Here is a 57,671-nt window from a genome sequence, read left to right on the forward strand (position 1 = left end):
ATATGGGCGGCAATGTATAAGGGGAATGTTGGGTTAACGTTATCCATTATTTTAATTGATACATTGCTTTCGCCATTGATTGTGCCAGCCAGTTTGTCACTTTTAGCCGGTGCACAGGTTCATATGGACATGGTCGCGATCATGAAAGGGCTGTTTGGGATGGTGGTGCTTCCATCTATTTTAGGGATGCTCGTTCGTCACTATGCAAAGCCTGCTGTGACAAAAATGATCAGTCAGACACTGTCACCTTTTTCAAAAATAGGCTTGTTTGTAGTGGTGTCGATTAACAGTTCTGTTGTTGCGCCATACTTGCGTGAACTGGATGCCGCATTTTTTAGCAAGGCAGCGACTGTGTTTCTCATTGCGATGAGTGGATATGCGTTTGCATGGTTGATTGGAAAGACAATGAAATGTACCCAAGGAGAGATTGTGGCCATCGTGTATACGGGCGGAATGAGAAACATTAGTGCGGGGGCTGTGCTTGCCATTAGCTTTTTCCCGCCTGCTGTCGCTGTTCCTGTGGTGATTGGCATGCTGTTTCAGCAAGTGCTTGCTGCCTTGTTTGGCTTCTTGCTCAATCGTTTTGAGCTGAAAGCACCTGCTGTGACCAAATCTTTCTCATGAAAAAAACCTCCATCCTTTGATAGATGGAGGTTTTTTCTATGATTTAATAGATGAGATATTTTTTTCGCTTCTTTTCGAATGTTTTAAGGTCGTGATGATAGCGTTTCATAATGTGTTTGACGGAAGTTCCTTTATTGATTTCTTCTTTCATCCAGCCATTCCCGATGAGTTTGTCAAAGCTGCCTGTTTGAAGAAACTGAAAGTCATTAGGGTATAAATCATGTATTGCTTTGATAATGGATAACCCCGTTTTCACTGCTTCGAAGGATGAGCGGTCTGTGACGTATAACTGCACACCGTGAGATAGTGTACCGGCATGTTTAGAAAATGTGGGGGTGAATGACACAGGTCTAAATTGAACGCCTTTTAGTTTTAGCTGATTTAAATGATCTGCCAGCTCGCTGCTATTGATATATGGTGCACCAATGAGCTCGAATGGTTTTGTCGTTCCTCTGCCTTCAGAGACATTTGTGCCTTCAATTAATCCTGTGGCAGGATATACAAAGGTACTATCCACTGTTGGCATGTTAGGAGAAGGAAGGACGAACGGCAGCTTTGTATCATCGAATGTCATGGACCGCTTCCAATTTTTCATTTTGATGACTGTTACATCAGCATTGATATGAAACTCTTTGTTAAACAGGTTTGCAAGCTCACCAGTGGTCATTCCATGTCTTAATGGGATTGGATAGAGCCCTACAAATGAGGCGTGTTCAGGCTCTAAAACAGGTCCTTCTACTTTTAGTCCGCCAATGGGATTTGGGCGGTCTAGGACAACAAAGGGAATGTTGTTTTCTTTAGCGGCTTCCATCGCATAGGCCATTGTGTAAATATAGGTGTAATAACGAGCACCAACGTCTTGAATATCAAACAGCAGGACATCTACATTTTTCAGCATTTCAGGAGTTGGTTTTCTTGTTTTTCCATAAAGAGAGTAAACAGGAAGACCTGTTTTTTCATCGGTATAGGATTCGACGCCTTCTCCTGCTTGTGCATCGCCGCGTACGCCGTGTTCAGGTCCATATAAAGCAGTGAGCTTGATATTTGGATGTTCAAATAGGAGATCGACACTGCTTTTCATATTTGCATCAATGCCAGTCGGATTGGTAATGAGACCAACTCTTTTCCCTTTTAGCCATGAAAGGTTGCTTGAGAGAAGTGTTTCAATCCCTGTTTTGACTGCTGCTTTTTTTCCTTTTGTATCTGTTCGTTCTTCTGCGGGAGAGGCGGCGGTCAATGTGCTCATCATGAGAAAGCTTGCGAGTATGAAACTGACTGTTTTCTTCAAGAGAATCCCTCCTATTTGATCTGTTTCCCTTTCAAGTTGAGGCCATAGCCGAATGGGTAAAGGGTTTGATTTGGATGAGTGACAGATGGGATATCAACTGGCAGTTTCCCTTTAGGTGATGCAGCTCCAAATATCACTTCTAGTCCAGCAGGAATATTTGGCTGATTGAATTGTCCGTTTGAGTAGCCTTTAAAACCGTACACAGCTAGTAAGGCATCGGCTTCTTCAAAATTTGCCGCATCATAAGGATTTCTAAGACTCATGATGACCATTTTTTTGTTTTGTGCTGCTGCTTCTTTCATGACAGCACGAGGGAAGGCAGTAGCCCATTTTTTCGGATCCTGGACATTGTCATCAATTACGCCATCATTCACAGCTGGATCATTTTGGACAACGTAAGAGCCAGTGATGACATAGTCAGCTTCTTGAATCAGTTTGGCTGTATCTTTGGTGAACGTTTTATCCGCAAAAGCATATGACTGGATGCGTACAGGCTTGATCTTTTTTTGTTTCATGAGAGATTCGAGTGTGACAGACATTGCTTTTGTCTGATCTTCATAAGGTGCCATGACCACGATTTTGTCATTCTTTTTAGGCTTGAAAGGTAAGGTCTTTTTGTTGTTTTTAAGCAGGGTGATTCCTTCACGTGCCATTTTTTGTTCTGCTTTAAGGTGCGACTTTTTCCCGACGACTTGAGTGGCTTTTTTGATTTTTTTCTCAAGACTGATTGGTTTTTTGGAGGAAATAATGCCGCGTTTGATTTTCAATTGAAGAATTTTTTCGACAGATTCGTTAATCTGAGATATCGGAATCTCTTTCTTTAAAATCGCTTGTTTGACAGCATTGAATACATTCTCTAGGTTTTTCTCTGTTTTTAATGAGGTGACTGGTGCTGGCATGAGAGCGATGTCGACACCTGCTTTAATGGCCATCACTACGGCTTCTTCCTGTCCGAAATTATCTGCAATCGCTTTCATATTTAGAGCGTCTGTCACAACAACACCGTGAAAGCCCATCTCTTCTTTTAATAAGTTTGTGATGACTTTTTTTGATAAGGTTGCTGGAACCATGATGTCCTCGCCATCTTTTTTGCTTCGATACGTTGTGTCATCAATGGCAGGAAATTGCACATGAGCGGTCATGACCATATCTGCACCAGCATTGATCGCTTGTTGGAACGGATATAGCTCAACCTTTTTTAAACGATCTAGGTCATGCTCTACGAGCGGCAAGCCGTAGTGACTATCGACGGCTGTATCACCATGTCCCGGGAAATGTTTTAGTGTAGAAATGGTCTTTTCCTTTTGAAGTCCTTTCATGGTTTGAAGGCCAAGTCTAGAGACAAGAGCAGGATCAGAGCTAAAGGAACGGACACCAATGACGGGGTTGTTTGGGTTATTATTCACATCAAGCACAGGAGAGAAGTTTGTATTGATGCCTAAGGCGTTTAATTCTTTTCCGATGATTTTTCCTGTGTCATATGCATTTTTTTTGCTTCTAGAGGCACCAATCGACATATTTCCTGGGAAATGTGTTCCCTTTTGTAACCTTGTGACGATTCCGCCTTCTTGATCAATGGAAATGAGTAAAGGAATGTTTGGTGATGCTTTTTGAAATTCATGGGTGAGTTTCACGGTTTGTTCCGTATCAACGACATTTTCGGCAAACAAGATGACACCGCCTAGATGATATTTTTCTACAAGATGAGATACTTCGTTATTCATCTTTGTGAAGCCTGTAGGTGCGGATTCATCTTTTGTTTGCCAATTGCGAAAGTCCGGCATGAGCATTTGACCTATCTTTTCATCCAGTGACATGTCTTGAACCATTTGTTTAGCGGTTGGCAGAGAGGCAGAGCTAACCTTTTCCGTTGGAATGGAAGAGGTTAGCAGGGCTAAAACCAGTGCAGCGGGGAAGAGAGCTTTCAACATCGAATTCCTCCTTTTACTGAAAAGATTCGTAGATTGCGGTCATGATGCTTCCATAAGTACCAGTTGGGAACAGGTCGCCTTCAAATTGATTAGGATTTGTTTCTGGTGAAACAACGGGTGAATGTTTCTTATTCGTCAGCAACACGACACCTAAATTGTGTTTAGGATCAATCAACGTCATTGTGCCGGTCCAGCCAGTATGCCCATAGGCTTCGTTACTTGCATATTTTCCAAACATCCATTCCATGTCAGTATGACCGTTTTTTCGCCAGCCTAGCCCGTAAGTTGGGTTCGTATCAGATGAGGCTGTAAAGAGATCGATAGAAGCCTGATCAAAAATGGTTGTTTTTCCATAGCCTCCTTTATTAAGCATCAGCTGAAGCAGCACGGCCATATCTGAGGTGTTCGAGAAAAGTCCAGCGTGGCCGGAGATACCTGCCATTGAGTAATATGCTTTCTCGTCGTGTACTTCACCTAGCAGGGTGTACCGTCGGATGTTTTCAAAATCGATGACACCGTCTCGTGCATTGCCTAAACGTTCCGTTGCTGCAAAATGCTTCGGCTTGAACCCTTTTTGCAGCGGATTGAACATTGTATGTTTGAGACCTAGCGGCCGATAAATTGTTGACTCGACATATTGATCAAGAGGCATGCCTGTTTTCTTTTCGATGATCATGCCTAGCAGCATGTAATCAATGTCACTGTAAATGTGCTGGGTACCTGGCTTGTATTGCAGCGGTACCTTTGGCAGCCATTTCATCGTTGTTTTTCTGTCTTGAGAATAAAAAGTGCCAGCTGATTCTTTGCTATAAAATAAGACACTGGAAGGGAGACCCGCAGAATGGGTGAGAAGATCTTTTACCCGAAGCTGGTCTTTACCGGTTACCTTTGCATCAGGTTCATCCTGAAAATCTGGAAGGATGGTCTGTATTTTTTCGTTGACATCAAGTTTTTTCTCGTAGACAAGCTTTTGCAGGGCATAATTGGTCGCATACATTTTTGTATTGGATGCCAAATCGAATAGTGTATCTTTTTTCATTTTTTTATACGATTTGAGTTCTGTTGTGCCATCGTATTTTTGCCGGTAGCCATAGGCTTTTTGATGGACCATCTTTCCGTCCTTGATAATGATGAGAGCGGCTCCTGGAAATCCTGCTTTGATGTCATTTTGAATCATTTGATCAACCTTCCTCAGCTGCCTGGAAGAAACACCTGCTTGTTCCGGTCGTTTTGCTTTTTTTAAAACGGGATATTCTTCAGGAGCTGTTTTAGACAAAGACGATACAGGATGGGAGCTAGTTGCAAATGTTTGTACTGGTAACCCAAGGAGCATGAACAGACATGTGATCAAAAGAAAACATTTCTTCAAGGTCTAGTCCTCCTTATTGATTGTGATCCTCGAATTCAACAGCCATATCATCATGAAATCCAAATAAGTATGTGAAGAAAAAACCAGCAACATATGCGATAAATAATCCAATTAAGTAAAGAAGCATTTGATGTGTGTGAACAATAAAGGTTAATGGAAGACCGGATACCCCGATGGCTTTCGTCGCAATTTGGAAGTAGGCTTGAAATGCGCCGCCGATTCCTGCACCAAGACAAGCGGTGAGAAATGGTCGTCCCAGCGGGAGTGTGACACCAAAAATGAGTGGTTCGCCAATGCCCAGCATCCCTGAAGGAAGTCCGCCAGCAATGGCTCTTTTGAGTTTTTTCTTTTTTGTTTTCATATAAATGGCGAATGCAGCGCCGACCTGTCCTGCACCGCCCATAGCGAGAATTGGCAGAAGCGGGTCATCTCCAATTGAATTGATGAGTTCCATATGAATCGGTGTCAGCCCTTGGTGAAGTCCTGTTACAACAAGTGGGAGGAAGGTAGCACCAAGAACAAATCCTGCGAAAATTCCGCCCATATTCAATAGATAAGTCAGTCCTGAGGTGATGGCATCAGATATAAATCCGCCGACTGGCATGAAGACAACGTACGTGAAAATGCCTGTAATGAGCAGTGTGATGGTTGGTGTGACGATGATATCAAGTGATTGCGGGACGAAGCGTCTAATTCGGGTTTCCACAAGTGCCATAAAGATGGCGGCTAGAAGAACACCGATGAGTCCGCCTCTGCCTGGTAGAATATTTGTGCCAAATAACATAATGTCTGCGGAGGCTGGGTTAATAATAAGGATACCAGCTAATGCGCCTAATGCAGGAGAGCCTCCAAATTCCTTTGCGGCATTTGTTCCGACTAATATCCCGAGATAAGCGAAAAGGCCAGACCCTATAACCGTTAAAATAATCGCAGCTTGAGATTTTTCGTCAAGCCAGCCTGCTTGCACGATTGCTTTTGTTATCCCGGTAATCAGACCTGAGGCAACTAGTGCCGGAATAATTGGAATGAAAATGCTGGCAATCCGCCGTAAGAACAGCTTGAACGGTGTACGGTTCTTTTGTGAAATGGCTTGCTTGTTTTTTTGTGCTTCGTTGTTTAAATCATAAGAGCCAGAGGCATTTAGCAGCTCTTCAAACGCACTGGATACTTGGTTGACAACGCCAGTGCCTAAAATGATTTGAAGCGTTTCTGCTTCGACGACGCCAATGACGCCATCGAGTTCTTTGATTGCTGTGACGTGAACTTTTTCATTGTCCATCGGTGTAATTCGGAGCCTTGTCATACAATGTGTATGGGAAGAGATATTTTCAGAACCACCACAGAGTGAAAGAATGTCTTTCGCCAACTGCTGATATTTCTTTTGATGACTCATGTTGAATCCCCCTTTGATTTTCGTTTCATGGAGCGGATGGCTTGCCTTGTTTTGTCAATATATTGGGCTGTCTCTTCATATTGACGAGAAGCTAAACTGAGGAACAAGACATCAATTAAGTAGAGCTGTGCCATTCTAGAGGAAGTGGCAGCACTGCGAAAAGGTGCTTCATTGGAACCGGACGTCGATAGGTGAACATCACATAAAGCAGAAACGCTTGTATGACCTGGATGTGTTAAAGCAATGGTTTTCACTTGATTGTCTTTTGCGAGCTGAAGGGCTTGAATGATGTCTAACGTTTCTCCTGAAAAGGAGATCCCAAACACAATGTCATTCTCACCCGCATTTGCAATGACCGTAGATGCAATGTGCATGTCAGTGAAGGCTGTTGCTGCATAGTTAATTCTGAGAAATTTCTGCTGGGCATCAGCTGCGACGATGCCAGATGCACCAACACCGATAAAATGAATTTGGTTTGCATGCAGCAGTAATTGAACAGCCTTTTCTAAAGCATCTGCATTTAAAATAGAAGCGGTGTCCTTAATCGATTGAATCGAGTTTCCTGCTGTTTTTTGAATAATGGATTGAAGCGGTTCATCTTGTTCGATATCTCTGTAGCCTTGTTTATCGTCATGTATCAAGTCTCCAGCGATCCGCATTTTTAAATCTTGATAGCCATCCAGCCCGAGAGATTTACAAAGGCGGATGACTGCAGAGCTGCTTGCGCCGGCTGCCTGACTAATTTCATGTACTGTGCTTTTAATGACTTTGTCAGGATGGGCAAGGATATAGTCTGCAATGATTTTTTCAGATTGGGGAAGCTTTGATTTGATTGTGTGTAGTAGGGTAAGTCCACCTGCTGACATGAGCTCTGCCTCCTTTAGGACTGATAACGTGAGATCGCTTTGTCAATATGGCCATTCGTTTTGTTAAGTAAATCTTTGGCTGTTTTCTTGTCTGTGTTTGTTTGGAGCATGACGATGGCCGTTTTGACTTCTAAGTCTGCTGCTTCAAGAGTCTTTACGGCTTGTTCGTAGGAAGCATTTGTCACATGTTGAATGATGGTGATGGCGCGTTCTTTTAATTTATGATTGCTGACTTTTACATCAACCATCAAGTTTTCATATACTTTGCCTTGTCTGATCATGACTGAGGTGGAAAGCATATTTAAAATCATTTTATGAGCGGATGCTGCTTTCATTCTTGTTGACCCAGTGATGGCTTCTGGTCCTACAATAACCTCAATGGCGCAATCTGCAAGCTCGCTAATTTCTGCTTGTTCATTGCAGCTGAGGGCTACTGTTTTCGCTCCAATTGACTTTGCGTAGTTTAAAGCGCCGATGATATAAGGTGTTCTGCCGCTTGCGGCAATACCGACGACTGTATCTTTTGATGTCAGGTGGATGTGTACTAAATCCTGTTTGCCGGCTTCTTCACTGTCTTCCACATCTTCGGCAGCTTGAGAAAAAGCTGAGTCTCCGCCTGCCATGATGCCTACAATGACATCAGGTGAGACGCTATAGGTTGGGGGACATTCGACAGCATCCATTACGCCGATTCTGCCGCTTGTTCCGGCGCCTAAATAAACGAGTCTGCCTCCATTTGAGATGGATTCATAAGCAAAGTCACTTGCTGTTTTGACATGTGGAAGTACAAGGTTGACTGCTTGAGCGACCTTCATATCTTCTTCATTGATCATCTGGAGTATTTCAAGCGGATCCGCTTGGGAAATTCCCATTGTGTTGGGGTTTCTTGATTCTGTTGTCAAAGAACGCAGTTGAGATGGCTGCATGTGACATACCTCCTTATTTCTTCATTTTCAGTATATTGAGTATGATATGAAATTTCAATATTATATTTGAATATTGAAATTATATTTCAGTCGAAATGTTGAACGAATAGGGAGTAAATAGTTAGAAAATAAAAAAAATAAAAATCCCCTTTACAAAAGGGGGACAACCTGTATATAATAACTTTTGTCAGCTTCACGGAAACAACAAACTTGACAAACTGGCCCGTTGGTCAAGCGGTTAAGACACCGCCCTTTCACGGCGGTAACACGGGTTCGAATCCCGTACGGGTCACCATGATGTGGAGGATTAGCTCAGCTGGGAGAGCATCTGCCTTACAAGCAGAGGGTCGGCGGTTCGAGCCCGTCATCCTCCACCATATGCCGGTGTAGCTCAACTGGTAGAGCAACTGACTTGTAATCAGTAGGTTGGGGGTTCAAGTCCTCTTGCCGGCACTGTTTTTTCTTTATCAATTCCATATGTGGAGGGGTAGCGAAGTGGCTAAACGCGGCGGACTGTAAATCCGCTCCCTCCGGGTTCGGCGGTTCGAATCCGTCCCCCTCCACCATTTTTGGGCTATAGCCAAGCGGTAAGGCAACGGACTTTGACTCCGTCATGCGTTGGTTCGAATCCAGCTAGCCCAGTTAAGACACCTTTTTGAAAAAGGTGTCTTTTTTTATGTTGGCAGAGGGACTGTATAACTATTCAAAATGTTGTCGAGTTGAGTCAGAAGGCATCAAGAAAGTAAAATATAAGCATGAACGGAAAGGGGATGTACATATGGGAGAGCAAAAGCAGGTCACGATTATTGGAGTTCCAATGGATTTGGGTCAAATGAGAAGGGGCGTCGATATGGGGCCGAGTGCGATTCGTTGTGCAGGCGTAAAAGAAAAATTGGAAACGCTCTCATTTGATGTAGAGGATCTTGGAGATATTCCGGTTGAACAAAGAGATGATGAGAAAGGTTTATATACAAGTGAAAAGCTGAAAAATTTGACTGAGAATGCTGGTGCGAATCATCTGCTTGCTGAGAAGGTTGACAGTATTGTGCAATCTGGTTCGTTTCCGCTCATTTTAGGCGGTGATCACAGCATTGCGATTGGCACACTTGCTGGAGTAGCCAAGCATTATGACAACTTAGGTGTCATTTGGTATGATGCACACGGGGATTTGAATACGGAGGAAACCTCTCCTTCTGGAAATATTCATGGCATGCCGCTTGCTGTCAGTCTCGGTTTTGGGCATGAAGATTTAACGAACATTGGCGGTTATTCGCCTAAATTGAAGCCTGAAAATGTCGTTATAATTGGTGCTCGATCTTTAGATGAAGGAGAGCGGGCATTGATTCGAGAGAAAGGCATTAAAGTGTATACGATGCATGAAATTGATCGTTTAGGGATGACAAGGGTGATGGAGGAAGCCATTGCGTATCTAAAGGAAAGAACAGATGGTGTCCATCTGTCGCTTGATTTAGACGGACTAGACCCAGCGGAATGCCCTGGTGTAGGTACTCCGGTAGCAGGCGGCATTAGTTACCGGGAGAGTCATCTCGCAATGGAGCTTTTAGAGGAGGCGGGTATTTTAACGTCTGCTGAATTTGTTGAAGTAAATCCGGTATTAGATGAGAAAAACAAAACCGCAGAAGCGGCAGTTGCATTAATTGGTTCATTAATGGGTGAAAAGCTATTGTAGAGCGGGACTTGTGCCCGTTCTTTTTTTGTTTTGGAAAAATTTAAGGATATGTTAAGGTTTTTACCGGTTGATAAGCGTAACACACTGTCAAAAATTTGTTACACTATTTTTTAGAGGAGAATGAAACCTTTTGGAAAGAGGTTCGTATACATAAAGACCGGTGAAGGCAGAGGTTGAATATACTATGGACACAATGATTAAAAAGAGAATTAAGCAAGTGAAAAAAGGCGACCAGAACGCATTTGCAGACATCGTAGACCTGTATAAAGACAAAATTTATCAGCTGTGCTACCGTATGCTTGGGAATGCACACGAAGCGGAAGATATTGCGCAGGAGGCGTTTATTCGTGCTTATGTGAATATCGAAAGCTTTGATGTGAATCGTAAGTTTTCCACGTGGCTGTACCGCATTGCAACCAACCTGACCATCGACCGTATTCGCAAAAAAAAGCCGGATTATTATTTAGATGCAGAGGTGGCAGGAACAGAAGGATTAAATATGTATTCTCAAATTGCTGCTGATGGCATTTTGCCAGAGGATGAGGTGGTGTCTCTTGAATTATCGAGTACCATTCAGCAAAAAATTTTAAGATTACCCGACAAATATCGTTCGGTCATCGTATTAAAGTATATTGATGAACTCTCGTTAAAAGAAATTAGTGAGATTCTGAATATACCAGTTGGTACGGTGAAAACGAGAATACACAGGGGTAGAGAGGCTCTCCGGAAACAGTTGAGAGACCTTTGAGTGAGGTGATTTTGATGAGCTGTCAGGATAGAATCGTCCAGCTTATGCATCAGTATTTAGACGGGGACATTGAGCCCCAAGACGAAAAAGAATTAAAAAGCCATCTGCAATCGTGTGAGGAGTGCCGTACTCATTTTCAACAAATTGAGAAATCCATCGCGCTAGTGCAGAGTACATCTCATATAGAAGCACCATCTGATTTCACTGCAAAGGTGATGGCAGGTCTTCCAAAGGAGAAAAAGCGTGTGTCGGTTCAAAGATGGATCAAAGCTCACCCGCTGATGGTAGCCGCTGCCCTCTTTCTCATTTTAATGGGAGGCAGTCTGTTTACGAGCTGGAATACCGATCATAATTTCAGTGTGTCAAAGCAGCCGAATCTCGTCGTTGAAAATGATACAGTGACCGTACCTAAAGGGGAAACCGTAAAGGGAGATGTCACTGTCAAAAATGGCAAGCTGATTGTAGAAGGCAAGGTTGATGGAAATGTCACCGTCGTCAATGGGGAACAGTTGACTGCTTCTGCCGGACAAGTCACTGGTCAAATTAATGAAATAAATGAAGTGTTTGATTGGATTTGGTACAAAATGAAATCAACAGCACAAAACGCAATGCGGGTCATTGGGCCAGAGGAGCAAAAGTAACTCAATCGGCTTAAAGAGCAGTCTCTAAGGGGGCTGCTCTTTTTCTATACAATGGTGAGATTCACGCATACTAGCAAGTCAGCCAGATATGGCAACTATTTTCCTTGCTGAAACAAAATGTGGTATAATAGCCACGCTATGTATTGATACATAGGCTCTTTTTGTATTAAAAAATGCATCAAACGAAGAATAACTGAAAATTCTGGAGGACGAGGAAATGGCTTTAGGGGATATTCCTTTTTTGCAGTACCTCGGTAATGCTGTTGATATTCTCGTTGTTTGGTATGTGATATATAAATTAATGATGGTCATCCGCGGAACAAAAGCAGTTCAGCTTCTAAAGGGAATTGTCGTCATTATTCTCGTCAGGATGGGAAGTGCGTATCTCGGTCTTAACACACTTCAATGGCTGATGGATCAAGCGATTACGTGGGGATTCCTTGCGATCATTATTATTTTTCAGCCAGAGCTAAGGAGAGCGCTTGAGCAGCTTGGGCGCGGCCGTTTCTTCTCAAGAAGCGGGACACCTGTAGAGGAACAGCAGCAGAAAACGATCGAGGCAATTACAAAAGCAATTAACTATATGGCGAAACGCAGAATCGGCGCGCTGCTGACAATTGAGCGCGATACCGGAATGAATGATTACATAGAGACAGGGATTCCTTTGAATGCAAAGGTGAGTTCAGAGCTGCTCATTAATATTTTCATTCCGAATACACCGCTTCATGACGGTGCTGTCATTATGAAGCGGGATGAGATTGCAGCTGCAGCTTGCTATTTACCGCTGTCAGAAAGCCCTTTTATCTCTAAGGAGCTTGGGACGCGTCATAGGGCGGCAGTCGGAATTAGTGAAGTGACAGACAGCTTAACTGTCATCGTTTCTGAGGAAACTGGCGGTATTTCTGTCGCAAGGAATGGTGATCTCCACCGAGAATTGACAGAAGAAGCGCTTGAAGAAATGCTGATTGCTGAATTTAGTAAGAACAGCAAAGATGCTTCCTCGACCAAATGGTATTGGAGGGGCAAGAAAAATGGATAAGATTTTGAATAATCGCTGGGCCGTTAAGCTTCTTGCATTGGTCTTCGCTTTATTGCTGTATGGTACAGTCAATTCAGCGCAAGCGCCCACGCCGAAAAAAATCGGTGAATCCTTTTTCCCAACATCGACGACAGATGAAGCAACTTTAACCGACATTCCTGTTAAAGCGTATTATGATGACGAGAAGTACGTCGTCACTGGTGTGCCGCAGACAGTCAATGTCACGATTAAAGGATCAACAAGTGCTGTGAAAACAGCAAGACAAACAAAGAATTTTGAAATATACGCAGACATGCAGAACTTATCGACAGGTACACATAAAGTGGAGCTGAAGGCAAGAGATGTATCGAAGGGACTCACACTATCGATTAATCCATCTGTGACGACTGTGACGATACAAGAAAAAACGACAGCTGAATTTCCTGTTGAAACCGAGTTTTATAATCAAAATAAAATCAAAGACGGCTATTCACCTGAACAGCCCATTGTGAATCCGAAAAAGGTCACAGTTACTGGATCAAAGGACGTCATCGACAAAATTTCTGTCATTAAAGCTTTTGTGAACTTAGAAGATGTCGATCAGCAAATTGAAAAAGAAGCGAAGCTCACTGTCTATGATAGCAGCGGGAATGAGCTGCCAGTCGAAGTAAGTCCATCCGTGGTGGATATTACGGTCCCAATCTCGAGTCCAAGCAAAAAGGTTCCTTTTAAAATTGAGCGGACGGGCAGCTTGCCAGAAGGGATCAGCATCTCAAGCATTGAGACAAGCCCGAGTGAGGTCACAGTGTACGGCTCTCAAAAGGTGCTGGATGCCCTTGATTTTATTGATGGCGTCAAGCTGGACCTAAGCAAGATCAAAGATGATACGGAGATTGATGCCGATATTCCCCTGCCAGATGGTGTGAAAAAGGTATCACCCGAAACCGTTAAGATCAAAGTGAAGGTTGCAACAGCTGAAGAAAAAAAGATTGATAATGTACCGATTTCTGTCGTGGGTTTGAGCAAGGATCTCACATCTGATTTTGTGAGCCCCTCTTCTGGACGGCTCACGTTAACAGCAAAGGGATCAAAGAGTGCGATTGATAAACTAAAGGCTTCAGATGTTGAAGCCTATATCAATGCAGGGAACTTGAACGAAGGAACCCATGAGGTCAAAGTTCAAGTGAATGGTCCTCAAAATGTGAATTGGACATTATCGAGATCAAAGATCAAAGTGAAACTCACTTCTACTGATACAGAGGATCAGCCGGCTTCGACAAATGATCGGAAGGATCAAAAAGATCAACAAGATCCATCAACTGATGACGATGATCAGGGTGAGAAGAGTAAAGAAGAATCCTCGCAAGATAAAGCAAAGAAAGAATCGAGTCAAAGACAGCGGGTCAAAGAAGATAAAAAAGAGGACGAAGCGTCCTCTTGAATGGTAAAAAAGGAGCGATTGAAACATGGGCAAGTACTTTGGAACTGATGGTGTAAGGGGTGTAGCAAATAGCGAATTAACGCCAGAGCTCGCATTTAAAGTTGGGAGGTTTGGCGGCTATGTGCTCACAAAGGATAAAGAACGTCCAAAGGTACTCGTTGGTCGAGACACACGTGTATCTGGTCATATGTTAGAAGGAGCGCTTGTTGCAGGCTTACTTTCAATTGGAGCTGAAGTGATGCGTCTAGGTGTGATCTCAACACCTGGTGTGTCTTATTTAACGAAGGCAATGGATGCTGAAGCGGGTGTCATGATTTCTGCTTCACACAATCCAGTTCAAGACAACGGCATTAAATTCTTCGGCGGTGACGGCTTTAAGCTGTCAGATGAACAGGAAAACGAAATTGAGCAGCTGATGGATCAGCCAGTCGATCAATTACCACGCCCAGTTGGAGCCGATCTTGGAACGGTGAACGACTACTTTGAAGGCGGTCAGAAATACTTGCAATTCTTAAAGCAGACAGCGGACGAGGATTTCACAGGTATTCACGTGGCGCTTGACTGTGCACACGGTGCAACCTCTTCTCTAGCGACACATTTATTTGCAGATTTAGATGCTGATGTGTCTACAATGGGAACATCTCCAAACGGATTGAATATCAATGATGGTGTAGGCTCCACTCATCCAGAGGCACTTTCTGCTTTTGTGAAGGAGAAGGGGGCAGATATTGGTCTTGCGTTTGATGGTGACGGTGACCGTTTAATTGCAGTCGATGAAAAAGGTGATATCGTAGACGGCGATCAAATTATGTACATATGTGCACGTTATTTGAAGGATGAAGGCCGATTAAAGGATGACACCGTCGTGTCAACGGTCATGAGTAACCTAGGTTTCTATAAAGCGCTTGAGAAGCAAGGCATTAAGAGCATTCAAACGGCTGTTGGTGACCGCTATGTGGTCGAAGCGATGAAGAAAGACGGCTATAATGTCGGCGGCGAGCAGTCAGGTCATTTGATTTTCCTTGATTACAATACGACAGGTGATGGCATGCTTTCTGCGATCATGCTTGTGAATACGCTCAAAGCGACAGGAAAAACATTATCAGAGCTTGCAGCGGAAATGGAAAAGTTCCCGCAGCTTTTAGTGAATGTGAAAGTGTCTGATAAATATAAAGTAGAAGAAAATGAAAAAGTAAAAGCGGTGATCCAAGAGGTCGAAAAAGAGATGAATGGTGACGGCCGTATCCTAGTTCGTCCATCGGGGACAGAGCCGCTTGTACGTGTCATGGCAGAGGCGAAAACAAAAGAGTTGTGTAATGAATATGTGGCTCGAATTACAGCTGTTGTGAAAGAAGAAATGGGAATTGAGTAATAGATGAAAGCAAACCGCTGGCAGCGGTTTGCTTTTTTTCGAATAAACGACATAATTGGATGGAACTATACGAATGATATAAGCGAGGGCAACTTGAAACTGCCTTCATACATAGGGAGCACATCAAAGGTAGAACGTGACAAGCCTCATCGCATATAGTGTATGGAGGTCTCACTTTCTCAAATGAAGGGGATCGCCCGCTACATTGTGATTGACGGAGGTCAGACCTTATAGTACAATCATCCTTGTGTTACTGAATTTTTATTCTATGAGGAAAGGCAGGGTAGATGTTCAGAAACTCTCTTATAATTATAGCGCCCGAACTAAGCGATCGGACGAAAGATGCTTAGTTGACGAGGATGGAGGTTATCGAATTTTCGGCGGATGCCTCCCGGCTGATCAAAAAAAGAGATCACAGCCGTAAGTGTTTCTTTAAACCAAAGAGGTGACTCTTTGTACAAAGGGAATACACATGATCTCCCAAATTAAACATGTAGAGAGGGACAAAGAAATGTCCCTTCTATTTTAGTAGGCTTTCTTTGTCCCTTTCACATGATCGGGAGGAAGAATATTTATGTGTGGAATCGTAGGTTATATTGGTCAGAATGATGCGAAGGAAATCTTATTAAAAGGTTTAGAGAAGCTTGAGTACCGCGGGTATGACTCAGCAGGTATCGCTGTGGCAAACGAAGATGGCGTGCATGTGTTCAAAGAAAAAGGACGTATCGCTGAGCTTCGTGAAGTCGTGGATGCAAACGTAGCATCTTCAGCAGGAATCGGACATACACGCTGGGCAACTCACGGTGTACCAAGCCATCTAAATGCGCATCCGCATCAAAGTGCTTCTGGCCGTTTTACGCTTGTTCATAACGGTGTCATTGAGAACTATGTACAATTGACACGCGAATATTTACAAGACGTCACACTAAAAAGCGACACAGATACAGAGGTTGTTGTTCAAGTCATCGAACAATTTGTCAGCAGAGGTCTTGATACAGAGGAAGCTTTCCGTCAAACGCTTCTTCAACTAAAAGGCTCTTACGCGATTGCCCTTTTCGATAACGAAAACAAAGAAACAATCTATGTGGCGAAAAACAAAAGCCCATTATTGGTTGGTTTCGGCGAAGGATTCAACGTTGTGGCTTCTGACGCAATGGCGATGCTTCAAGTAACAAACGAATATGCGGAATTAATGGATAAAGAAATGGTCATTGTCACAAAAGACGAGGTCATCATTAAAAACCTTGACGGTGATATCATGACACGTCCTTCTTATATCGCTGAGCTTGATGCAAGCGACATTGAGAAAGGCACATATCCTCACTACATGTTAAAAGAAACGGATGAACAGCCGCTTGTTATGCGCAAAATCATCCAAGAATATCAAGACGAAAACGGCAAACTGTCAGTCGCTGGCGATATCGCCAGCGCAGTAGCAGAAGCAGACCGCATTTACATTGTGGCTTGCGGAACGAGCTACCATGCTGGACTTGTCGGTAAACAATACATTGAAGACTGGGCAAAAGTACCTGTAGAAGTCCATGTAGCAAGTGAATTCTCTTACAACATGCCGCTTCTATCGAAAAAGCCGTTGTTCATCTTCCTTTCTCAATCTGGAGAGACTGCGGACAGCCGTGCTGTACTTGTGCAAGTCAAAGAGCTTGGTCATAAAGCATTAACGATCACAAACGTACCAGGATCTACGCTTTCTCGTGAAGCGGACTTCACATTGCTTCTTCATGCAGGACCAGAAATTGCAGTGGCTTCAACAAAAGCCTACACAGCACAAATCGCTGTACTTGCAATCCTTGCATCTGTTGCAGCTGAATTAAACGGTCAATCTCTTGACTTTGATCTTGTGAAAGAGCTTGGTATTGTAGCAAACGCAATGGAAGCCCTTGTGGATCAAAAGGATGAAATGGAACAAATCGCTCGTGACTTCTTCACAGTGACACGTAACGCATTCTTTATCGGAAGAGGACTTGACTATTATGTGTGCCTTGAAGGTTCATTAAAACTAAAAGAGATCTCTTACATCCAAGCAGAAGGCTTTGCTGGCGGAGAACTCAAACACGGCACAATTGCTTTAATTGAAGAAGGCACACCGGTCATTGCCCTTGCAACGCAAGAGCACGTGAACCTCAGTATTCGCGGTAACGTCAAAGAAGTCGTTGCACGCGGAGCAAACCCATGTGTCATCTCACTAAAAGGTCTAGAAGACGAAGGCGACCGTTTCGTCCTTCCAGCTGTACACCCAGCACTTGCACCACTTGCATCTGTTGTCCCATTACAGCTGATCGCTTACTACGCAGCCCTTCACCGCGGGTGTGATGTGGATAAACCACGTAACCTTGCGAAGAGTGTGACGGTGGAGTAGGGATTAATTTTTATAATGAAACACCCCTTTGAGAATTTGTCAAAGGGGTGTTTTTTGTTTAGGTTACTATTATTTGCGAATAATCACCATTTTCAAAGCGTTTAAGGAGATTTTCAATCTTTTTTATGGATGTTAATGAGTGATTATAAACTCCAAGCTCTTTTAATAAACAGATGTTCTCTATTTTGTAAACTGGCATTTGCCAATTATGTACTTTCCGTTTTATTAAATCACCTTTTAATAAATGAGTAAATGTATTTTGGGGAATCGAAGGTAAATCCCAAAAATCAAAATCAGCTATTCCTAATTTCTCGATAAGATTTTGTTCGTCACTAATACTATATTGTTGCCCGATATGATTAATCTCATCATGCTGATCATATTCCAATAACAATTCCATAGTTGATATAAGTTGTAATACCTTTGATGATTCATCGCCATCCCCTAAGTGCTTCATAAATCGCTTAATGGCAGGTTCAACGTAGAATTGATTAAAATGATATGGTTTTAACTCTTCGAAAAGCCGATATAATATGCTTTCCCACTCACTGTTATAGATGTAGTATTCTCCAAATTCAGGATAAAATAGTTCGGATAATTCTTTTCCATTCTCTAGCTGTATTCGTTTGATTTTTTTTGAATTATCACCCCATATTTCTGGGTAGATTTCTAGTAATTCATCATCATCAACGCTAAAACATATACTCATCGAAAAGCAAGCGACGAATAATGGAATATGAATAAATCGTAACCACTGTTCATCCTCTAATATTAAATGTTCATACACAATATTTTTGAGTGAAGGGTTATCTGCTAAATGGTCACTATAAATATTACTTTTTAAAAATTCTCCTTTTCGGAATAAAGGTTTTTCCCTATACATGAATGAATAAAATGAATCAATACAGAAGTTAATTAAATTTATTAATAATGTGGAATCTCCTTGAGTTAAATGGGTTAACATCTTCATATATAAGTCGCTTTCTCTCTCAGGCATCATTGAACCGTCTTTTTCTAACATTGAAATTAACAAATTCAAGGATTCTTTCGTATTTAGTAATTGGTAGATGTAAACTGGTGAATAATTGTCTAATGTGAGAATTAGTTTATCTTTGACTCCATTCGAAAGTTTGCTATTTGATATAAGTTCGATAACTTCATCATTTTCTATTAATGCTTCTTCCTTTCCATACATCCAATCATATGCGTTATATTTTACTGTACTTATGTCATGTTCACTTGAATTATATTCATTCGACAAATGCCTGTTCATTATTGAATGATCATTATTTATTTTTGTAGGTGAGCGCCCATATAGAAGTTCAATTTCTTTATCCATTTCTATTGAGTATTGAACGCCAAAAAAATCACATAAATCAGGAATGCTATCAATTAATATATCTAATTCTACATCCATGCAGTATTCATCTAAAAAATCTAACTCTGAAAAAATTAATTGTTTTATATTTTTTCTAATTTTTGAGTTAAAAGATTCGTAAAATATTTCGTACTCCTTAGGAAATATTTCTCGAAAACGCTCCATCGCTTTATAATGAAACACACTAAAGGCGTTTTTGTAGTATTTATCTATTAATTTATATCCGTTAAAAGTCATTCCAATATTTGTGCAACTTGCGATATAACCAGGTAAATTGTGTAAATCGTTATATTGATATTCTTTAGGATCATTACTCCCCATATCAATACAGTACTGACTGATTTTATACTCTAAAAATTTATAAAGTCTCGGTTGTTTTTGATTTTGTGTTAGATAAATTCTAAGTAAATCAAAGAATCTATCTAAGCTTCCCTTTTCTTGTTCTAAAATATCAACATTCCATATATTATCGTTTTCTGAAAAACTAGTTGTATAATCATCATAATGTTCTATACAACTTTGTATGATTTGTTCACTAACGTTTGAACTACAAAAAGGTGATATATTCTTAAATAGAAATAATAATTGATTATAGAAGGAGCAGCAAGGCAGTAGTTTTGGAATCCATTGTTCACAATTCTCTTTCAAGAAGTCAAGCAGAAAATCTTGTGCTGATGGGTTAATAAAATATAAAAAGATATCATCATACTCATCATCATAAACTGTCTTGATCATGGTTTCTTCAAGTTCTCTGAGACTCTCACTTAAATTCTTCGTGTGCGTTTCAGTGAAATAATAGTGTAAGGAATTTTTGTAGCAGATTTCAATATCCTCTTGTAATGAGGGGGTCGAAGTAATTAGTAGTAGCAAAGCTACAAACTTTGCTTCATTAGATAAATTATCAAAAATATCTCTCCAAAAATCACTTGGACAATCTAAATAATTTAACAATCGATTTAAGTAATCTTCTGGTGTTTCATAACTTTGAGGTTGTTGATCTAAAAATAGTGATAGTACCCTTGGATTATAATTGTCGTGATATACAATTTCATCTGTATGAAGATGCAAATAGTTAACATGCTCATAATTCAGTTTTGAGTAATAGAGACGACTAAATAAAATACTTGTTTTTTCACTCTCGGTGTATGCTTCCAAGTTGCAAATTAAGGTATAGTTATCAAATATTTTTTTAAGTAAAGGACTTTTATGAATGAGTTGTTGAAGAATATATTCTCTTGTTGTAATAATTAATCTTGTATCATTAGGAAAATTTTCGATATCCTTTATTAACTTAGCTAAGCGTTCTTCTTCTTTTTTATTCTTTTCTTTTTCGAGGATACTTCCCCAGTAATCATCTAAAATAAAAACTTGTATTTGGTCTTCATCTAGCATACTGTATATATCATCGATTGAGTATACCCATCTAAATCCGTTTAATTGATCTTGATACAAATGGGCTAAAGCTAGAATTTGAGCGATTGTTGTCTTTCCAACACCTGGTTCTCCGGAAAGTATGATAGTTCTGTTAATGTCCCAATTTGTAACTGCTGACCTATAGACTTTTGAAGCTATAAAAGTTTTTGCTGTTTTACAAGCATCTTTTAATCTATAGGCAGACTCTTTATAAATACGGCTATGTAAGTATTTTTTTAACAAATGCTCTAGGACATTTGAGTTTGGGATTAAAAGCTTTGGTTGGTTGATTATCACTTTTCTGTAAGTCGGCTGTGAAAGGAGTCTGTTCAATTCAACTCTATCTAATATATCGTGTTCAGTAACGTTGAATTCTTTAAATAAATCAACAATATCTTTTGTTTGTTGTCGTGTTAACTCCATTGATACTCCTAAGATATATCGATCTGGTTTTAATTTACGGATTTTTTGGAGATCCTGCTTTAAAGTTTTCATTAATGGTTTAAAAAATTTCTGACCATAACGTTTAACTTGTATGATGGTTTTAGTTTTACTGTCTGTATAAAATCCATCAATACCTTGATCTCGCCCCTCTTTAAAGGTTCTAAAGGGGACCCTTTCTCTTTGAGACACAACATCACATACCAGCATCTCAAACTCTAATGGTTGAAGTAATGCGTGAAAATCGAAATTAGACAATTTTCTTCTTCCTTTCACATATGATAACGAGTAATTATATCATAATGTATACATATGTGGTTATTATTGTAATATATCTGATGATAAAAGAATATGCAGAATATAAACGAGAGGTTAACTATCTTCTAATGCATCGAAAAAATACTTAAACAAAGAAAGAGAGAAGAGCACATGACCAAACATAAAGTTTACACAATGAGCTTTGCAAAAGTCTATCCTCTCTACATCGCAAAGGCAGAGAGAAAAGGACGAACAAAGGCTGAAGTCGATACGATTATTTGTTGGTTAACAGGGTACAGTCCAGAAGAGCTGCAGGAACAGGTGGATAAACATACAGATATAGAAACATTTTTTGCCGAGGCTCCTGAGCTTCATCCTTCCCGCAGTTTAATCAAAGGCGTCATCTGTGGTGTACGGGTAGAGGACATTGAGGAAGAAACCATGAAGAACATTCGTTATCTAGATAAGCTGATTGATGAGTTAGCGAAAGGAAAGAAGATGGAAAAGATTTTACGAGGTTCATCATGAGAATAACAAGCAAGCCCAGTGAACTACCCTTCACTGGGCTTTTTTATATCTTATAGATCATTCGACCAATAAAAATAAAATCCATTTGAACGAATTCACTCTTCATGTCGTCAAAAGAAGTAATACCAAAACGAATTGGCGTTTGAAAAGGGAGTGGCGTGGATGGATATGAAGATGATATTACCTCTTATTTTGCTGCAAGCGATTTTGATGGTGATTGGTTTGTTTGATTTGCTGAAAAGAGATCCATCGAGGATCAGAGGAGAGGTGAAGTGGATTTGGGCTTTGGTGATTGTGTTTGTGGCGAGTGTCGGTCCTATTGTCTATTTGATTTTTGGTCGTAAATCATCTTAAAAGGGGGGATTTGCTTGAATATGCTGGAGTGTTATGGGCTGACGAAATCGTATGGCCCGAATAAAATTTTAAAAGATGTTTCGTTTTCTGTTGGGGAGGCTGGATGTGTTGGCTTTTTAGGAGCCAATGGAGCGGGGAAGACAACGACGATCCGGATTTTGACGGGGCTTGCTCGTCCTACTTCTGGGGTCGTGAAGGTGGCTGGTTTGGATGTCGCAAAGGAGATGGACCAAATCAGTCATGTGATTGGGTATTGTCCGCAGCATCCTGCATTTTATCAGGATATGACGGGACAGGAGTGGATGCATTGGGTTGGCGGGTTATTTCACTTAGAGAAAAAATTCATTCGTTCCAAAACAGAGGAGCTGTTGAAGCTTTGCCGGGTGTATGAGGCGAAGGATCGTGCCATTGGCAGCTATAGCGGAGGCATGAAGCAGAGGCTTGCCATTGCGCAGGCGCTCATCAACAGCCCGAAGGTTCTCATCTTGGATGAACCTGTGTCTGCACTTGATCCCATGGGGAGAAAAGACGTTCTGACATTGATTGAGCGTCTGAAACAAGAGATGTTGATCTTTATGTCGACCCATATTTTAGATGACATTGAACGTGTGGCAGATCATATTATCATGATCAACAGTGGCAAAATTGAGATGTCTTCTTCCATGAAACAGATCAAAGAAGACTATATCCAGCCAGTGATTGAATTTCAATTAGAACAACAGGATTCGAAATTATTGGCTTTGCTAAAAGAGCGGGATTGGGTGGAGGAATGCTTTGAGACAGGAGATGCTTATCAGGTGCGAGTGAACGATCAACAAATAGCATTGAAGGAGCTGCCTCGTCTCATCACTGAATCTGGCGGTGTTCTCCTCCATTATCGACTATCTAAGCTGACGCTTGAAGATATTTTCATGAAGGTTGTGAATGCATGATGATGTTGAAAAAGGAATTTAGGGAGTTATTTACTAGCTATAAAATCTTATTTGTTCCTATTATTTTTACGATTTTAATGATCACACAGCCTATTACGCTCAAAATGCTTCCGGATCTTCTATCGAAATCAGCTAATTTACCTGAAGGATCTACATTTTATATACCAGAGCCTAGTGCAGGAGAGGCTTTGGCGAGTGCATTGAGTAAATTTGATTCGCTAGGTGTGTTTATCCTGATTATGATCGTGATGGGAACGATCGCAGGAGAGCGTGCCTCTGGAGTGACCGCAATGATTATGGTGAAACCGATCAGTCGAACGAGTTACTATGTCTCGAAAATATGCGCCTATGCCTGTTTGACTTTGTTTAGTTTGGTGGTGGCAGTACTTGCCTCTGTTTATTATGTGGACATTCAATTTGGGCATGTGGATTGGGTGAATGTGTTAAAAGGAACACTTCTTTATTATCCAAATTTATTGCTGATTGTGGTATCGACCATTTGTGCTTCGGCGTTCTTTCAACGTTCTGTCACAGCTGGAGGTGTGTCGCTTTTGATCAATCTTATTCTGTTTACCGTACCTTCATTTTATGAAGAGACATTAGGGAAGTTTGCGCCTAAAGGCGTGACAAGTGCAGCCGAAGAGATGATTCATAAGGGAACATATTCGGATCAGGCACTTACAAGTTTTCTAGGTGTATCGGTATTGATTGTTTTCTTTTTTCTCATCGGATGGTTTCTTTTTAGAAGACAAGAATTATAGCAGGCTGTTGCGATTATTTCTTCAGGTTTACTCTGAGCATAAAAATCTGAATACGGTTGAAAATTTGATATGATGATAAAAATTGATTGTATTTTCAGAAAAGGGGTTTTTATCAATGAGAACATCACGTAATCCTGAGACCATTCATCCGCCAGTTGCCCCATATACCCATCAAATAGAAACAACAGGACCACAGCGATGGTTAACCTTATCAGGTCAAGTGGGGATGGAGGCGGATGGAACAATTCCCGAGAGCCCGTTGGAGCAGCTCGAATTAGCGTTAGAGAATGTGAAACGAAATGTAGAAGCGGCAGATATGGCTGTGGAAGATATAACGAAATTAGTATTTTATCTCGTAGGGGAGTTCGATGCTGAGAGCAGAAAACGAATCATGGGGCAGTTTTTAGGCGATCATCTGCCTTGTATGACGATGATTTATGTAGTGGCATTGGCTTCACCTGCTTTTAAGGTAGAGGTGGATGCTTGGGCGTGTCAGGAGATGGTATAGGGTTAATAGATAAAAGATTGGGATGCTGCTACCCAATCTTTTTTTTATTTTGTACATAATCTATTTTCTTTTTCCGTTGTATATAGAATAGATTACCTCATTCCTATTACCTTGTTATTCTCTATATGGTAATATTAGGGTTAATGAATAGTGGGTCTAATGACATTCGTTTTTAATTTTTAACACACCATAGATAAGCATACATCACTCTAATCAAAGGGAGAGATTTGATGCCATTCATGGAGGTTCAGAATGTAAGCAAACGATATAGCAATGGTGATGGGATAGAGGATCTGTCATTTTCCATCGAACCAGGGGAGGTTGTGGCGCTGCTTGGGCCTAATGGTGCTGGGAAGACGACAACGATTCGATGTTTAACGGGTCTATATAAACCAGATGGAGGGGAAATTCTCATAGAGGGTTTCCCGCCTGGTCATGCCCATGTCCAAAAACAAGTAGCTCTTATTCCTGATCAGCCGTATTTGTATCCAGACTTAACCGCTGCTGAACATGTTCAATTCCGTGCTCGTGGATATCATAAAGGCTTAAAACAGATCAAGGAAAAGGTATATGGAGCGTTGAAAGAAGTACATATGGAAAAGAAGATGAATGAACTGTGTGGAAGGCTGTCAAGAGGCCAAAAGCAGCGTGTCGTCTTAGCAGGAGCCATTGTTCAAGATGCCTCCCTTTTTATATTAGATGAACCGACTGTCGGGTTAGATATTCCGTCTAAACAGTGGCTGTCGGATTGGCTGAGACAAAAAAGCAGTCAAGGTGGGTCGGTCTTTGTGTCGACTCATAGTCTGGAGTTCGTTCTCGATACAGCCAGTAGGGTGGTATTGATTCGAGACGGTGCCATCATGAAGAGTATGGATGTTCCTCAATTAAAGGAAGAACAGGTTGAGTGGAGGGCAGAAGTTATTCAACTTTTGGGGGAGTGGTCAAGTGAATAACACACTCTCCCTTTTATGGATGAAATCTCAAAGGCGCTTGATCAGTAAAAATCAAGAAAAGAAAATGCCTTTTCTGATCTTACTTCTTTTCATTGCGGCAATTGGTTTTCAGCTAAGCGCAGTTTCAAGTATGGGTGATTGGGATACAAGTGCAGCAGGATGGATCATTGTCTGTTTGTTTGTTCTTTATACGGGTTTTGGTTTGTTTACGAATCGGCTGCCTAGTCAGATGAACGATATCATTTGGTTATATGGAAATGGCGCTTCTTTATGGACGGTTGTTATCAGTGTGTGGATGTATCACATTTTCTGGCGAGGGGCTCTTTTCATTATCTCTGCTTTGGCTGCGGACCTTCTTCTGTTTTTTATGACACAGCAGTACCCGTTTCTGCTTGGAAAATCACTCATCCTGACAGGGCTGTTATGTTTGGTCGAAACTTGGATGATTGCGGTGTCTTGTGCCAGAACCATTCAAGTATACAAGCGTTTGCTCTTACTCGGCTTTGTCTTGATGTTTTTCGGCTTTGCACTGCTTGTTTTGAATCAATTGGTGATGAAACAGCCCTCATTGATGAACTTTGCTGATTCTTTGATGTTTCAATCTGGACGTATGATCGAAGAGTTCTCCATTCTTTCTGTCTCCATCTTTATTGGAGTGATGTTCCTATCTTTCATGATGATGTACAGTGCTAGTCATCGTTTAGAGATGAAGGAGTCTTTAGTCAAGGAGGCAGTATTTTGGGAGGAATTTGAGGGGAGACATATTCAATCAAGTCCAATCGTTCAAAAAAAGAGCAGGACATGGTGGGGACTTCCAGCATTAACGGGCGTTTGGGCTTTTCTTTGGATTGAATTATTGCTGATAAAAAAATATATCACCTTCCATGTGCTATCTACCATGCTGTTAATCGGTACTTACTATGTCCTCTTTACTTATTTTTCAGATTGGCTGAATCTATTCTTGATTGTCATTGCTGCATCTGTTCTTTTTAGTTCATATTATGCGGGGATTGTAAGACACGCACAAACAGGAGTGCTCTATCTTTTTCCTGGGGCTTTATATCAAAAAATCATTTTGTTAGAAGTGTTTCAAACCTTTTGGTTGTATGCGTTCTACTTGGTTTCTCTTTTATTGGCTGGTATTCAGGATGTTTTGTATTGGACCTTATTTGGTGGAGGAATTTATATATGGTTTTTAGCCATACGGTTCTTTGCCTTTATGCAGCCTCTGAGAAGAGAAAGGAGTTTTGCTTTGGCCGCCTATTATCGATCATTGTTATTTGCGTTTGTGATCAGTGCTATGGTCATGATTAGCATTCATCTAATCACTGATGGCTTGTTAACTACAATTGTATCCCTAGTGGCTGGAGCTGGATTTTATGTGCTTTGTTATCGATACCGCGCGGTTCATTAAAAAGAGGAGTTGATTGTAAATGAAGCCAGAAAATAAGCTGTCTCAATCCGTTCAACAATTGGCTAATACAAATGAAGTAACGATCGTTCAAGCAATAGGAGATTTAAGAAAATATGGAAAAGATGCAGTGCCCGTCCTTGTTGAGGCTTTAAAAGAAAAAGGCTCTCTGCGGAACATTGCAGCAGCTGTACTTGGTGAATTTGGAGCAGATGCGGGGGACGCAGCAGAACCGCTAGCTCGGCTATTAGAAAGTGACGAAGAAGATACAAGAATGGCCGCTGCCATGTCACTCATGAGGATTGGGAAACCTAGCTTGCCATTTCTTCTGGCACTTGCTAAACGTTATGAGGGACCTACTTGTTTCTGGGCATCATGGTGTATCTCTTGGATTGATCCATCAAAAATTGAAAAAAACATGTACGAGTGCTTAAAACAAGAACAAGAAAATCCAACAGGCAGCGTTACTCCTTTTGCTGCAGAGGAAGCATTAGGGAAGATTATTGCTTTTCAGCTAAAGGAAAAGGGGGATGAATAGTGGAAACGCAGAAACTCAACTGGCCTGAGAATCTTCCTTGGATTTACCCTACAGATCAAAGGAGCTTACCTAAGGGACAGCATCAGCTTCTTTATTTTTGGTCAGTCAACTGTCCTCATTGTGAAGAATTAACCAATCATATCCTACAACGTGTGAATGAGCTGGGTATTCATTTAACCTGTGTCCATGTTCCATATACAGAAGATGAAAAATCGGAAGATGTTGTTTCAGAGTATGCAGAGGAAAAGAATATGACCGCTCCTATTGTATTGGATCAGAATTATGAGATTGTTGCAAAGTATAAGATTCAAGGGTTACCTAGCTTTTGCCTCTTTGATCAAGAGGGGCAGTTAATAGATCGGAAAATGGGAGATACCGGCTGGGAAAGAATATTGAAAAAGTTAGAAAAACATTCAATTGGATAAACAGTGGAGGAGAGAGTGTTGTTTCAATCAAACAAAGAATTAAAAAGAAACGTCATTTTTTTCGCAGGTGTTGGAGCGGTTTTGCTGATTTTAATGATGCTGAAATGGTTGCCGATTTCTGCAGACTTGGAAATGGCGTTGATTTTATTCGGTTTGGGAATTTTGTTTTATTTGAAGCGTGTGCTGCGGGAAGAAGAAAGTCATAAGTCATAAGTATTTAGTATGATACCTAGAATATAGATTCTAGGTTTTTTTATTAAATTTACCTTAAAACGCAAATTTTCTCATGGGGATGGAAACCATTTTTTAAAAAGTGTGGTAGGATAAATATGCTTTATCTTTATATTGTCCGAAGGAGCTGTCGTGTTGAAGGAATCTAGGGTTGAGTTGTCGCATCATGCAGAGCTGATTATCATGGATGAACCAACTGCTGGTTTAGATCCGGTTTTTAGAAGAGAGCTGCTCAGCACGTTACAAGAATTGATGATTGATGGAAATCGGACGATCTTTTTCTCGACGCATGTGACGACTGATTTAGACCGGATCGCGGATTATATTGCGTTTATACAAAATGGAAGATTGGTCTTTCAACAGTCGATTCATGAAGTGGCAGAAAGTTATGCGCTTGTGAGAGGGAGCCTGGAGTTGTTGGATCGAGACACAGAAAAGGCGTTTATCCATATTCAGCGTACATCAGCAGGTTTTGAAGCATTATCAGATCGAATTGATGAAGTGAAACTTATTTTTGGGGATGCTGTTGTGATTGAACCGGCGTCGCTTGAGGATATCATGTTTTATTTGAAAGGCGGGGCTGCGCATGTTTCATTTAATTAAGCGTGATGTGATTTTGCAAAAGAAGCAGTTACTTATTTTTATTCCGTTTATCTTATTTTTTATTTTCATGGATGTCCATCCAGTATTGACGTTTCTAGTCGCTAGTGTCTTCATTCCCTTTAACACATATGCGTATGATGAAAAGGCAGAAACGAATATCCTATTAAATTCTTTGCCTTATACCCGGAATGAAATTATTGCCTCCCGTTATCTTGGTGCCGTTTTTTATATGGTCATTGCGATCGGGCTGACAAGTGCTGCATTACTTGTGTTTGGGAAGCTGTTTTCGCTGTCAGATATTGCGATTGGCAGCGGGTTGTTTTTATTGTTCGCGGCGTGTACGTTTCCATTGTTTTATATCTTAAAGCCTGGTTATATCACAACGGCAGTGATCATTGGCTTTATCGTATTATCTGCTATGGGACCGCCTGTTGTCCTCTATTTAGCAGAGCAATTTAGTGGGTTCACTAATTTTATTATGAATTTATCGATCCCTGTTTTATATACGGGGTCAGCTGTGCTGATTATGCTCTTCTACTTGTTGTCTTGGGGACTTTCTACTGTGATTTACCAGAGGAAAGTGTTTTAGGAAAGCAATTGCCGAAATTCCTATAAATTTACAGTTTGAGCTTAGAAGACCGTGTGAACGGTCTTTTTTTGAAGATTTTTCTGGTTATTGATTATATCAATATAAAATAATTTGAACTTACTTTTATGTCAGAATATTTTGTTAATAGTGTTTTCCTCAAAAAAACAATTGTTTTTTAAGGGTAGATTTATTATGATAATATACATCGAAAGATTGATGTTTCTCAATCAGAATGAAAATTCTGATTTTTATTTTTTATGTTGTTTGTTGATGAGGGGGAAGAAAAGTGGCTCAAAAGGAATTAAAGAGAGGGTTAAGTGCCCGCCATATTCAAATGATCGCTCTTGGCGGCACAATCGGTGTTGGCTTATTTATGGGGTCAGCGAAGGCCATTCAGTGGACAGGTCCATCCGTTCTTCTAGCGTACGCAGTGTGTGGTGTTTTTATCTTTTTTATTATGCGTGCGATGGGAGAAATGTTATATCTTGAGCCGAGTACAGGGTCATTTGCTACATTCGGGCATCAATATATTCATCCGCTTGCAGGGTATATGACGGCTTGGAGTAACTGGTTCCAGTGGGTCATTGTCGGAATGTCTGAAATTATTGCGGTTGGGGCTTATATGAAATATTGGTTCCCAGAGCTGCCTGCGTGGATTCCAGGGTTAATTGCGATGATCATTTTAGGAGCAGCCAATTTGATTTCGGTTAAGTCATTTGGTGAATTTGAATTTTGGTTTGCGATGATCAAAATTGTGACGATTATCTTGATGATTGTTGCAGGTTTAGGTATTATTTTCTTCGGTTTTGGAAATGGCGGGACTCCTATTGGGCTGTCTAACCTTTGGGCGCATGGCGGGTTCTTTACAGGTGGGTTTAGCGGATTCCTGTTTGCATTGTCTCTAGTTATTGCTGCTTATCAAGGTGTCGAGCTCATTGGGATTACAGCGGGTGAGGCGCAAAATCCGCAAAAGACGCTGACAAATGCCATTAAAAGTATCATCTGGCGTATTTTGATTTTCTATATCGGTGCGATCTTTGTCATTGTGACGGTGTATCCTTGGGATCAGCTGAATACCCTTGGCAGTCCATTTGTGGCGACGTTTGCGAAGGTCGGGATTACAGCAGCAGCTGGTATTATTAACTTTGTTGTTATTACAGCAGCGATGTCCGGCTGTAATAGTGGTATTTTCAGTGCGGGCCGTATGCTTTATACATTAGGTGTGAATGGTCAGGCGCCTGCTTTCTTTACGAAAATTTCGAAGAACGGTGTACCGTATTTTGGGACATTCGCTGTACTGATTGGTTTAGCGATAGGAGTGGTCCTGAATTATGTTTCTCCGCCAAACATTTTCGTCTATGTGTATAGTGCGAGTGTCCTTCCTGGGATGGTGCCTTGGTTTGTCATTTTGATTAGTCATATCGGCTTCAGAAAGGCGAAGGGGGCAGCGCTTGATCAGCACCCGTTCAAGATGCCGTTAGCACCGTTTTCTAACTATCTTACAATCGGATTTTTATTAATGGTTCTTGTGTTTATGCTCATTAATCAGGATACGCGTATTTCTCTTATTGTAGCAATTGGGTTCTTGATTTTAGTAGCACTTAGCTTTTTTGTATTTGGGATTGGAAAACGGAAGCCGTTTGAAACAGCTTCTTCTGATCAAACGGTGAAATAATCAAAGACCTTGCGGGATGGACCGCAAGGCTTTTTTTATTTAGAGTGAAGCTTTTACACGGTTAAAGACATCTGGATAGTTGGTGAAAAGACCGGTGACGCCGTATTGCAGAAGACGTGTCATGTCTGCTTCGCTGTTTACCGTATATGGATGAAGGAGGAGTCCGTGGCTTCTGACCTGCTGGACGTTTTCAGGTGTTAATGCTCTAAAATTCGGTCCAACCCCTACAGCGTACGTTTTGATAAAGTCGAGCTGATCGTCTGTGATGGATGTCATTTGGTTTCTGTCTAATAGCTGTACTTTTGGCAGGCGTGGGGCTAATTTCTGTAGCTTTAGCAGGCTGTCTTCACTAAAGGATTGTATGATAACCTGCCCTTTTCTTGTGTGTTTCCCAAGAAGGTGATGTTTCTTTAAGGCGGCCAATAGTTTTTCTTCCATTTGCGGATAAAGGTCTGGTTTTTTTGTTTCAATATAATAATTCTCTCGTTTGCCGAAATAGCGCAGCACCTCATCTAATGTAAGGACTCTCTGTCCGATATAGTTGGCATTTTGTCTGTCAGGATTTGCTTCGTTAAACCATGTACCAGCATCAAGCTGTTTGATTTCAGCAAGTGTGAGGTCTTTGACCCAGCCTGTTCCGTTTGTGGTTCGGTCAACGGTTTCATCATGCATCACGATGAGATGTCCATCCTTTGTCATTTGAAGGTCGAGTTCGAGGTAATCTGCATTCATCTTTGTGGCGAGCTTGTAGGAAGCCAGGGTATGCTCTGGTGCATACCCTGATGCTCCGCGGTGTGCAACGGTTAAGATGCGATCTGGAGATAAAAGGTTTTCATGTGCCGATACGGTGGCCGGCACCCACACAAAAGACAGTAAAGCAAAAGAGAGCAACACGAAAGCAAGTAATCTACTTTTCTTCATATTTTATCCTCCTTTTACGGTAACTGCCTCCATCATAAGAAATAGATGTAAAGAGCATGTTGGGCGGATATGAATCTTTTATGTGATTTTCATTAAGCTTGCTCTACGCGTTTTCCTGTATTCCATGTCATAGCGAGGAAAACAATCGCAAGCACACAAGAACCAACCAGTAAAATGAAGCCTCCTGTCCAGTCATAGTGATCGACGACGACGCCCATCATGGCATTGGCAAAGGCAGAGCCGCCAATGTAGCCGAAGAAGCCTGTCAGTCCGGCAGCAGTGCCAGCTGCTTTTTTCGGAGCGAGATCAATGGCTTGAAGTCCAATGAGCATGACCGGGCCGTAAATCAAAAAGCCGATGCTGATGAGGGCAATGTTATCGACCATTGGATTGCCTGCAGGGTTTAGCCAGTAAACAAGAACGGCAATTAACACCCCGGCCATAAAGATGACGCCAGCTGGTGCGCGGCGGCTTCTAAAGAAGCGATCACTGATCCAGCCGCACAATAATGTACCGGGAATGCCTGCATATTCATAAAGAAAATAAGACCAGCGTGAATGCTCTGGTGAAAAGCCCTTTGCTTCTGTTAAGTAGGTCGGAGCCCAGTCAACGACACCGTAACGGACAAAGTACACAAACACGTTGGCGATGGCGATATACCATAGGAATTTATTGTTGAGTACATATTTAAATAAAATCTCTTTCACTGTTAATTCTTTTTCTTGATCCTCATACTTTTGGGCCGGATAGTCATTTCGATATTCCTCAATTGGCGGAAGACCAGTGGATTGCGGGGTATCCCGTACGAGAAGAATGATCACGAAGGAGACGATAATGGCAATGATGGCAGGGAAGAAAAAGATACTTTTCCACGTCGCAAACAGCACAATTCCTAATGTGATAAGCGGTGCAAGAATCCCCCCGCCGATATTGTGAGCGACGTTCCAAATGGACATTTTCGTACCACGTTCACTAACTGAAAACCAGTGCGCCATCGTACGTCCGCATGGCGGCCAACCCATGCCTTGAAACCAGCCGTTTAAGAACATGAATAAAAACATGATCCATACACTGGATGTGACCCATGGAAATGAGACAAATAGGATATTGATAAGAGCTGATAAAAAGAGTCCGGCAGCTAAAAAATATCTGGGGTTACAGCGGTCTGAGATCATCCCCATGATGAATTTACTAAAGCCATAAGCGATAGATACAGCTGCAAGTACAAAGCCTAATTCACTTTTCGTAAACCCTTCTTCCTGTAGATATGGAATGGCAAAAGCGAAATTTTTGCGCAGCAAATAGTAGCCCGCATACCCGATAAAGATGCCTAAAAAGACTTGCAGCCGCAGCCGCTTATACGTCTCGTCTGTTTTGGCATCATCAAGCCTGTCGATATGCGGAGCAGGTTTAAACCATTTGAACATAAAGATCCTCCTTTTGTAGATGTCCGATTGACTGAAGCAAAAGTACGAGAATGGCTTTTGATCCTGTACCTTTTCAGAGACAAAAGAATTGTTAGCGCTTTCTTTTGTACTCCCATCATATCGGATGGAAGAGACGTTTATGATGAGGCTTTTGTCATAAATTTGGAAAAATGGGTCGTGAAGCAACAAAAAAATCCGCACAATGGCGGATTTTTTCTTAGCTGTTACAGAGACACATTAATTTTCGCAGACTTCTTTAGTTTTTCAATTTCTTTTTGGACTTCTTTTTGCTTTTCTTGAGATTCTAGCTGTTTTTTAATTTGTGATTTAACCTCTTTGTATTCTGGTGCTTTTTGCTTTTGTTTTTTCATTTGGTCTGCGTATTGATCATAGTACGCTTTGACGTCTTTCTCAGAGACGGAGGCTGATTTGATTTCTTTGTCGACATATTGGCTGTATTTGATGCTGTCGGCAATGTCACTTTTCAGCTGATCCAATGTGAGTCCGCTCTTTTTCAGTGCTTCTTCGAATTGAGCGTTGTCTTTAAACTGTTTCTTTTCTTCCTTTAGCTGCTTATCTACCTCTTTGTCAGAGGCTTTGAAGCCCTTCTTCTCAGCATCTTGCAGGATGAGCTCTTGGCCTACGAGCGCATCAATGGTTTGTTTCTTGACTGCTTTCTCGCCTTCTTTAGAAGTGGGGTCTTGCCCGGACTGCTGAAGCTGGCCTTGAATGGTAGATAAAGCGCTATTGTATTCACTGCCTGTGATTTTGTCTTTGTTGACGGTCGCAACGACCTTTTGATCATCGATTTTTTGTGCGTCTAATTTCTTTTGCATTTCTTCCATTTGCTTTTGCTGCTCTTTTTGATCAGCCTGTGTTGTTTCCTTGTTTTTGGCTGAATCGTTTTGCTTATCTTGTTTGGCATCGTTTGACGAGCAGGCTGCAAGTCCAACAGATAACAAACAAGAGATGAGTGTGTATGATACCTTTTTCATCATTTTCTCTCCCTTCGGTATGAGAACGTCTAGTGCGCATTCTAACCGTTTTTTAGGAAAAATAAAACCGTACAGACAATTTGTTAGCGGATTGACATGTTTTTTATCTGTTTGTCCTCATTTTGTCTTCTCATAGTCTACTCATGACAAACTCAATTGTGGAATAATTGTTCCATCACTTCATCGATATCGGTGATTGGCTGGCGGCAGCTGTAGTTTTCACAAATATACACGGTGGTTTTGCCATCGATTGTTTTGTAATCTTTTGTAAAGGGCGCGAGCTTCGCTAATTCTTCCCCTGTTTCGGCAGTCAATATGATATCAAATGGCACGAAGCGTTTTTGAAGCGCCTGTAAAAGCTGTTCTTTTTGAGGGTCGCCGTTTTTTCCGAGAATGATGATTTCTCTTTTCGTGGCATATTGACTTAGGAGCCCTTGCAGAAACGCTGTGTGTCCGCTTGGGTAGGAAGAGACATCGACATAAAAGGCTTGGAACATCTGCTGTAATGTGTCTAGCCAATCCTGACGTCCGGTCAGTCTGCTTAGCATGAGAAGGTGCTTGAGTGCAGTGCTGTTGCCAGAAGGCATGGCACCGTCGTACACTTCTTTTTCTCGAACGATGAGCGCTTCCGCATCTGATCCTGAGAAGAAAAAGCCCCCTTTTTCCTTGTCCCAAAACAGCTCAAACATGTTCTCGGCAATGGCTGTGGCTTTTTCCAGCCAATCTAATTCAAAGGTCGCTTCGTATAAAGACATATAGGCTTTTAGCATATGCGCATAATCCTCGATAAAGCCGAGATGCTTCACGTCACCTTCTCTGTAGCGGACCATGAGCCGCTCATGTTGAACAAGATGTGTTTCTAGAAAAGACATCGCCTGCTTCGCCATATGGATCGCTTCCTCTTCATTAAAGACCCTTCCTGCTTTGGCGAGAGCTGCGATCATCAGCGCATTCCAAGATGTAAGCACCTTGTCATCGACAAGCGGCGCGGGTCGCTGCTGTCTGACTGATTGTAAAATATGCCGGGCTTCTTGCAGCTTAGACTGAAGGGTTTTATCATCGATCGAAAAAGAGGCTTTGATGTCCTCAAAAGAGGTAGAAATGGTATGAGGGATGTTCTCCCCTTCAAAGTTCCCCTCTTCTGTGATGTGATAGACTTCGCAAAATAAAGCGCCAAGCTCCTCTCCTAAATGGGTGAGGATCTCATCTTTTGACCAGACGTAATATTGCCCTTCTTTCCCTTCAGAATCTGCATCTATCGCTGAATAAAAGGAGCCGCCCTGATTCATCATATCTTGTTTAATAAATTGGATCAGGTGTTGGACAAGCTTTTTATACTCAGGTTTTGAGGTGAGCTGATAGGCTTCTGTGTAAGCTTCCATCAGCAGCGCGTTATCATACAGCATTTTTTCAAAATGCGGCACAAGCCATTTTTCGTCTGTTGAATAACGAGAAAAACCTGAACCAACATGGTCGTATATACCGCCATTTGCCATTCCATCTAACGTTTTCGTGACTGCATACAGCGCATTCTCCTGTCCAGTCCATTCGTAATAGCGCATTAGAAATGAGAGCATATGAGGTGCAGGAAATTTTGGTGCAGAGCCGAATCCGCCATACAGCGTATCAAAGCTGCTCATGAGCTGGTAATAGGCTTTGTGAACTGCCTCTTGAGACAGCATGTTTTCTGTCTGCCCTGCTGCTTTAATCCGCAGATTATTTGTCGCTTTTTCTGCCAATGATTCAATATGATCTCGGTCGTTATGGTACGCATCCAGCAATTGTGTCAGTGCCTCAATGAAGCCAGGACGCCCGTATGCACTTCTCTTTGGAAAATAAGTTCCCGCATAAAAAGGCTTTTGATCCGGCGTGACAAACACGTTGAGCGGCCAGCCGCCTTGCCCCGTCATCATCTGACAAACAGACATATACATAGAGTCGATGTCTGGACGCTCCTCACGATCGACTTTAATCGAAATAAAATGCTCGTTTAAGATGTCAGCGACTTGTTGATCTTCAAAGCTTTCGTGTGCCATGACGTGGCACCAGTGACAAGTGGCATAACCGATGCTGACAAGCACAGGTTTATTTTCACGTTTGGCTTTATCGAATGCTTCTTGCCCCCACGGGTACCAGTGAACTGGGTTGTGGGCGTGCTGAAGGAGGTATGGTGATTTTTCATGGATGAGTGGGTTGGGTGTTTCGTTGTTTGACATGGGTCACCTGCTTTCTAAATGTTTTTAGTATTCTCTTTTCTCCATTTAATATATCAGATTGCTGAGGCCCGTCATCATTTGTCTGTGAGGTGTTCCCAAAATGAAAAAAATCAAGGGCTATACACCCTTGATAGCTACTTCAATCGTAATGCTTTAACAAGATGGCTGAATTATGTCCTCCAAAACCAAAAGAATTGGATAGTCCGTATTTCAAAGGAAGCTGTCTCGCTTCTAATACAACATCTAAGTTGCAGTCTGGATCTTGATTCTCTACATTAATAGTTGGCGGAATCATTCCTCGTCTCAAACTTTCCACTAAAGCAATGGCTTCTACTCCGCCGGCAGCACCAAACATGTGCCCCGTCATTGATTTGTTTGCCGTTGTTGGAATTTCACTTGAACGATCACCAAATAATTTTTTAATAGCTAGAACTTCTGAACGATCACCTACTTGTGTACTTGTTGCATGAGCACTAATAACATCGATGTCATCTGTTGATATATTTGCACTTCTCAATGCTTTTTTCATGGCTAAGTAGGCACCTTTACCTTCTGGATGGGATGCTACCATATGATGAGCGTCTGAACTAGCTCCGTACCCAACTACTTCACATAATATCGGCGCATCTCTAAGAATCGCGTTTTCTAATGATTCTAATACTAAGATACCTGCGCCTTCACTCATCACAAAGCCATCTCTATCTGTATCGAATGGACGGCTGGCCCGGCTTGGGTCTTGGTTTCTAGTAGATAGTGCGTGTGCGTTTCCAAAACTGGCCAAAGATATCTGTGAAACAGCAGCTTCTGCTCCACCGGCAAATATAATATCTGCATCATCATTTCGGATCGCATTGAAAGCTTCGCCAATAGAGGTGTTCCCAATAGAACAAGCTGTGACTGGTGACAATGATGGCCCTTGTGCCCCTAATCTAATGCTTATTTGGGCCGCAGCTGCATTTGAAATCATCATGGGTACAAGGCTGGGGCTTACTCTTGAGGGACCTCGTTTATCTAATACATTGACATGATCAACAAGCGATTGGATTCCCCCGATTCCTGAACCAACATATACGCCTAAACGTTCAAGATCAACTTGATCTAACTGTAATTGTGAATTTTCTAATGCTTGTTCGGCTGCTGCTAAGGCAAACTGACTAAAACGGTCTAATCGTTTTGCTTCTTTTCTTCCCAATATTTCATCTGCATCGAAATCACGAACGATTCCAGCTATTTTTGTTTTATAATCAGTTGTATCAAAAGAATCAATGAGAGATATTCCCGATTGTCCTTTGATTAGTTGATTCCAAAAGCTATTTACATCATTTCCAAGTGGAGAAATAATTCCCATTCCAGTAATGACAACTCTTTTCATGATCATTCCCTCCTTGTTTTTATTCACTTTAGCCATTGTGTTATCCTATTACAAGTTGTTGTTTATCCTAGTATAATTAATACTCTTTTAAAGGGAGATCTAAATGAAACCTGAAACTAGACTTCAAGCATTATCAGAATTTCTAAAGAATCAACGTTCGAAAATTACGCCTCAAATGGTTGGTTTACCTGTAGGAACCCGCAGAAGAACACCAGGGCTGAGAAGAGAAGAAGTGGCTCAACTAGCCGGTGTGAGTCTTACTTGGTATACATGGTTAGAGCAAGGAAGAGATATAAAAGTATCAACTTCGGTATTAGATGCGATTTCTCGAGCATTACAATTAAATAACGATGAAAGGAGATATTTGTACGCTTTAGCGTTAGAGGAAGGAGTGAAACAATCCTTTATCATTGAGAATGAGAAGGAAATCAGTCCGGCTTTAGTGAAAATTTTGCAGGAACTTCGTTATTGCCCGACGATTGTATCTGATAGAAGAAGTCAGATTGTTGGCTGGAATCAAGCAGCAGCGAATGTCTTTTTGGACTTTGAACAAATCAATCCGGCAGAAAGGAATATCATACGCTTACTATTCGCAAGAAAGGAATTTAAAAGTTTAGCGGTGAATTGGGAGCATTTTGTTAGAGGATATATCGCCATATTTAGAACGTATTATGGACAGTATGTGGCAGATGACTGGTATGAGCAATTTATAGAAGAAATGGAGCAGGCATATCCCGAGTTTCGTAAAATCTGGAATGAAAATGAGATCAGCTATGCACCTGAAGTATTAATTGAATTTCGTCATGCTAAGGCAGGTAAAATGTTGTTTAATCTCACTTCATTACAAGTGTATGGGGATACTGATTTAAGATGCAGTGTCTATACTCCAGTTGAGGATACTGATACGGAGCTTAAGTTGAAACGTTTAATTGAAGGCTAGCCATCGTTTGGATGAAGTTATTATGGCCATTAAATATAAAATAGATCCTATGCGTCAGTGACAAGTGGGCATAACCGATGCTGACAAGCAGCACCGGTTTATTTTCACGTTGGGCTCTTTTTACCCCTAAGCCTATATCGTTTCTGGTAAATGGTGTTGATACATCTCAATCGCGTCTGTATGTTCTTTTAAAACGCTCATAGTCTTTGGATGTGGTTTAACATATATCAAAGGATAGTCGACTTCATCTAATTCTTGTTGGGGATGAAAAGCTAATCTTTCATGATCAAGTGAAAATAGAGCATCAATTCCTGTCTTGTTGCCGCGAGAGTCTAATCGAATCCATTTATTAAGTGAATGAAAAAATACAGCATTTAATGCGTGAATACAATATCCTTTAGTATCAAACAACATTAATCGCTGGTAACAGAAACCTGTGGGTATTCCTTGTGAGCGCAATAGAGCAGCTAATAGGTTGGACTTTGCGTAGCAAATTCCCTCTTTAAATGTTAATACCTCTGATGCATGACAAGTCACTCGTTTGGATTGGATATCCCATGTATGGGGAATTTCATCTCGGACAAACTCATAGGCTGCTTTTGCTTTTTCTATTTCTGTCTGCAATGGATTGAAAAGTTCATTTGATTTTGCTCGAATAAGAGGATGAGAATAATCAACTTCAGCTAGTTCACATAAATAATCATCAAAATTTTTAGATTCACATGTCAAGTTCATGATAATGTCCCCTTTTCTCTATACTTTTACCGAAGGAGGTCTATTTCTTCACCAACACATATTGTAAGTTTTCTAATTCAAACATATCAATCAGTTCATCAATCCCTTTAAAATCAATATGTTTTCCAAACCGTTTTTTGCTTAGATCAATTTCTACATCCAATTGATCATCTTTTTCTTTCGTTTCGAGTTCATTTAGACAAGAATAGATTTCTATGGTTTCTCCTTTTGAAAGCTCTTTTTCAATGAATTTAAAAAGTGCACGAAGAGAATGAATGATGTCTAATTCATAAACAAAAGGATGCGTGAATTTGTTTCTTACCGCTTCATAGACGGGATCTAGATCATCAATGTGAATGCCTTCGAAATCCTCTTCTGTTTCAAATACTTCTATCAAAAGTTCTTCTTTTTGATAGGTTTTTGGCTTTTTTTGTTTTTTATCAAACATGTTGATATTGAGTTCAGAGAATGGTTTATAGGTAGGATTTTGACCAATGGTACCAAGCGGCAGTTCTTTGTTTGATCCAATATAATGATGTAAAGTCATGGGCTGTCCTCTTTTCTTCAATGATTTCTCGTTCGTTGATTATTTTCTTTTTATCAATAAATGGTGGAATGTGCAATTATTTTCACATACGTTCTCTACAAAAGAGAAAGGCAAGTCGTTTGACTAAATACCTCTTAGGGTATACTATCTGTTCATAGAAAGAATAGAAAGGGGTACTTGTGCATGGAATATAATCAACAGATGAAGAACCGTCTTCGCCGGATTGAGGGGCAGATTAAAGGGGTTCTTGCGATGATGGAGCAGGGAAAGGATTGCCGCGAGGTGGTGACGCAGCTGTCTGCATCACGCAATGCCATTGATCGTGCAATGGGTGTGATTGTAAGTACAAATCTTGAACAATGTGTCCGAGAAAGTCTTGAACAAGGCAAGGATACGGAGGGGCTTGTGAAAGAAGCGGTTGAGCTATTGGTGAAAAGCCGGTAAGAAATTCTTCAGCCTTTGAAGGTTGACGGATTTTTTTACTTGTTATAATATACCCTTACCGGTATGTGTATATATTTTTTATTTTGTGTATACCCCCATGGGTAATAATAAAGGAGGAGCAGAATGGAAGAACAGAAAAAACGCACAACGATTGTGCTATTTAGTGGAGATTATGATAAAGCGATGGCGGCTTACATTATTGCCAATGGTGCAGCAGCCTATGATCATGAAGTGACGATTTTTCATACCTTTTGGGGGCTGAATGCCTTGCGCAAGGATGAATTGGTTCCAATGAAAAAAGGCTTTTTAGAAAAAATGTTTGGCAAGATGATGCCGCGCGGGGCTGATCGAATGGGCATTTCAAAAATGAATTTTGCTGGTATGGGCCCGAAGATGATTAAGCAAGTCATTAAAAAGCACAATGCCATGACCTTGCCGCAGCTCATTGATATGGCGAAGGAACAGGAGATCAACCTCGTAGCATGTACAATGACGATGGACCTTTTAGGGCTGCAGGAGAAAGAATTATTAGATGACATTCAATATGCTGGTGTGGCGGCGTATTTAGCAGAGGCTGAAATTGGGAATGTGAATTTATTTATTTAGTGAGGTGATGAAATGATTCAAACGATTTTGTTCATCCTGGTGATTGGCTTACTTGTGAGCCGTTTCCTGCCGGTACGAGGTGTGAACCAAATGGATGCAGCCGATATGAAAAAAAAGCTGAAAAGCAAAGGTCAACAGCTCATTGACGTACGATCTCCAGTAGAATTTCAAACAAACCATATTAAAGGATTTCAAAACATTCCTTTACCTCAGTTAAAAGAACGAGCTTCTCAGCTTGAGAAGAATGAAGAAATCTACGTGATATGCCAAAGCGGAATGAGAAGTATGCAGGCAGCGAAAATATTGAAGAAGCAAGGATTTACTCATATTACAAACATCAAGGGTGGTATGAATGCTTGGCATTAAGCACGCATGAAAATATACCCCCACCCCTATATGAAGGAGGATATCACATGCAGCAACCAACAGTCATTTTAGATGCAAAAGGTTTGGCATGCCCAATGCCGATTGTGAAAACAAAAAAACAAATGAATGAGCTTTTGCCAGGAGATGTACTTGAAGTGCAAGCTACCGATAAAGGATCAGCAGCGGATTTAGCGGCTTGGTCAAAAAGTGCCGGCCATGAGTTTTTAGGAACAAGAGTAGAAGGACAGGTGCTTCATCATTTGATTCGTAAGGGCGGAGCGCAAGAGGAAGAGGGGGAGCCCATGATTTCGGAAATATCTTTGGATGCCTTTCAACAGAAGGTAAAAGAAGATCGATCTCTGTTTATTTTGGATGTACGAGAGCTGGATGAATACGAAGCGGGGCATATCCCAGGAGCTGTTCATATCCCGCTTGGTGAGGTGGAACATCGTGCAGAGGAGTTAACAAGAGAATCGGACATTTATCTCATCTGTCATTCAGGCAGAAGAAGTGAATTAGCTGCGCAAAAGCTAAAAGAGAAAGGATTTCAACAATTAATCAATGTGGTGCCAGGCATGAATAGCTGGACAGGAGCCATTGAAAAATAGGAGCTGAATAAAACATGACGGTAAAAGCCATGACTGCAGAGCAGTTAACTAAAAAGATCGTGGGCAAAGAGCCGCTCTTTTTGCTAGATGTGCGAAATCAAGCAGATGTGCAGGACTGGAAGATTGAAGGGGAAGCAATCGTTGATTTGAATGTGCCTTATTTTGATCTGCTTGACGGAGTAGAGGACCTTTTACAGCACATTCCTAGTGACCGTGAAGTATTGGTGGTTTGTGCCAAGGAAGGTTCCTCTATCCTTGTGGCGGAAATGCTGTCAGAGGCTGGCGTGCCTGTTCATTATTTGCAGGGCGGCATGAAGGCATGGAGTGAGCATCTAGAGCCAGTGAAAATAGGTAATTTAAGCGGCGGCGGAGAGCTGTATCAATTTGTACGGATGGGCAAAGGGTGTCTGTCCTATATGATCATATCCAATGGAGAAGCCGCGGTTGTGGATGCAGCTCGAATGACGGAGGTCTATATTGATTTTGCGAAAAAGCATGATGTCTCTGTGACGCATGTGATGGATACTCACCTTCATGCAGATCATATTTCTGGTGGGAAAAAGCTGGCTGAACTAACTGGTGCTGCCTACTGGCTGCCGCCAAAAGATGCAGAAGAGGTAACCTTTGAATATGAACGTCTTGAAGAAGGACAGCGGATAACGATTGGAACAGCTTCTATTGATATCCAACCCATTTATTCCCCGGGACATACGATCGGTTCAACATCTTTTATCGTAGACAATCAATATCTTCTTTCAGGTGATATTTTGTTTATTGATTCAATTGGAAGACCTGATCTTGCTGGAATGGCGGAGGACTGGGTAGATGATTTGAGAGAGACGCTTTATGAAAGGTATATGGCGTTTTCAAAGGAATACATCGTTCTGCCTGCGCACTTCATGACCATAGAAGAAATGAATGAAGACGGCAGTGTGTGGAAGGAGCTCGGCACACTTTTAAAAGAAAATCATGGGCTTCATATTGAAGATCAACATGTGTTTAGAAAGATGGTGACGGAAGGTCTGCCTGCACAGCCGCATGCCTTTCAAGAGATTCGTCAAGCCAATATGGGGAAGCTGAACCCAGATGTGGAAGAGCAGCGGGAAATGGAAATTGGTCCAAACCGTTGTGCGATTCGATAATGTCCAATAAAATAAGAGAAGAGGAACAATCAAATGACATCAGATCAAATTTTAGACGTAACAGGGCTCGCATGCCCAATGCCAATTATTCGAACGAAGAAAAAAATGAACGACTTGGCGAAAGGTCAAATTTTAGAAATACATGCAACCGATAAAGGGGCTAAAGCTGACTTAGCTGCATGGGCGAAGTCAAGCGGACATGAATTGATCACGCAGACAGAAGAAGGTCACGTGCTGAAGTTCTGGATGAGAAAAGGGTCCTAAAGGATGTAGGGGTATCTGCTGAAGATCCCCTTTTCCTTTTGTAAAGGAGGAGACCAGCATGGATTTTGCATTTTTGATTACACTTTTTATCATCGGATGTATTGGTTCCTTCTTATCAGGAATGGTGGGGATCGGCGGATCTGTGATCAACTATCCCATGCTGCTTTATATCCCGCCTCTTTTCGGTGTGATGGCACTATCAGCACATGAGGTATCAGGGATTGGCGCCATTCAAGTGCTTTTTTCGACGCTGGGTGGTGTACTCGCTTATCGAAAAAGCGGATTTTTACATCGCTCGCTGATTTTATATATGGGAAGCAGTATATTAGCCGGCAGCTTATTAGGCAGTTATGTATCACATTTTATGCCGGAGAAAGGGATGAACCTCGTTTATGGATTACTCGCCATTGTGGCGGTTATTCTCATGCTGATTCCGAAAAAAGGACAGCGTGCAGAAGCAGAGGGAGAAGTCACTTTTCATAAAGGGCTGGCATCAGCTATTGCCTTTGTGATTGGCAGTGTTTCCGGGGTATTAGGTGCAGGCGGCGCATTTATTTTAGTGCCTGTGATGCTGTCTATTTTAAAAATTCCTGTACGGATGACGATTGCGTCGTCACTTGCGATTACGTTTCTTTCTGCGATAGGCGCATCGGCTGGAAAGGTATTGACGGGTCAGGTCATGTTTCTTCCTGCGATTGTGCTGATGGCGGCAAGTTTGATGGCAGCTCCGATTGGTGCGAAGGTCGGTCAGAAAATCAATGCCGTCTACTTGCAATGGGCACTTGCTGTGATGATTACGGCGACAGCGGTCAAAATTTGGCTGGATATTTTATAAAGAAAAGACCAACAAAGCAAACATGTTGGTCTTTTTTATTTGACGTCATCGTGCTCGATATACGTTTCTAGTGCGGGGTGGTACTCTTTTTGATAATGAAGGTTGGGACATGTTTTCACAACTTTGCCTTGCAGGGCATTGGACTTTGAGACTTCTAATGCTGATTTACATTTAGGACAGCGTTCGGCAAAGAATGAGGGCCAGCGTTTCATGTATCACCACTCCAGTTAAAGTCTTAAAAACCGATTATATTAATATGAATTATAGGGGATCATGCAGGTGAGGTCAATGGGTGTTTGGGTCTTTTTAACAAAAAAGAAGCATCATGAGAGATGCTTCTTTATCATTCATATTCTTAATAGGCTTTCGCCCAGAACACCATATCAGATGCAGGCTTTCCGCAGCAGACACATGTGTCGGAAATGGTTTCCTGTTCGAATGGGATACAGCGTGAGGTCGCGCCTGTTCTTTCTTTAATGTCGTTTTCACAGGCTTCGTCACCACACCACATGGCTTTAATCAATCGGTTTTCTTCCGCAAGAATTTGCTCGATGTCTTCGATTGTGTGGGCGTGTGATGTCTTTTCATGTAATCGTTCCTTCGCTTTTTCGTACATCGTCCGCTGGATGTCTTCAAGGGTTGCTGTGATGGTTTGTTCAAGGGCATCTAACGTGACAGCTTGCTTTTCACCAGTGTCTCGTCTTGCAAGCATCACTTGTCCTTTTTCGATGTCCTTTGGTCCTACTTCTACACGTAGCGGAATACCTTGCATTTCACACTCGTTGAATTTCCAGCCTGGCTGTTTATCGCTTGCATCGATGTCAGCACGTGCGATGCGGGCGAGGCGATTCTTCAATTCGTAGGCATGATCCAGCACACCTTCTTTATGAGAAGCAATTGGGACGATACGCACTTGGATTGGCGCAATATTTGGCGGGAGGACGAGCCCTCTGTCATCGCCATGCACCATGATCATCGCGCCGATGATTCTTGTTGTGAAACCCCAAGAGGTTTGCTGGACATGTTCTAGTTTTCCTTCACGGTTTAAGAATTCGATGCCAAATGCTTTGGCAAATCCGTTCCCGAAGAAATGAGAAGTGGCAGTTTGCAGCGCTTTTCCATCATGCATCAAGCTTTCAACCGTATAGGTGAAGCGAGCGCCGGCGAATTTTTCTTTCTCTGTTTTTCTCCCTTTAATGACAGGAATGGCAAGAAGTTCTTGGCAAAGAGAAGCGTAAATGTGAAGCATTCTTTCTGTTTCTTCAATCGCTTCTTGCTCAGTCTCATGGCACGTATGCCCTTCCTGCCACAGGAATTCAAGGGTTCTGAGGAAGGGACGTGTTGTCTTTTCCCAGCGGACGACATTGGCCCATTGGTTATAGAGCTTCGGTAAATCGCGGTAGGAATGAATAATGTTTTTGTAATGCTCAGCGAACAGCACTTCAGAGGTTGGTCTGACGCAGAGCCTTTCTTGTAATTCGGTTTCACCGCCATGAGTGACCCACGCCACTTCAGGCGCAAAGCCTTCGATATGATCTTTTTCCTGCTGAAGCAGGCTTTCTGGGATAAAAAGCGGCATATAAACATTCTCATGACCCGTTTCTTTAATCTGGCGGTCAAGTTCGTCGCGAATATTCTCCCAAATTTTAAAGCCGTACGGCTGAATGATCATACTGCCTCTCACGCTTGAATAATCGACGAGCCGCGCCTTTGTGACAACATCTGTATACCACTGGGCAAAGTCGTCTTCCATGCTTGTAATTTTCTCAACAAATTGTTTCTTTGACATTGCAGGTTCCTCCTTTTTAAAAACAAAAAAGCTGTACTTTAAGTTAGGGACCATTCCTGGTGGTACCACCCTAATTTAAAGCACAGCTTTACACTCAATCATGATAACGGTATGAACCGCTGTATGAAACAGAACTAAATCGGCAGGTTCACTTGAAGATGTCAGTAGGAACTTCTCAGCACCGTTCCCTCTCTGTTAAAGATCGATTCAAGCTACTATTCCAGATCTACGTTGATCCTTGTTCGTTGATTTTTCATCAGTTTACCTGTAAATGGAGGAGAAAGCAAGCTGTTCTGATTCCTTTTACGGCGCCTTTTGTTTAGGTAACGGAATGGTACTATTTTTCTATTTTTACAGCTTGCGAGTTATGTAAGGCTATGCTAATATATTTGAAGAAAAAATAGACTTGTATAACCTCAATAATATGGTTTGAGGGTTTCTACCAGGATCCGATAAATCCTGATTACAAAAGCGCGCTTTCCTTTTTTGTAATCAGGGTTTTTTTGTTTGTCTGCACCCTGTATCGAAAGTGAAAGCGATGATATACAGAAGGGATGTTAGACATGAACTGGAGAGTATATTTATTAGCCGTTTCTACTTTTGCGGTTGGATTAGTTGAGCTTGTGGTCGGTGGCATTCTGCCAAGTCTTGCAGAGGATTTGAATGTGTCTCTTGCAACAGCCGGACAACTCATTACGGTATTTGCGATTGTGTATGCCATTTCAGCACCCGTGCTGCTGACCGCTACAGCCAAAATCGAACGAAAGCGCCTTTATTTAATTGCGTTATTGGTGTTTACATTAGGAAATGTGTTCACTTATTTTAGTTCGACCTTTGCCCTTGTTATGATATCAAGGGTGTTGATTGCGATGAGTACAGCGCTTGTGGTGGTGTTATCTTTGACGATCACCGCCAAATTAGTGGAACCAGCGCATCGTGCAAAAGCATTAGGGCTGATTTTTATTGGTATTAGCTCCTCACTTGTTCTCGGTGTACCGATCGGTATTTTTATTACAGAGAGCTTTGGCTGGAGAGTGATGTTTTTAGGAATCAGTATTCTTTCTGCCATATCGATGGTGCTGATCTATTTTCTATTGGAAAAAATGCCTGTTGAAAAAGTGACGCCTCTTAAAGAGCAGATTCGTTCTTTAGGGCATCCGAAGATTTTTAGTGCACACCTGATCAGTTTGTTTATGCTTGCTGGCCATTATATGCTTTATTCTTATTTCACTCCATTTCTGATGGAAGTTCTGCATATGACCCCGTTTTGGATTAGTATTTGTTATTTGATCTTCGGGCTTGCGTCGATAGGCGGGAATGGATTTGGCGGCTGGCTGAGTGACAAACTGGGTTCAGGAAAAGCGATTTTGCTTGTGACAATCGCGTTTGCAGTTGTCATGTTTACCATTCCTTATACAGCGGGTGTGTTTGCGCTCTTTATGGTGATGGTTGTCCTTTGGGGTGCGCTCAGCTGGGCACTGACGCCTGCTTTGCAGAGTTATTTGATTCAAACAGATCCTGTCACGTCGGATATTCAGCAGAGCTTAAATACATCGGCCTTGCAAATCGGCATTTCGATTGGATCAGCGGTTGGCGGAGTCATGTTTACGATGACCGGTTCATCTGTTGATCTCGCTAAATTCGGTGCTGTGTTTGTACTGATTGCCTTTAGCTGTGCGGTGATTTCGCTGAAGAGACCGCCGCTTTATATGGATCGTCAGCATCATGCTGAATAGCTGCTTATCTTTAGGCAGCTTCAGCGTGTAGACAAACCCTCGCATTCGGTGTCAGGTCTGCGCTCCGGTGCTCACGAATGTCAAATTCGCTCCGCTCCGGTGCTCGTCCTTCCTAGACTTCAAAGGTTTTCTATCACGCTGAAAAGAAGACAAAGGGCTAAAATAAAAATCATTTTAGCCCTTTGTCAACAATCTGTAGCTGCCTATCTTTAGGCAGCTTATTTTTTCATACGAAAAGTACCTTTCTATTCAAAGACGGCCATTTTGCCGATTGGTTGGAAGCCGGCACGCTGGTAAATCATTTTTGCCGTCCGCTGATGCTTGTAAGATGACACATTTTTGTTTATTCTCTGTCTGGGTCAGAAGGTAATGGAACATGTCACTGCCAAGTCCTTTTCCGCGGTGTTCTGCCCTCGTCATGACATCATCAATACCGTAGCTGTCGTTTGTCTCGAATAATAAGCTTGTTGTGTTCATACCCCGCGAACATGCGAGTTTTTGAGTGTAATTGCTTCAAACAGGATGAGGGAAATCTAGTATAAAAGTACATATACAATTTTAAGGTCTGATGACCTATTATTTTACTCACACTGTCATTTCTTTTGACTCCTATCTTCATTATTAGTACCATTTTATTTACCAGTTAAGAGTGGAGGTTCAGATGCAAACAAAAGAGCAGATTGTATTAAAAGCGATTCAAGATCTGATTATGCATAGGGAAAAGAGACGGAATGATCCAACAGATCCACTGATTACCACGACTGATACACTCAAACAAGAATGGACACTTACACAGCTTCACATTTTGTCGATGATTCAAGCCAATCCAAACGAATCAAACAATACATTTCTATCTCAACAGCTGAAACTATCAAAGCCAGCTATTACAAAAGCTGTGAAAAAGCTAATTGAAAAAGGCATGGTGGACTATTGCCACCGGCAAGGTGATAAGAAATCTGTCTATTATTCTTTGACAGAGGAAGGCAAGCAATTGGCGGCGCTGCATGATGAACTACATGAAAAAGCAGTCGCGTCCTATTTAGAATTTCTTCAGCAGTTTCATGAGGATGAATTACAAGTAATTGAGCGTTTCTTAAAAGCTTGGAAAGAAAAGATATAGATAAAAAACCGAAACCATCATATAAAAGGAGATGATTCGGTTTTTTTATGGTAAAATTAACATATATTGACGTTATTCGCGGCCATGATGAAAGGGAGGGGGCTCATTGGAGAAAGAAATGATAGAAAATTATAAAAAATACGTATCCATCATGCCATTCGTGGGATTGTTTGTCAGTGTGCTATTATTTGTTTATTTTTTTGGCATCACAGGAGTTGAAGGATCAATTTGGGCTGCTGCGTTGTATTGTGCTTTGCCCTTTTTGGTGAATACGATATGTTTCTTGCCTTTATGTATTTATTTTAAAGTCAGCAAAAAAAGTGAGGAACATCCATGATTGTCGTCAGTGCTTGTCTTGCTGGGTTGAAGGTTCGTTATAATGGCAGGCATCGATTAGATCAGCGAATTGAGGAGCTTGTTCAGGAGGGAAAGGCGGTCACAGTTTGTCCTGAGCTGCTTGGCGGCCTTTCCACGCCAAGACCTCCCGCAGAAATCATTAGCGGAGACGGACATGATGTATTACAGGGCCTCGCCTCCGTGATTGATGTACATGGAAATGATGTCACGGAGATGTATGTAAAAGGTGCAAAGGCCGCGCTGGAACAGGTTCAGTCTCTGAAAGCGACGGCGGTTGTGTTAAAAGAGTACAGCCCCTCCTGCGGCAGCCGGATGATTTACCGCGGAGATTTTAACGGCAGGACAAAAGCTGGAGATGGAGTGACATCCGCCTTGCTCAAACAGCATGGGATTCAAGTATTTTCTGAGGAGGATGATTGGACTTCGCTGTTTTTATAGGTGTGGTGTGAATAGAAGGAGGAGTTAGGTTGAAAAAGTGGATGATTGGTTTAGTTGTCATGATTTTATTAGGAATTGGTATTTATTTTCTAATCAATGCAAAAACATACTCTTTTGATGATGTGGCCTCAATCGATCAAAATAAGGTGACTTCGATTCAAATTGAGCATGATAATGAGCGTGTTAAAGTGGAAAAGAAAGAGGATATTCAAAAGCTGCTGAAGGAATTTTCAGGTATGAAATTAAAGAAAACGAATGAAACTAAAAAAACTTCAAAAGAAACTTATTGGATCAGAGTGTATGAGAATGAGAAAGAAACTTATGGTCTGACTTTTTACGATCAAACATTTTTAGAAACATATGATTTTTCTAAAACGAAAGATCAAACAAACGAATATCAAATCGTTGACACCAATCAAGTTGATATAGGAAAATATATCAAATAACTTAGCCAGAATTTCATGCATGATCAATCGAAAATTCGGGTATAGTGTTTGGTAGTTAAAAAGGAAGCGGAGGTTTGTTTGATGAGTGGATTAACAGATACAGTCACATTAGCAAACGGAGAAAAAATGCCGAAGCTAGGCTTTGGTGTATGGCAGGTAAAAGATGGGGATGAGGCTGTAAATGCCGTCAAAGACGCTCTTGAAGCGGGCTACCGCAGCATTGATACAGCAGCCGCCTATCAAAATGAAGAAGGGGTAGGCAAAGCCATTCAGCAATCAGGCATCTCGCGTGATGATCTATTCATTACGACAAAGGTCTGGAATAATGATCAAGGCTATGAATCAACACTCGAAGCCTTTGAAACAAGTATGAACAAGCTGGGATTAGATGTATTAGATCTTTATTTAATTCATTGGCCAGTTGAAGGCAAATATAAAGAAACATGGAAAGCGCTAGAAAAACTATATCAGGATGGACGCGTTCGAGCGATCGGAGTGTGTAATTTCCATCAGCATCATTTAGAGGATTTATTGGAAGAGGCAGAAGTTGTGCCAATGGTGAATCAAATCGAGCTGCATCCGAAGCTGACGCAGGAGCCTTTACGAGACTACTGCAAATCGAAAGGGATTTATGTAGAGGCGTGGTCGCCATTAGGCAGCGGGAAGCTTCTAAACCATCCTGTTCTCCAGGATATCGCGAAAAAACATGATAAGTCAGTAGCGCAAGTCATTCTTCGCTGGGACTTACAGCATGGCATTATCACCATTCCAAAATCTGTGACGAAGAGCCGAATCATCGAAAACACACAAGTCTTCGATTTCGAGCTGTCCGCACGTGAGATGGGTGTCATTGATCAGCTCAATGAAGATGAGCGCACAGGTCCAGATCCAGATAACTTTGATTTTTAATCGAAAGAAAAGCACAGGTGCGATGCCTGTGCTATTTATTTAGACATTTTTTGAGGTTGAAAGGTCTCAATAATTTGAATGGCGTCGATAATCTTTTCTTTAGCATAGTCACCAATCAAACAAAAGGTTTCATCTTTACGTGCAGCATGGTTTGCCACAGTAAGTGCCGCCTCGTCCAGCTGAGTTGTAATACCAAGATCGCGCATATTTTTAGGTAATCCGAGTGTTTGGTAGAGTTCAAGTAATTCCTCTACCTCGGACATTCGGTTTTCTGCGGCAAGCTGGACAAGGATGCCATAAGCCACTTTTTGTCCATGTAACACATGATGCGTTTCTTCAATAAATGTCAATCCATTATGAACGGCATGGGCTCCTGCCATTCTTCCATAACGTCCCCCATAGCCTCCGACTGTTCCGGCTAACGTAATAATCGTATCTGTCACATCTGCAAATGCTTGTGAAAACTGCCCTGTTTTTAAGCTGTTGACTGCTTCTTCACTATGAGAAAGAAGAATGTCTCGAACATATACCGCCTGCTTTAGTGCAGCATGCACCATGAGCGGCAAGACGCCTTTTGTGTTACGAATAATCGCTTCCGCTTCATACCATTTTGCCAGCGTATCACCAATTCCGCTTTGAAGGTAGGAAAGAGGAGAGGAAAGCAAAAAAGTATGATCAATTACGGTGAGGTAGCTGGATCGTTTATGATAATCGACTCTCATGAAATTGCCCTTTTCATCATAAATGACGCTGAGGGGTGTAGAGGCAGCACAGGTGCCGGGAATCGTTGGTACCATGATAACTTCAATTTGAAGAGCATCTGCAACTGATTTGGCGGTATCTAAAATCGTTCCGCCTCCGATGCCGATAATCACATCTGACCCGTTAAGCTCTTCTGCGATCCGTTTGACCGCATTGGGTGAACTGTATCCTTTGTGCTGAATGACAGGCCACTCGGTCGGCAGCTTTGTGTATTGTGAAAAAGCTTGGTATGAATCATATCCTGTCACCACAGCAGGTGACTGAAAAGCAGATACAAGGGAATCTAGTTCATGATATATTCCTTTTTGAGAAATAAATTGATTAGGACCGCTTCTGACAATATCTTCTGGCTGGATCATGGATCATTGCTCCTTTACTACATCATATTATTCATAAATCATCTCACTTTACAGAAAGTTCTGTCAAATAAATATGAGAAGAAAGACTCTTCCGTTTTATGGAATTGAGCCGCCGACATTGCCTTTAGGTATGTATTTCCTGTATGATAAAGAATGGTATGTTTTGATTAAATTTAAGAGGTGTTTATATAGATGGAAAAACAATATCGCGTTTTACTTTACTATCAATATGTCCCCATTGAGGACCCAGAGACGTTTACAGCAGAGCATCTAGCATTCTGTAAGGAGCTTGGTTTGTTAGGCCGTATCCTCGTATCAGCAGAAGGCTTGAACGGAACAGTTTCTGGAACCATTGAGCAAACGGACAAGTACATGCAAGCGTTAAAAGAAGATCCGCGCTTTGCGTCTATGCCGATCAAAATTGACGAAGCAGATGGACATGCGTTTAAGAAAATGCACGTCCGCCACCGGAAGGAGCTCGTGAACCTCAGCCTTGAGGATGACGTGAATCCGTTAGAATTAACGGGGAAACATCTTAGCCCGGTTGAATTTTACGAGCAAATGCAATCACCTGATACGGTTGTGATTGATGCACGTAATGATTACGAGTTTGATGTTGGTCACTTTAGAGGGGCAGTACGTCCTGATATTGAGACATTCCGTGAATTACCTGAGTGGATTCGTGACAATAAAGAGATTCTTGAAGGGAAAAAAATCCTGACTTATTGCACAGGCGGTGTACGCTGTGAGAAATTCTCAGGCTGGTTAAAGCGTGAAGGCTTTGAAGATGTCTCTCAGCTTGACGGTGGAATTGTCACTTACGGAAAAGACCCAGAAGTGCAAGGGAAGCTATGGGACGGTCAATGCTATGTGTTTGATAATCGCTTAACAGTACCAGTGAATCAAACTGAGCATGTGGTTGTCGGAAAAGATTTCTTCACTGGTGAGCCTTGCGAGCGTTATGTGAACTGTGCGAACCCTGCATGTAACCGTAAGATGATTGCCACTGAAGAGAGTGAGCATAAGTATATGCGCAGCTGCAGTCATGAATGCCGCACAAGCGAACGGAACCTGTATGTGAAACAGCACAATTTATCTGAAGAAGAAGTTCAAGAAAGACTAGCTGTTATTGAAAAAGAACAAGCGATTTCACAAGGATAGAGGGAACCCCCTCTATCCTTTTTTTCTATACATGGCGGGGTTAGAAGATAGAGGAAGTCATTTCCTCTATCTTTTTTGTTTTGTTTTTTTCAAAATAAGGGTAAAGGTAGTTATTCAGTCTAATAGATTGAACAGGTGAAAAAGCGCTTTCTTTTGAAATAAGCATGTTCGACTATTTCAGAAAATGAAGAATTGAGAGATAATATAACAGGCGAAAAAATGAACAAAGGTAAAGGTTCATTAGAAGAAATATTTTCCAGTAAAATGAACAGTGAGCTGCTTTGAAAGAAAGACGCTTGTTTGACACATGCTCTGTATTTTAATCGAAAGGTGTTATGAACATGAATCATTTGCATCGTAGGATGGGAACTTTCGCTTTAATGATGGTAGGTCTTGGCTCAATCATTGGTTCAGGATGGCTTTTCGGTGCTTGGCGTGCAGCTCAAATCGCCGGTCCTGCTGCTATTTTCTCCTGGTTGATTGGGATGGTTGTGATTTTATTTATCGCTTTGTCTTATAGTGAACTCGGATCGATGTTTCCTGAGGCAGGCGGGATGGTGAAATATACGCAATATTCACACGGATCTTTTATTGGGTTTATTGCAGCTTGGGCGAACTGGATCGCCATTGTCTCCGTGATACCAGTTGAAGCGGTTGCTTCCGTCCAGTACATGAGCTCTTGGCCTTGGGAATGGGCAAAGTGGACATCCCATTTGGTCACAAAAGGGGTATTGACGACAGAAGGTCTTATGGTTGCCAGTGTGCTTCTTGTGATTTACTTTCTGCTTAATTATTGGACAGTTGGGTTATTTTCAAAAGCAAATACATTCATTACCGTGTTTAAAATTGTCATTCCAGGATTAACAATTGGTGCGCTCTTATTCGTAGGTTTTCATAGTGAGAATTTTACTTCTGGAACAAGTATTGCCCCTAACGGCTGGGCGAGTGTGCTGACAGCTGTTGCGACATCTGGGATTGTGTTTGCCTTCAATGGTTTCCAAAGCCCGATTAATATGGCCGGTGAGGCAAAAAATCCAGGCCGGTCGATTCCAATTGCCATTGTCGGATCGATTTTCATTGCAACTGTGATTTATGTCCTTTTACAAGTTGCCTTTATTGGTGCTGTTGATCCATCTATGATTGTGAATGGATGGGGTCATTTGAATTTCAACTCGCCATTTGCGGACCTTGCCATTGCGCTTGGGATTAACTGGCTTGTTCTGATTTTATATGCGGATGCGTTTGTGTCACCTTCGGGTACAGGAATTACGTATACCGCAACGACGTCTCGTATGATTTATGGAATGGAAAAAAACAAATACATGCCAAGTGTGCTTGGCCGTCTGCACCCTATTTACGGGGTGCCTCGTCCAGCAATGTTTTTTAACTTAGCCGTATCGTTTATCTTTCTGTTTTTATTTAGAGGCTGGGGTGTACTTGCAGAAATTATCTCTGTCGCTACACTCATTTCTTATCTGACTGGACCAGTGACCGTCATGACGCTGAGAAAGACAGGGACAGATTTATATCGACCGCTTCGAATAAAAGGACTCAGCATCATTGCTCCTCTCGGTTTTGTCTTTGCCTCATTGACGCTGTATTGGGCAAGATGGCCGTTAACAGGTCAGGTGCTGTTCATTATTCTCATCGGTCTTCCTATCTATTTTTACTATCAAGCAAAAGCGAAGTGGAAAGGCTTCGGCCGCAACTTTAAGGCGGGTGTTTGGATGGTTGTGTACCTGCTTGTGATGATGACGATTTCCTGTCTTGGCAGTGACAAATTCGGCGGTTATAACATCATTCATTATGGCTGGGACATGGCACTGATTACAGTGGTAGCTCTGCTATTTTATATGTGGGCACTCAAAAGTGGATATGAAACAGAGTTTTTAAAGGATGCGAAAAAAATCAATGATGAGCTGCGTGCTTCTCAGAAAGAAGCTGCAGCAACCAAAGAATAAAGAAACGGCTGCCTGAACACTCGGGGCAGCCGTTTTTATTTGGATGAAAGGTTCATCACATGCCGTTTCAGCCAAGTGGTGACGCCGCGCAAAACGGCCGCTGTGACAAGTGAAATGAGCACATATCTCCAAAGCTGGCCTAAGCCTTGTCCACTCAGCCAGAACACGATGCCTAGAATGATGAGGGTGAACATGAGCAAGAATAAAAATGATGCAGACCAGAAAAAAGCCTTCACAGAAGGTCACCTCCTCAGGAGTATTGTATGCAGGCAATTGAAGGATCAGACCAGCTATGAAAGGGTAGAAACATGTTGAAATCTATTGCAAAAGTCAGATAAAAACGCCAAGTGATTTGACAGTTGTGTTAAGATGAGAGCATATTTTGAGTAAAGTTGTTGGTCATAGACGGAGGTGTTTGGAAATGCAGATTCAAAAGGTTCTAAACAATAATGTCATTAGTGTCATAGATGAACATGGAAAAGAAATCGTTGTCATGGGCAGAGGCATCGCTTTCAAGCGGCGCCCCGGGGACCCAGTGGACGAATCGTTGATTGATAAAGTCTTCCGCCTGGAGGATCATTCCGTTCACGAGCGGATGAAAATGCTGCTTCAAGAGGTTCCGTATGATGTGGTCAAAGTGACCGAAGAAATGATTCAATATGCACATACAAAGCTGAACCGAAGATTAAACGAAAGTCTGCATGTATCGCTGGCAGACCATATTCATTACGCCATCGAACGGCTGAAGAAAAATCATCTGATTGAGAATTCGCTTATTTGGGAGATTAAACGCTTATACAAAGATGAATTTCTTGTGGCAAAGGACTGTCTTGAGATGATTGAAGAGCGTCTACATATTGAACTGCCTGAGGATGAAGCGGGCTTTATTGCCATGCATATCATTAACGCAGAGCTCAATGAGGATATGAATACGACGGTCAATATCACAAAGGAAGTCAATGCGATTCTCACCATTGTGAAATACCATCTCAACATGGAATTTGATGAGGACTCACTCAACTTTTACCGTTTTCTCACACATTTGCGCTTTTTTGTCCAGCGTCTGATTAATGAAACACTGCTTGTCAGCGAAGATCAGGACTTATATCAGCTGATTAAAGTGAAATATCCGAAAGCATACGATTGCGCAAAGAAAATCGCAGAATATGTCTATCAAACCTATCACCGGGATCTCACATCAGAGGAGATGCTGTATCTATCCATTCATTTGAATCGACTGATCAAACGAGAAAAATAAAGATAGATTTTAAAAGAAAGCGTTGACATGAGAAAAGGTGAGTGGTACTATTTGCTCATAAACATAAAAGAATACGGTTTCACAATGATCGTCTTAGAGGATTGTGACTGTTCGGCAGGCAAAACCTAAACGTTCACTGAAAAAGCGCAACAGCAAGCTGCGACTATTTTTGGTGCCCGTTTAGGTTTTTATTTTGCCCAAAAACGTATTTTTTTGAAAAAAAGGGGGTTTTTGCATGAGTTATCGTCAATTAGCAGAAGACATTATCAAACACATTGGCACAGAGAAAAACGTTCATTCATTGGTGCATTGTGCCACAAGGCTTCGCTTCACCTTAAATGACAGATCAAAAGCAGATAAAGCGGCCATTGAAAAATTAAATGGCGTCGTCACCGTTATGGAAAGCGGCGGCCAATTTCAAGTGGTTATTGGCAATACCGTACCAGAGGTTTATCGAGAAATTGGAGAGTTTACGAATCTACTAGAGGATTCCGCTGCTTCATCTGCAAAATCAGGTGAAGAGAGCACAAGCCTTTTCGGGAAATTCGTCGACATTGTATCGGGGATTTTCACACCACTTCTCGGTGTCATGGCGGGTGCAGGTATTTTAAAAGGTCTATTAGGCATCTGTATCAATGCGAAATGGTTATCTCCTGAAGATACAACATATCAAATTTTATTTGCTGCGTCTGACAGCTTGTTCTACTTCCTGCCATTATTGCTCGCATTCACTTCTGCTAGGAAGTTTAAAGCGAATCCGTTTGTCGCTGTGACGATTGCAGGTGCACTTATTTACCCAACTATTCAAGAACTGTCAAAAGGCGGCGGAGATGTGACCTTCTTCGGAATTCCAGTCGTCTTAATGTCTTATACATCTACGGTCATCCCAATTATTTTGGCAGTGTTTGTCATGGGATATATCGAACGTTTCTTTAACAAAGTCATTCATGAAAGTGTCAAAAACTTTATTACACCACTTATTTTACTTGTTACGGTAGTTCCGCTGACACTCATCGTATTCGGACCATTTGGCGTGTATGCAGGGAATGGCATTGCAGCTGTTTTGCTGAAAGTCTTCTCCTTTAGTCCTACACTTGCAGGTGCTTTAATTGCGATGGCTTGGCAGATTCTTGTCATCTTCGGTATTCACTGGGGACTTGTGCCAGTCATTTTAAATAATATCGCAATTCATGGGAAAGATCATATCAAGCCGGCCACTGCGCCAGCTGTATTTTCACAAGCCGGTGCTTCCATCGGTGTTATGCTGAAAACAAA

The 57,671-nt window shown here is 41.6% G+C and carries 57 protein-coding genes, 5 tRNA genes, 2 pseudogenes, 1 riboswitch and 1 other annotated feature (2 of these 66 running past the window's edge); of the genes and pseudogenes, 44 read left to right on the forward strand and 20 right to left on the reverse strand.

Annotated features, from left to right (window positions below; translation table 11 throughout):
- A protein-coding gene (locus M1D81_RS01000) for a bile acid:sodium symporter family protein (RefSeq protein WP_456265916.1) crosses the window boundary here: on the forward strand, positions 1-624 show its 3' portion. 342 nt of this gene lie to the left of the window's left edge; the window shows 624 of its 966 coding nt (coding positions 343-966); its start codon lies off the left edge, out of view; the stop codon is at positions 622-624.
- 43 nt (positions 625-667) lie between these two features.
- Here M1D81_RS01000 and M1D81_RS01005 read toward each other — a convergent pair whose 3' ends face one another.
- The 6 genes from M1D81_RS01005 to murQ are packed head-to-tail and all read right to left on the reverse strand — an operon-like array spanning position 668 to position 8,397.
- Positions 668-1,873 carry an exo-beta-N-acetylmuramidase NamZ family protein gene (locus M1D81_RS01005; RefSeq protein WP_456267174.1) on the reverse strand — a complete coding sequence of 402 codons (1,206 nt, stop codon included), beginning with the start codon at positions 1,871-1,873 and terminating at the stop codon, positions 668-670.
- 50 nt (positions 1,874-1,923) lie between these two features.
- Entirely contained in the window at positions 1,924-3,843 is a 1,920-nt protein-coding gene (locus tag M1D81_RS01010; protein ID WP_456265915.1) for a glycoside hydrolase family 3 protein, read from the reverse strand.
- Between the two features lie 13 nt (positions 3,844-3,856).
- On the reverse strand, positions 3,857-5,212 hold the full coding sequence (gene pbp4b / locus M1D81_RS01015) for a penicillin binding protein PBP4B (RefSeq protein ID WP_456265914.1): 1,356 nt from the start codon (positions 5,210-5,212) through the stop codon (positions 3,857-3,859).
- Between the two features lie 13 nt (positions 5,213-5,225).
- Complete coding sequence (locus M1D81_RS01020; RefSeq protein ID WP_024424453.1) at positions 5,226-6,605, reverse strand: PTS transporter subunit EIIC; 1,380 nt, start codon at positions 6,603-6,605, stop codon at positions 5,226-5,228.
- Positions 6,602-7,471: a MurR/RpiR family transcriptional regulator gene (locus tag M1D81_RS01025; RefSeq protein ID WP_456265913.1), complete on the reverse strand. Its 870-nt coding sequence runs from the start codon at positions 7,469-7,471 to the stop codon at positions 6,602-6,604. Before M1D81_RS01025 ends, M1D81_RS01020 begins: the two co-directional genes overlap by 4 nt.
- Before the next feature lie 14 nt (positions 7,472-7,485).
- Positions 7,486-8,397, reverse strand: coding sequence for an N-acetylmuramic acid 6-phosphate etherase (gene murQ, locus M1D81_RS01030; protein ID WP_456265912.1), 912 nt, complete (start codon positions 8,395-8,397; stop codon positions 7,486-7,488).
- A gap of 220 nt (positions 8,398-8,617) precedes the next feature.
- Here murQ and M1D81_RS01035 point away from each other — a divergent pair.
- The 12 genes from M1D81_RS01035 (at position 8,618) to glmS (ending at position 17,684) form a co-directional block, all read left to right on the forward strand.
- Positions 8,618-8,692, forward strand: a tRNA-Glu gene (locus tag M1D81_RS01035).
- 6 nt (positions 8,693-8,698) lie between these two features.
- A tRNA-Val gene (locus tag M1D81_RS01040) sits at positions 8,699-8,774 on the forward strand.
- Between the two features lie 3 nt (positions 8,775-8,777).
- Positions 8,778-8,850 (forward strand) — tRNA-Thr (locus M1D81_RS01045).
- A 28-nt stretch (positions 8,851-8,878) separates the two neighbouring features.
- Positions 8,879-8,963 (forward strand) — tRNA-Tyr (locus M1D81_RS01050).
- Positions 8,964-8,967: 4 nt separating this feature from the next.
- Positions 8,968-9,039, forward strand: a tRNA-Gln gene (locus tag M1D81_RS01055).
- Between the two features lie 136 nt (positions 9,040-9,175).
- Positions 9,176-10,087 carry an arginase gene (gene rocF, locus M1D81_RS01060; protein WP_456265911.1) on the forward strand — a complete coding sequence of 304 codons (912 nt, stop codon included), beginning with the start codon at positions 9,176-9,178 and terminating at the stop codon, positions 10,085-10,087.
- 184 nt (positions 10,088-10,271) lie between these two features.
- Positions 10,272-10,835 (forward strand): RNA polymerase sigma factor SigW, encoded by a 564-nt coding sequence (gene sigW, locus M1D81_RS01065; RefSeq protein WP_024424449.1) that lies wholly within the window; start codon positions 10,272-10,274, stop codon positions 10,833-10,835.
- A gap of 14 nt (positions 10,836-10,849) precedes the next feature.
- Positions 10,850-11,476, forward strand: a complete 627-nt coding sequence (gene rsiW, locus M1D81_RS01070; protein ID WP_456265910.1) for an anti-sigma-W factor RsiW — start codon at positions 10,850-10,852, stop codon at positions 11,474-11,476.
- Positions 11,477-11,693: 217 nt separating this feature from the next.
- On the forward strand, positions 11,694-12,515 hold the full coding sequence (gene cdaA / locus M1D81_RS01075) for a diadenylate cyclase CdaA (RefSeq protein ID WP_456265909.1): 822 nt from the start codon (positions 11,694-11,696) through the stop codon (positions 12,513-12,515).
- Complete coding sequence (locus M1D81_RS01080) at positions 12,508-13,935, forward strand: CdaR family protein (RefSeq protein WP_456265908.1); 1,428 nt, start codon at positions 12,508-12,510, stop codon at positions 13,933-13,935. Before cdaA ends, M1D81_RS01080 begins: the two co-directional genes overlap by 8 nt.
- Positions 13,936-13,960: 25 nt before the next feature.
- The gene (gene glmM, locus M1D81_RS01085; protein WP_034284242.1) at positions 13,961-15,307 is read left to right on the forward strand and encodes a phosphoglucosamine mutase; all 1,347 of its coding nucleotides are present in this window, start codon (positions 13,961-13,963) and stop codon (positions 15,305-15,307) included.
- A gap of 574 nt (positions 15,308-15,881) precedes the next feature.
- Positions 15,882-17,684 carry a glutamine--fructose-6-phosphate transaminase (isomerizing) gene (glmS, locus tag M1D81_RS01090; RefSeq protein ID WP_034621707.1) on the forward strand — a complete coding sequence of 601 codons (1,803 nt, stop codon included), beginning with the start codon at positions 15,882-15,884 and terminating at the stop codon, positions 17,682-17,684.
- 58 nt (positions 17,685-17,742) lie between these two features.
- Here the strand turns inward: glmS and M1D81_RS01095 are convergent, their stop codons facing one another.
- Positions 17,743-21,174, reverse strand: a complete 3,432-nt coding sequence (locus tag M1D81_RS01095; RefSeq protein ID WP_456265907.1) for an nSTAND3 domain-containing NTPase — start codon at positions 21,172-21,174, stop codon at positions 17,743-17,745.
- Between the two features lie 171 nt (positions 21,175-21,345).
- Here M1D81_RS01095 and M1D81_RS01100 point away from each other — a divergent pair, with 171 nt between their 5' ends.
- The 13 genes and pseudogenes from M1D81_RS01100 (at position 21,346) to M1D81_RS01160 (ending at position 30,682) form a co-directional block, all read left to right on the forward strand.
- The gene (locus M1D81_RS01100) at positions 21,346-21,702 is read left to right on the forward strand and encodes a DUF2200 domain-containing protein (protein ID WP_456265906.1); all 357 of its coding nucleotides are present in this window, start codon (positions 21,346-21,348) and stop codon (positions 21,700-21,702) included.
- Positions 21,703-21,864: 162 nt separating this feature from the next.
- A complete protein-coding gene (locus tag M1D81_RS01105) occupies positions 21,865-22,056 on the forward strand; it encodes a PLD nuclease N-terminal domain-containing protein (protein WP_034621703.1) in 192 nt (63 codons plus the stop codon).
- A 14-nt stretch (positions 22,057-22,070) separates the two neighbouring features.
- The gene (locus M1D81_RS01110) at positions 22,071-22,988 is read left to right on the forward strand and encodes an ATP-binding cassette domain-containing protein (protein WP_456265905.1); all 918 of its coding nucleotides are present in this window, start codon (positions 22,071-22,073) and stop codon (positions 22,986-22,988) included.
- The gene (locus M1D81_RS01115; protein WP_456265904.1) at positions 22,985-23,749 is read left to right on the forward strand and encodes an ABC transporter permease; all 765 of its coding nucleotides are present in this window, start codon (positions 22,985-22,987) and stop codon (positions 23,747-23,749) included. The genes M1D81_RS01110 and M1D81_RS01115 overlap by 4 nt, the downstream gene beginning before the upstream one ends.
- A gap of 115 nt (positions 23,750-23,864) precedes the next feature.
- Positions 23,865-24,257 carry a RidA family protein gene (locus M1D81_RS01120; protein WP_048238244.1) on the forward strand — a complete coding sequence of 131 codons (393 nt, stop codon included), beginning with the start codon at positions 23,865-23,867 and terminating at the stop codon, positions 24,255-24,257.
- 230 nt (positions 24,258-24,487) lie between these two features.
- Positions 24,488-25,210: an ABC transporter ATP-binding protein gene (locus M1D81_RS01125; RefSeq protein ID WP_456265903.1), complete on the forward strand. Its 723-nt coding sequence runs from the start codon at positions 24,488-24,490 to the stop codon at positions 25,208-25,210.
- Entirely contained in the window at positions 25,203-26,624 is a 1,422-nt protein-coding gene (gene skfF, locus M1D81_RS01130) for a sporulation killing factor system integral membrane protein (RefSeq protein ID WP_456265902.1), read from the forward strand. The genes M1D81_RS01125 and skfF overlap by 8 nt, the downstream gene beginning before the upstream one ends.
- Positions 26,625-26,643: 19 nt before the next feature.
- Entirely contained in the window at positions 26,644-27,159 is a 516-nt protein-coding gene (locus M1D81_RS01135; RefSeq protein ID WP_252049998.1) for a HEAT repeat domain-containing protein, read from the forward strand.
- The gene (locus tag M1D81_RS01140; protein WP_424925179.1) at positions 27,159-27,584 is read left to right on the forward strand and encodes a TlpA family protein disulfide reductase; all 426 of its coding nucleotides are present in this window, start codon (positions 27,159-27,161) and stop codon (positions 27,582-27,584) included. The genes M1D81_RS01135 and M1D81_RS01140 overlap by 1 nt, the downstream gene beginning before the upstream one ends.
- A 15-nt stretch (positions 27,585-27,599) precedes the next feature.
- Complete coding sequence (locus tag M1D81_RS01145; protein WP_236626600.1) at positions 27,600-27,797, forward strand: hypothetical protein; 198 nt, start codon at positions 27,600-27,602, stop codon at positions 27,795-27,797.
- Positions 27,798-27,968: 171 nt separating this feature from the next.
- A pseudogene (locus tag M1D81_RS01150) lies at positions 27,969-28,418 on the forward strand (sodium ABC transporter ATP-binding protein); the annotation flags it as partial.
- Positions 28,402-29,007, forward strand: a complete 606-nt coding sequence (locus M1D81_RS01155) for an ABC-2 transporter permease (protein WP_024424433.1) — start codon at positions 28,402-28,404, stop codon at positions 29,005-29,007. The pseudogene M1D81_RS01150 and the gene M1D81_RS01155, both read left to right, overlap by 17 nt.
- Before the next feature lie 286 nt (positions 29,008-29,293).
- Positions 29,294-30,682, forward strand: a complete 1,389-nt coding sequence (locus M1D81_RS01160; protein WP_456265901.1) for an amino acid permease — start codon at positions 29,294-29,296, stop codon at positions 30,680-30,682.
- 39 nt (positions 30,683-30,721) lie between these two features.
- On the opposite strand, the gene M1D81_RS01165 is transcribed toward M1D81_RS01160, so the two are convergent.
- The 6 genes and pseudogenes from M1D81_RS01165 to fabF form a co-directional block, all read right to left on the reverse strand.
- Entirely contained in the window at positions 30,722-31,603 is an 882-nt protein-coding gene (locus M1D81_RS01165; RefSeq protein WP_400519688.1) for a glycerophosphodiester phosphodiesterase, read from the reverse strand.
- A gap of 92 nt (positions 31,604-31,695) precedes the next feature.
- A complete protein-coding gene (gene glpT / locus M1D81_RS01170) occupies positions 31,696-33,030 on the reverse strand; it encodes a glycerol-3-phosphate transporter (protein WP_061110460.1) in 1,335 nt (444 codons plus the stop codon).
- A gap of 224 nt (positions 33,031-33,254) precedes the next feature.
- Positions 33,255-34,025 carry a SurA N-terminal domain-containing protein gene (locus M1D81_RS01175; protein WP_456265900.1) on the reverse strand — a complete coding sequence of 257 codons (771 nt, stop codon included), beginning with the start codon at positions 34,023-34,025 and terminating at the stop codon, positions 33,255-33,257.
- A 152-nt stretch (positions 34,026-34,177) separates the two neighbouring features.
- On the reverse strand, positions 34,178-35,707 hold the full coding sequence (locus M1D81_RS01180) for a thioredoxin domain-containing protein (RefSeq protein WP_456270895.1): 1,530 nt from the start codon (positions 35,705-35,707) through the stop codon (positions 34,178-34,180).
- A 42-nt stretch (positions 35,708-35,749) separates the two neighbouring features.
- Positions 35,750-36,241: pseudogene (locus M1D81_RS01185) on the reverse strand (thioredoxin domain-containing protein); the annotation flags it as partial.
- A gap of 139 nt (positions 36,242-36,380) precedes the next feature.
- Positions 36,381-37,613, reverse strand: coding sequence for a beta-ketoacyl-ACP synthase II (gene fabF / locus M1D81_RS01190; protein WP_326161234.1), 1,233 nt, complete (start codon positions 37,611-37,613; stop codon positions 36,381-36,383).
- A gap of 103 nt (positions 37,614-37,716) precedes the next feature.
- Between fabF and M1D81_RS01195 the strand changes: the two genes are divergently transcribed.
- Positions 37,717-38,553: a helix-turn-helix transcriptional regulator gene (locus tag M1D81_RS01195; protein ID WP_024424426.1), complete on the forward strand. Its 837-nt coding sequence runs from the start codon at positions 37,717-37,719 to the stop codon at positions 38,551-38,553.
- A gap of 132 nt (positions 38,554-38,685) precedes the next feature.
- Here M1D81_RS01195 and M1D81_RS01200 read toward each other — a convergent pair whose 3' ends face one another.
- On the reverse strand, positions 38,686-39,288 hold the full coding sequence (locus M1D81_RS01200; RefSeq protein ID WP_456265899.1) for a transglutaminase-like domain-containing protein: 603 nt from the start codon (positions 39,286-39,288) through the stop codon (positions 38,686-38,688).
- A gap of 40 nt (positions 39,289-39,328) precedes the next feature.
- Entirely contained in the window at positions 39,329-39,835 is a 507-nt protein-coding gene (locus M1D81_RS01205; RefSeq protein ID WP_456265898.1) for a hypothetical protein, read from the reverse strand.
- A 183-nt stretch (positions 39,836-40,018) separates the two neighbouring features.
- Here M1D81_RS01205 and M1D81_RS01210 point away from each other — a divergent pair, with 183 nt between their 5' ends.
- The 7 genes from M1D81_RS01210 (at position 40,019) to M1D81_RS01240 (ending at position 44,100) form a co-directional block, all read left to right on the forward strand.
- Positions 40,019-40,279 carry a metal-sensitive transcriptional regulator gene (locus M1D81_RS01210; RefSeq protein WP_003217059.1) on the forward strand — a complete coding sequence of 87 codons (261 nt, stop codon included), beginning with the start codon at positions 40,019-40,021 and terminating at the stop codon, positions 40,277-40,279.
- A 123-nt stretch (positions 40,280-40,402) separates the two neighbouring features.
- Complete coding sequence (locus tag M1D81_RS01215) at positions 40,403-40,885, forward strand: DsrE/DsrF/DrsH-like family protein (RefSeq protein WP_456265897.1); 483 nt, start codon at positions 40,403-40,405, stop codon at positions 40,883-40,885.
- A gap of 12 nt (positions 40,886-40,897) precedes the next feature.
- Complete coding sequence (locus M1D81_RS01220) at positions 40,898-41,251, forward strand: rhodanese-like domain-containing protein (protein WP_456265896.1); 354 nt, start codon at positions 40,898-40,900, stop codon at positions 41,249-41,251.
- A 47-nt stretch (positions 41,252-41,298) separates the two neighbouring features.
- Positions 41,299-41,859 carry a sulfurtransferase TusA family protein gene (locus tag M1D81_RS01225; protein ID WP_456265895.1) on the forward strand — a complete coding sequence of 187 codons (561 nt, stop codon included), beginning with the start codon at positions 41,299-41,301 and terminating at the stop codon, positions 41,857-41,859.
- A 14-nt stretch (positions 41,860-41,873) separates the two neighbouring features.
- Entirely contained in the window at positions 41,874-43,001 is a 1,128-nt protein-coding gene (locus M1D81_RS01230; protein WP_456265894.1) for an MBL fold metallo-hydrolase, read from the forward strand.
- Between the two features lie 33 nt (positions 43,002-43,034).
- Positions 43,035-43,265 (forward strand): sulfurtransferase TusA family protein, encoded by a 231-nt coding sequence (locus M1D81_RS01235; RefSeq protein ID WP_456265893.1) that lies wholly within the window; start codon positions 43,035-43,037, stop codon positions 43,263-43,265.
- Positions 43,266-43,323: 58 nt separating this feature from the next.
- Positions 43,324-44,100: a sulfite exporter TauE/SafE family protein gene (locus M1D81_RS01240; protein WP_456265892.1), complete on the forward strand. Its 777-nt coding sequence runs from the start codon at positions 43,324-43,326 to the stop codon at positions 44,098-44,100.
- 35 nt (positions 44,101-44,135) lie between these two features.
- On the opposite strand, the gene M1D81_RS01245 is transcribed toward M1D81_RS01240, so the two are convergent.
- Together M1D81_RS01245 and proS are read right to left on the reverse strand one after the other, a co-directional pair.
- Complete coding sequence (locus M1D81_RS01245) at positions 44,136-44,312, reverse strand: hypothetical protein (protein ID WP_165585036.1); 177 nt, start codon at positions 44,310-44,312, stop codon at positions 44,136-44,138.
- 143 nt (positions 44,313-44,455) lie between these two features.
- Positions 44,456-45,889 (reverse strand): proline--tRNA ligase, encoded by a 1,434-nt coding sequence (gene proS, locus M1D81_RS01250; protein WP_456265891.1) that lies wholly within the window; start codon positions 45,887-45,889, stop codon positions 44,456-44,458.
- 42 nt (positions 45,890-45,931) lie between these two features.
- Positions 45,932-46,127: a binding site (T-box leader), on the reverse strand.
- Positions 46,128-46,275: 148 nt separating this feature from the next.
- Positions 46,276-46,375, forward strand: a riboswitch (purine riboswitch).
- 77 nt (positions 46,376-46,452) lie between these two features.
- Here proS and M1D81_RS01255 point away from each other — a divergent pair.
- Positions 46,453-47,625 (forward strand): MFS transporter, encoded by a 1,173-nt coding sequence (locus M1D81_RS01255; RefSeq protein WP_326134579.1) that lies wholly within the window; start codon positions 46,453-46,455, stop codon positions 47,623-47,625.
- Between the two features lie 249 nt (positions 47,626-47,874).
- Here M1D81_RS01255 and M1D81_RS01260 read toward each other — a convergent pair whose 3' ends face one another.
- A complete protein-coding gene (locus M1D81_RS01260; protein ID WP_456265890.1) occupies positions 47,875-48,102 on the reverse strand; it encodes a GNAT family N-acetyltransferase in 228 nt (75 codons plus the stop codon).
- 184 nt (positions 48,103-48,286) lie between these two features.
- Between M1D81_RS01260 and M1D81_RS01265 the strand changes: the two genes are divergently transcribed.
- The 5 genes from M1D81_RS01265 (at position 48,287) to M1D81_RS01285 (ending at position 50,895) form a co-directional block, all read left to right on the forward strand.
- Positions 48,287-48,745 carry a MarR family transcriptional regulator gene (locus tag M1D81_RS01265; protein WP_456265889.1) on the forward strand — a complete coding sequence of 153 codons (459 nt, stop codon included), beginning with the start codon at positions 48,287-48,289 and terminating at the stop codon, positions 48,743-48,745.
- A gap of 106 nt (positions 48,746-48,851) precedes the next feature.
- Positions 48,852-49,082, forward strand: coding sequence for a hypothetical protein (locus M1D81_RS01270; RefSeq protein ID WP_456265888.1), 231 nt, complete (start codon positions 48,852-48,854; stop codon positions 49,080-49,082).
- Complete coding sequence (locus M1D81_RS01275) at positions 49,079-49,540, forward strand: DUF523 domain-containing protein (protein ID WP_456265887.1); 462 nt, start codon at positions 49,079-49,081, stop codon at positions 49,538-49,540. The genes M1D81_RS01270 and M1D81_RS01275 overlap by 4 nt, the downstream gene beginning before the upstream one ends.
- 29 nt (positions 49,541-49,569) lie before the next feature.
- On the forward strand, positions 49,570-49,986 hold the full coding sequence (locus M1D81_RS01280; RefSeq protein ID WP_456265886.1) for a DUF5301 domain-containing protein: 417 nt from the start codon (positions 49,570-49,572) through the stop codon (positions 49,984-49,986).
- Between the two features lie 81 nt (positions 49,987-50,067).
- The gene (locus M1D81_RS01285; RefSeq protein ID WP_456265885.1) at positions 50,068-50,895 is read left to right on the forward strand and encodes an aldo/keto reductase; all 828 of its coding nucleotides are present in this window, start codon (positions 50,068-50,070) and stop codon (positions 50,893-50,895) included.
- Between the two features lie 35 nt (positions 50,896-50,930).
- On the opposite strand, the gene M1D81_RS01290 is transcribed toward M1D81_RS01285, so the two are convergent.
- A complete protein-coding gene (locus M1D81_RS01290; RefSeq protein ID WP_456265884.1) occupies positions 50,931-52,016 on the reverse strand; it encodes an iron-containing alcohol dehydrogenase family protein in 1,086 nt (361 codons plus the stop codon).
- 192 nt (positions 52,017-52,208) lie between these two features.
- On the opposite strand from M1D81_RS01290, the gene trhO reads away from it, so the two are divergent.
- On the forward strand, positions 52,209-53,177 hold the full coding sequence (trhO, locus tag M1D81_RS01295) for an oxygen-dependent tRNA uridine(34) hydroxylase TrhO (protein WP_024424412.1): 969 nt from the start codon (positions 52,209-52,211) through the stop codon (positions 53,175-53,177).
- A gap of 341 nt (positions 53,178-53,518) precedes the next feature.
- Positions 53,519-55,138, forward strand: coding sequence for an APC family permease (locus M1D81_RS01300; protein WP_456265883.1), 1,620 nt, complete (start codon positions 53,519-53,521; stop codon positions 55,136-55,138).
- A 35-nt stretch (positions 55,139-55,173) separates the two neighbouring features.
- Here M1D81_RS01300 and M1D81_RS01305 read toward each other — a convergent pair whose 3' ends face one another.
- Positions 55,174-55,374: a hypothetical protein gene (locus M1D81_RS01305; protein ID WP_087978224.1), complete on the reverse strand. Its 201-nt coding sequence runs from the start codon at positions 55,372-55,374 to the stop codon at positions 55,174-55,176.
- A 185-nt stretch (positions 55,375-55,559) separates the two neighbouring features.
- On the opposite strand from M1D81_RS01305, the gene licT reads away from it, so the two are divergent.
- Positions 55,560-56,396 carry a BglG family transcription antiterminator LicT gene (licT, locus tag M1D81_RS01310; RefSeq protein WP_456265882.1) on the forward strand — a complete coding sequence of 279 codons (837 nt, stop codon included), beginning with the start codon at positions 55,560-55,562 and terminating at the stop codon, positions 56,394-56,396.
- 235 nt (positions 56,397-56,631) lie between these two features.
- A protein-coding gene (locus M1D81_RS01315) for a beta-glucoside-specific PTS transporter subunit IIABC (RefSeq protein WP_456265881.1) crosses the window boundary here: on the forward strand, positions 56,632-57,671 show its 5' portion. 820 nt of this gene lie beyond the right edge of the window; 1,040 of the gene's 1,860 nt are visible here — the first part of the coding sequence; the start codon lies at positions 56,632-56,634; the stop codon falls past the right edge of the window.

The organism is Bacillus sp. JZ105 (assembly GCF_053903125.1).

Bases quoted from the DNA above. Each gene is read 5' to 3' on its own strand.
- M1D81_RS01205 (WP_456265898.1), bottom strand. From the start codon at position 39,835: ATGACTTTACATCATTATATTGGATCAAACAAAGAACTGCCGCTTGGT.
- M1D81_RS01020 (WP_024424453.1), bottom strand. From the start codon at position 6,605: ATGAGTCATCAAAAGAAATATCAGCAGTTGGCGAAAGACATTCTTTCA.
- M1D81_RS01275 (WP_456265887.1), top strand. From the start codon at position 49,079: ATGATTGTCGTCAGTGCTTGTCTTGCTGGGTTGAAGGTTCGTTATAAT.
- M1D81_RS01225 (WP_456265895.1), top strand. From the start codon at position 41,299: ATGCAGCAACCAACAGTCATTTTAGATGCAAAAGGTTTGGCATGCCCA.
- M1D81_RS01010 (WP_456265915.1), bottom strand. From the start codon at position 3,843: ATGTTGAAAGCTCTCTTCCCCGCTGCACTGGTTTTAGCCCTGCTAACC.
- M1D81_RS01005 (WP_456267174.1), bottom strand. From the start codon at position 1,873: ATGATGAGCACATTGACCGCCGCCTCTCCCGCAGAAGAACGAACAGAT.
- trhO (WP_024424412.1), top strand. From the start codon at position 52,209: ATGGAAAAACAATATCGCGTTTTACTTTACTATCAATATGTCCCCATT.
- proS (WP_456265891.1), bottom strand. From the start codon at position 45,889: ATGTCAAAGAAACAATTTGTTGAGAAAATTACAAGCATGGAAGACGAC.
- rsiW (WP_456265910.1), top strand. From the start codon at position 10,850: ATGAGCTGTCAGGATAGAATCGTCCAGCTTATGCATCAGTATTTAGAC.
- M1D81_RS01230 (WP_456265894.1), top strand. From the start codon at position 41,874: ATGACGGTAAAAGCCATGACTGCAGAGCAGTTAACTAAAAAGATCGTG.
- sigW (WP_024424449.1), top strand. From the start codon at position 10,272: ATGGACACAATGATTAAAAAGAGAATTAAGCAAGTGAAAAAAGGCGAC.
- M1D81_RS01155 (WP_024424433.1), top strand. From the start codon at position 28,402: ATGTTTCATTTAATTAAGCGTGATGTGATTTTGCAAAAGAAGCAGTTA.
- M1D81_RS01210 (WP_003217059.1), top strand. From the start codon at position 40,019: ATGGAATATAATCAACAGATGAAGAACCGTCTTCGCCGGATTGAGGGG.
- murQ (WP_456265912.1), bottom strand. From the start codon at position 8,397: ATGCAGCCATCTCAACTGCGTTCTTTGACAACAGAATCAAGAAACCCC.
- M1D81_RS01100 (WP_456265906.1), top strand. From the start codon at position 21,346: ATGACCAAACATAAAGTTTACACAATGAGCTTTGCAAAAGTCTATCCT.
- M1D81_RS01080 (WP_456265908.1), top strand. From the start codon at position 12,508: ATGGATAAGATTTTGAATAATCGCTGGGCCGTTAAGCTTCTTGCATTG.
- M1D81_RS01120 (WP_048238244.1), top strand. From the start codon at position 23,865: ATGAGAACATCACGTAATCCTGAGACCATTCATCCGCCAGTTGCCCCA.
- M1D81_RS01265 (WP_456265889.1), top strand. From the start codon at position 48,287: ATGCAAACAAAAGAGCAGATTGTATTAAAAGCGATTCAAGATCTGATT.
- M1D81_RS01165 (WP_400519688.1), bottom strand. From the start codon at position 31,603: ATGAAGAAAAGTAGATTACTTGCTTTCGTGTTGCTCTCTTTTGCTTTA.
- glmM (WP_034284242.1), top strand. From the start codon at position 13,961: ATGGGCAAGTACTTTGGAACTGATGGTGTAAGGGGTGTAGCAAATAGC.
- M1D81_RS01240 (WP_456265892.1), top strand. From the start codon at position 43,324: ATGGATTTTGCATTTTTGATTACACTTTTTATCATCGGATGTATTGGT.
- M1D81_RS01115 (WP_456265904.1), top strand. From the start codon at position 22,985: ATGATGATGTTGAAAAAGGAATTTAGGGAGTTATTTACTAGCTATAAA.
- M1D81_RS01135 (WP_252049998.1), top strand. From the start codon at position 26,644: ATGAAGCCAGAAAATAAGCTGTCTCAATCCGTTCAACAATTGGCTAAT.
- M1D81_RS01290 (WP_456265884.1), bottom strand. From the start codon at position 52,016: ATGATCCAGCCAGAAGATATTGTCAGAAGCGGTCCTAATCAATTTATT.
- M1D81_RS01255 (WP_326134579.1), top strand. From the start codon at position 46,453: ATGAACTGGAGAGTATATTTATTAGCCGTTTCTACTTTTGCGGTTGGA.
- M1D81_RS01235 (WP_456265893.1), top strand. From the start codon at position 43,035: ATGACATCAGATCAAATTTTAGACGTAACAGGGCTCGCATGCCCAATG.
- M1D81_RS01195 (WP_024424426.1), top strand. From the start codon at position 37,717: ATGAAACCTGAAACTAGACTTCAAGCATTATCAGAATTTCTAAAGAAT.
- M1D81_RS01175 (WP_456265900.1), bottom strand. From the start codon at position 34,025: ATGAAAAAGGTATCATACACACTCATCTCTTGTTTGTTATCTGTTGGA.
- cdaA (WP_456265909.1), top strand. From the start codon at position 11,694: ATGGCTTTAGGGGATATTCCTTTTTTGCAGTACCTCGGTAATGCTGTT.
- M1D81_RS01215 (WP_456265897.1), top strand. From the start codon at position 40,403: ATGGAAGAACAGAAAAAACGCACAACGATTGTGCTATTTAGTGGAGAT.
- M1D81_RS01245 (WP_165585036.1), bottom strand. From the start codon at position 44,312: ATGAAACGCTGGCCCTCATTCTTTGCCGAACGCTGTCCTAAATGTAAA.
- M1D81_RS01300 (WP_456265883.1), top strand. From the start codon at position 53,519: ATGAATCATTTGCATCGTAGGATGGGAACTTTCGCTTTAATGATGGTA.
- M1D81_RS01025 (WP_456265913.1), bottom strand. From the start codon at position 7,471: ATGTCAGCAGGTGGACTTACCCTACTACACACAATCAAATCAAAGCTT.
- M1D81_RS01105 (WP_034621703.1), top strand. From the start codon at position 21,865: ATGGATATGAAGATGATATTACCTCTTATTTTGCTGCAAGCGATTTTG.
- licT (WP_456265882.1), top strand. From the start codon at position 55,560: ATGCAGATTCAAAAGGTTCTAAACAATAATGTCATTAGTGTCATAGAT.
- fabF (WP_326161234.1), bottom strand. From the start codon at position 37,613: ATGAAAAGAGTTGTCATTACTGGAATGGGAATTATTTCTCCACTTGGA.
- M1D81_RS01260 (WP_456265890.1), bottom strand. From the start codon at position 48,102: ATGAACACAACAAGCTTATTATTCGAGACAAACGACAGCTACGGTATT.
- M1D81_RS01285 (WP_456265885.1), top strand. From the start codon at position 50,068: ATGAGTGGATTAACAGATACAGTCACATTAGCAAACGGAGAAAAAATG.
- glmS (WP_034621707.1), top strand. From the start codon at position 15,882: ATGTGTGGAATCGTAGGTTATATTGGTCAGAATGATGCGAAGGAAATC.
- M1D81_RS01125 (WP_456265903.1), top strand. From the start codon at position 24,488: ATGCCATTCATGGAGGTTCAGAATGTAAGCAAACGATATAGCAATGGT.
- M1D81_RS01220 (WP_456265896.1), top strand. From the start codon at position 40,898: ATGATTCAAACGATTTTGTTCATCCTGGTGATTGGCTTACTTGTGAGC.
- M1D81_RS01200 (WP_456265899.1), bottom strand. From the start codon at position 39,288: ATGAACTTGACATGTGAATCTAAAAATTTTGATGATTATTTATGTGAA.
- M1D81_RS01180 (WP_456270895.1), bottom strand. From the start codon at position 35,707: ATGCTGTCTCAAGAGGCAGTTCACAAAGCCTATTACCAGCTCATGAGC.
- glpT (WP_061110460.1), bottom strand. From the start codon at position 33,030: ATGTTCAAATGGTTTAAACCTGCTCCGCATATCGACAGGCTTGATGAT.
- rocF (WP_456265911.1), top strand. From the start codon at position 9,176: ATGGGAGAGCAAAAGCAGGTCACGATTATTGGAGTTCCAATGGATTTG.